The organism is Candidatus Nanoarchaeia archaeon (genome assembly GCA_035290625.1).
Taxonomy (GTDB): Archaea; Nanobdellota; Nanobdellia; order Woesearchaeales; family DATDTY01; genus DATDTY01.
This window is the reverse complement of record DATDTY010000043.1, coordinates 1-55221: the sequence shown is the minus strand read 5'-3', so window position 1 is coordinate 55221 and position 55221 is coordinate 1. Positions and strand designations below refer to the sequence as shown.

Genomic DNA, 55221 nt, shown 5'->3' with positions numbered 1-55221 from the left:
GGTTGTTGAAAATTTGGTTGAGGGAGAAGCAATTCATTGAGTTAAGTGTTAAGTGAGGGAACGATTTTGAAAAAAAGGGTGATCAAAGGAGGTTGTGTATGAGATTCTCCTCTACTCTTCCTAGAGCGTATTCTGCGTATTCAGTTCTTTCTGATCAAGCATCCAAAAAAGATCAAAAAAAGGAGGTTCTAAAATGAGGTTTAACAAAGCGTTCTTGATGGTACTATTATTGACGATGGTTGCAAGCATGGCAGCTGTTTCTGTGTTTGCGAACGAAGAGGCAAATTTCACACTCACTAATGTCAGGAAGGTAAATCCTGGAAAAGACACTTCAAATGTTAATAGGGTGGCAGGCATATGGTACCTCAACAACGCAACCTATATATTTAATTTCACCATAGGCAATGAAAATCGTACACAGAATGTTACAAATGTCACAATCATTATGCCAAATGGGTTTACCTACGTAGATGGTTCAAACAACACCGATGCAGGCATTGTTATAAACTTTACAATAACTGAAACTGAAAGTGGTAATGCATCAAAGCGCGTTCTTCAATGGGTAAATGCGACTACAACAGATTCACACGTTATACCATCCAACGCTTCCAGATGGTTTGCTTTCAATGCAACCCTCGCATTGCCTAACTCCAGCGATGCTACAGATGTTAACGCTTCTGTAATCCTAAAAATAAGTGGTCCGGGTGAACTGGGTGACTTGGAACATTCTATCAATAGTTCCACCATAGCAACCAACACCACCAACTTTACAATAGATAACTCTTATCCTACTTTAGCATTAGCGCAAACATCCACCTCTGATGCTTTTGCGCATATATTTACATCAACCGCAAGAACAATAAATGTGACGTTTAGCGAAGCAATAGTTAACGGAACATTCCTGAATAACTCTATTTATATCGTATTTGACGGAGCAGAACACAATCCTGTAACTATAATAGGGGTTGGCCAAAATTCATCTAAGCTTTCACTCAATTTCACTGCCGATCAAGTATTCCCTGCCAATGCAACTCCAGTTGTTGCGATTAACATTAGTAGTCTAAGCGCACTAAACATCACAGACCTTGCTGGAAACCAGCTTAATCCACTCCAAGTGCGGAACGACTCGCTGAATGCAACAGCACCTGACCGCATCCGGCCAAACATGCTAATCACAGGGCTCACCTATGACGCAAACACCACCTCAAGAAACCTTACCCTTACATTTAACGAGCCAGTGACACTCCTCAACTGTTCAGGTATAGTCTTGCTGGATAATGTGACTACAGGAAACACCCTCACCCTTAATCAGGCAAATTGTACGACAACACAAGACAAATCCGCCTCAAACCAATCAGTTATAAGTCTGTCGCAGGAATACGCAGCAATAATCAATGGTTGGAAGACAACAGGCCTAAATATATCAGTGAACAAGACAACCTACAACGATTCCAGTAACAACGCAGTATATGACATTATAGCAGATAACGACACAATTGTTACCATGACAATGGACACAACAATCCCCACGCTCCTTAACACAACCTATAACCATCAGACCAGGAACTTAACATTCGTATTCAGTGAGATTGTAGACCTTCGATCTCTTGATCTAAACTCCTCAACTGTTCTTTTGAGCAATAAGCAGAATATCACGGCAGAAGGAAACAATTCAGCAGGAGGTGTCACTCTCGCCCTTAATGGGACCGGAGATAATGCCGCTATAGTAAGCTTAACAAATGATACTGTTGCAGGACGATCAACTTTAATTATAGCACTTCCTGATGTGAAGGTCTACAACATTTCAACCTGGAGAACAGACACTATCTATTTATCTGCATCAAATGACACAATAAGGGACATGAATGGAAACGGCCTGCAGAACATCTCTAATCTGTCTGGATCCTCAAATATCAGCAAGGCCTTAGGAACCTACACAAACGACTCCCTGTCTCCTTGGATCATTTCAATCGACATAAACGAAACATGGGACAACCTATTTGTAAAAGTTGGGAATTACTCACTGAACTTTACATTTAGCGAGTATATGAACACAAGTGTAATCCCTACCTTTAACTTTACAACAAACTCAAGCGGAAACCTAACAGTCCATACTCTTAGCTGGTTGAATTATACGGTCTTGACAGCTAGATTCCTTGTCCTCGATTCATCAGGAGACGGAACCGCACCCCTAAAATTCGGTGTTGCAAATGACGGAAATATGCTTGCCATGACAGAGAACAACACAGAAAACATCACAATCGACACAGCACCCCCAAGCTTGATAATGGCGTGGCACAACGACACAGGCCATGATTACAATGTATCAACAGGAGAGCCAGGAAGCCTGTCTGAAGATACTGGCAGAGACTATCTCGTTTTGAAGTTCAATGAGAATGTAACCATGGGGCCAGTCTCTACAGGGTACCGCCAGAATACTTCAAACAGTACGAGTATCTTATACTATGCAAACGGAACAAGTTCAACTGAAGTTTTCCTTGCGAACTTTACTGGCAACTCCTATGTGATGCAGGGAGATCTCCACAAGATAAGGGTACAACTAAACCTCAGTGCAAGATTCGATGTTCGAGGTCCATACAATACCACAGGCAAAACATCGGGAATCATCCCTCAAAATGGGACTACAGGAATCACAGATCTTGCAGGAAACCCGCTTGTCAACCATACTGGAATTGTAGATGTCTATGACACTGTGATTGAAATAACTTCTGCAAATGCATGGACTGGATTCAGCATTCCTTACGCAATCAATACAACACGGCTTTCAAACGCTCTATCAGGAACAACAAACACGATTTACACCTACAACGGATCAAGAACCTCGGATACATTCATAACAGCGACAGCATCTCAATTAGTCCCAAGAAGAGGATACCTAATCCGGGTAAACCAGAGCGTTGACATACCTATCCAATCAACTGAGCAACCTGGCGCAGATAGCGTCCCGACGAGCATTACTGTAGGAAGCGGATGGATACTGCTTGGTGTTGATGGCTACCTCGACAACAATGCCCAGACAAACCTCGAAGCCGATGGAAACTGGCTTGACTCTGTGACTGATGCAACAACCTTGTACGATACTGCAGATTTGACAACAGAGGCAAGCTCAACAGCCGCAACCACCGATAGCATCCGTCCATATCGTGCATACTGGGTATGGCTTAGTACCAGCGCAACAGGAATCCATGACTTTTCAGGCATGGGGGCGCAGTAAAGCAAACTTTTTATTTTATTTTATTTTAACTTTCTTTACTACCATGGGGGCAAAACCAACTTGAAGATGAGAAACAAGCTACCTTTCTGTTTAACAAGTTTAATATTCATTGCAACAATACTACTAGCATTTCCTTTCGTACATGCGCAAATTCCTAGCCTAAACGACCCTCACATATTCTACGGAGACCTTACCGGAGCGTCTGCAGGAGTGACAATAATAGCAACGCTTAATGGCGCAACAGCAGGCTCGCTCACAACAACAGCAGCAGGCCAGTATGGCTGCGCAAATGGAGCAGAATGCCATCAGCTGATAGTCTATCAATCAGGCGCAACCGCAGGCAATACAATAACCTTCTCAGCAGGCTCAGGAAGTAGCTTATCCCCTAGTTCCTATCCCTATCAGCCAGGAAACACAACCCGGCTTAATATCAACTATTCAACAACCGCAGCTGCAACTTCAAGCACAGGTGGCGGAGGTGGCGGAGGAGGTGGCGGGGCAGGAGCAACAGGAGCCACAACACCAGTAACCGATTCAGCAACCATAAGTAGAATCACAGCAACCATCCCTCCAGACTGGACAAATGTCCGCATTGACCAGGTTGGTGAAACAGCTACTGTGACAACAACGCCAGCAGCTGCAGCAGTTGAAAGCGCGCTGCAGAAAGTTACCAGCCCAGAAGCCATTGCAGCCTTACAATCCGTCCTTAACCAATTGCAGTCCAAAGAAGCAGTAGGAGTCACTGTTACAAAGACATTGGCAGTCTTCAAGGTTCAGAATAAGGAAACAGGCGAAGAGCTCTACAGAAGCCAGATTATAGTGGTATTTACAGCCCCCGAAGATATGAAAGATGTCAAGGTCATTGAGGTTATCTTAAAAGATGTGGCAGCATCATCAGATGACTTGATTTTCCCAGGAATAAAGCCCAGAATTCTTCAGAAGGATCCTGTCCTTGAATTTGCTGTAGATGTCCTTAAGAAAGGCCAAACAGCAACCTTTGATTATATTGTAAAGAAGCAGTTGACTGAAATAACCTCCTCAACTGTTGCTGCTGGAGTGGCAGTGGAAGCTCCAGAAGCCCAGCCAGAGGTAGCTCTTCCAGAAATCAAGAAAGAGGAAGCTCCACCAACTCCTCCAGGAAAGCTGCAACCGTCAGTTCTCATAGGGATAATCATCATCTTGGCAATCGTGATTGTCGGGCTGCTGGCTTACAAGAAAAAGAGAAAAAAGTAACTCAATAACCTCAAGTCCCTTCCTGCCAACTTGATAAATACACTTTCTGCTCTTCTGTAAGCTGATCAAACGAAACGCCTAATGCAGAAAGCTGAAGTTCTGCAATCGTGGTATCAATCTCGTCAGGCAGCTTGATAACCTTGGCAGCAAGTTTTCCCTTGTTCTTTGCCGCATATTCAGCTGCAAGCGCTTGTCCACAGAAGCTCTGCGCCATAACAACAGAAGGATGGCCCTCGGCAGCTGCCAGATTGCATAACCTCCCTTCTCCAATAAGATACAGATTCTTTCCGTTTTTCAGCGTATATCTGTCCAATTGGGGCCGTATCCTCTCTTTTCCTTTAGAGATCCCCTCCAGCCCCTTTACATCAATCTCAAGGTCAAAATGGCCTGAATTTGCAAGTATGGCCCCGTCCTTCATAGCTTCGATATGCTCAGCTCGTATGATGTGCTTATTCCCGGTGACTGTTACAAAGACCTCTCCCTCTTTTGCAGCCTCAGCGATAGGCATTACCCTGCACCCATCATGGACTGCCTGCAACGCCCTGACAGCATCCACCTCAACAACAATAACATTGGCGCCCATGCCCTGGGCCCTTCTTGCAACCCCCTTGCCGCAAGGGCCGTATCCTGCCACAACAAAAGTCCTGCCCGCTATCAATATGCTTGTTGCCCGAAGAATGCCATCAATTGTTGATTGTCCGGTTCCCAAAAAATTATCAAAAAGATGTTTTGTCTTAAGATCATTCACAGCCAGCATGGGATATTTCAATATACCTCCCTTCTCCATCGCCTTCAGCCGTATGATCCCTGTCGTGGTCTCCTCAGCTCCTGCAACAATCTCTTTAACCAATTCAGGATACTTTGTATGGATCTCAGTAACAAGGTCGCAACCGTCATCCAATGTATAATTTGGCTTGGTCTTGATCACCTGAGTAAGATATCTGTAGTAATCCTCTTTTGTCTCTCCCTTGTATGCCCAGATCTTCACACCCTCTTTTGCCAATGCCGCAGCAACATCATCCTGAGTTGACAAAGGATTGCATGCGCACAAAGCAACATCAGCTCCTCCAGCCAGCAAAGTCCGCACAAGCACAGCAGTCTCTTTTGTTGGGTGCAATGCCATCCCAATCCTCATCCCGGATAATGGCTTCTCCCTCTGGAACCTCTCCTTCACCCTCATCAAGGCGCCCATCTGGGACTCCGCCCATTCGATGTTCTTCCTGCCCTGCTCCGCCAATTGCAAATCCTTGACCTCAAAATTCTTGCCTGAATCCATGGAATCACCCCAAGCTCAGGCAATGAATGGATATTAATATACTTTAAGCAGGAAAATATAGACAATGTCCAATAAATCACTATAAAAATAGACAAAAAACAAAAGATTTAAATACTTATTGAACGATAAAAGCAACAAACGCCGCACAAAGGAGGGCTCCTTGAAGCGACCCCCAACAAGCTTTCACGGCGTTTGAGAATGTCTTCTCATTCAAGGAGCCTTTTTTATTATGCATCCCCCCTCCCCAGATGACAAAGACCACAGGATTATTGAGATTCTCCGAGGTAATAGCAGAGCTTCGATCCGCGACATCGCATCTCAGACTCATATCCGGCCATCCACAGTTCACCAGCGCCTCCAGCGGCTGATCAAGGAAAAGGTGATTGAGCAATTCACGCTCAAGCTCAATAATGCGCAGGTTGGAGAAGGCTTTATCGCTTTTGTTCTTATTGCTGCTTCAAAACACCTCCCAAATGCCTTCCTCCAGAGAAAAGAGATTAAGGAGGTATTTGGTGTCACCGGAGAATATGACCTGCTCTTGAAGGTCAAGTTCAAAAATGTTGAAAGCTTCAACGACTTTATAATCTCCTTCAGAAACCAGCCAGGCATTACCAAGACATTGACGATGATAGCAACCACCAATATCAAAGAGCAGCTCTAAATCTCCTAGAGCGCCGGATTAGAACTCCCTCATCTTCCCAAACGCAGCAAACCTCTTCTCAACATCCTCAAGCGAGATAGCTCTCACCCTATTCAAAGAAAAATCCTCTGCATTATGGCTTGCAATGACAGACCCGTAAATGATTGCCCTCCTGACATTGCTCTCTGAAGCATCCCCCGTCTTTGCAAGATATCCCAATAAGCCTCCTCCAAAACTATCCCCGCAGCCTGTAGGGTCCTTCAGAAACTCCAAAGGATAGCCCGGAGCATTGAAATGCTCTGTATCAGTAAAATACAAGGCGCCATGCTCTCCTTTCTTGATGATGACATGCTTTGGACCAATCTTCAAGGCCTCTTTTGCAGCCTTCATAAGATTAACAGTCCCAAACAGCTGCCGCGCCTCGCCATCATTCAGCAGCAATATATCAGACCTGCGTATGGCTTCAAGCAGGCGATCCTTTTTTGATTCAATCCAGAAATTCATTGTATCCAGGATAACCAGCTTCGGATTCCTGACCTGTTCCAGGACAGAGAGCTGGATATCAGGATCAGTATTTGCCAGAAAGACATATTTCGCCTCCTGGTATTCTTTAGGAAGCAAAGGACTGAACGCCTGAAGGCTATTAAGCTCTGTCCTAAGCGTTTTTGCCTCATTCATGTCGTGCTCATAGGCTCCACTCCACCTGAACGTTTTCTCCTTCCTTTCAACCCCTTCTAAGGATATCCCTCTTGAAGCAAACAAATCCTCATACTCTTTAGGGAAATCATCTCCGACAATAGAGACAACTCCCGGCTTTACAAAAAAAGAGCAGGCAAGGCTTGCATAGCTGGCGCTCCCCCCTAACGCGCCTTTGACCTCTCCGAAAGGCGTCCTGACATCGTCAAGCCCTATACTCCCAAGAATAATTGCGTCAACCATAAGGAGAGAAATTGGATGTATCTTTTATGCATTGCGTTTTATTGGGATCAGTAGAAAGTCCGGCATCCTTTCTGCGAGCTTCTTCACGCCCATAACCACTGCTGACAGAGGGTAGGCCCCTTCGGGGGTGTCAGCAAACAGTGAAGGAAGCGCAAGCGAGCCCGATGCCGACTGACTTTCTACTGAGCTGTTTTATTGCGTATTGGCAGGGCTTTCTGGCCGCACATACCCAAATTCCTCTGTAAACCTCTTCGCGATCTCTTCATTATGGAGTATAAGGATATTCTCATCATTTCTGTAATCTCCTGACCCCGTCGGGTTGAATGATCCAGTCACAACAATCTTTTCATCGATAATAAAGACTTTGTGGTGCATCGTATAAGGATTGGTATCAGTGACAACATCGACTCCGAATCCCTTTAAGCGGTTAAACTGGGAATACTCCGAGCCAGAGCCCCGTTTCTCAACAACTCCTTTAACAGAAGCGTTAGAAAACAGCAAGGCATCAGCAATAGACTCCTTTGTAAAGGAGAAAGCCATGAACAAAACAGATTCATTGGCTCGCGAAATCACTTCCTCAACATGCTTTGCGCAGGAATCTTCAGGGCAAAAATAATTCTCAATCCTGGTCCCTCCCAGAGAAACCACAGGATTCTTCACCCTTCTGCCGCTGCCAAACTCGCCGCTCCAGAGCTCCTGGAACTCATCCTCATAGTTCTCTGCCAGAAGCATTGATTCAATCACAATAAGGTTATTATTGTTCCTCGCAGCATCATTTTCCGTTGGGTTCATGGATCCTGTGGAGACCATTTTTCCGTCAATGACACAGAATTTGTTATGGGAAAGCTGGCTGCTTGTGTCCTTTTTTGCCCATCTTCTCTTTTCCACATGCTTGTAGTTCGTATCATCCACTACGACCTTGACCTCTACTTCCTTAGACTTTGCATCAAGGAGACCAATCAGGCCTTCCAGCCTCAGGTCAAAGAGGCCGCAGTGAACAAATCGTTCTGAGCTGTTCACCAGCGTCACGATAGCCGCATAGCAATCATCCCTCGGGCAGAAATAAAGCTTATAGAGGAACTCTGCCTCTGCAGGCTCTATAGCCATTCCAGTAATCGCAGCCTCCGGCTCCGCCAGCCAGGCCATTATTGCCGCAAGAATGATAACCAGCCCAAAACACATTGCAATGCCTTTCATCCTATAAGGGTTAAATTTGGCATTTATAAGCTTTCTCGCACAAAGACAGTATTTTGTAACTACTTAGCAATAGATTATAATAGAAAGATTTAAATATAAGCTTATCTATCTAATTGTAGTATCAATGTTGGGGGATTTCAAGATCACCTCTTTTTCCCATTAAGGGCCTTCGCAAGAAGGCCTTTTCTGGGTTTTAAACAACAAAAGTTCTATAGAGGACTTTGAATAACCCATGGCTCCCATCAGTCTTATTCAAAGTTCTCTTAGAGAATTTTGGCAAATAAGAGGTTAATCAAAATTCTCTATAAAAAACGCCGCTCCACATGTTTCCTTTTTCTTTCTGCGATAATGCGTCCAAGGCTCAACGATCCAATGCCAACTGCGAGCCCAAGGAGGAATATCTCTACTTTTTCAGTATCCAGCGAAAACCCGGCATAAGCCTTCTTTTCCTTAAAATAGGCATCAAGCTGCGAAAGCTCCAGGCTATATTCTGCGAACAGCAAGCTCGAATATCTGTCCTGGGTTTTTAAGGAGTTTGCATATTCATAATAGGAGTATGCCAGAATCGGAAAAATTCCCTTCTTTGCCTGCCTTGCCAGGCTCTTCTTTGCGGCGCGCAGCTTTTGCTCAATCACATCATCCACCGCAGGACCATCCTCCAGCCCCAAAACAGCCATGATAATGTCTGCAGATGCCTTTGCCTTTGAAGCCCGGAACAGGCACATCTCATAATCCTTTTTCTCATAATCCGCATTGGCATACTTCAAGTCATCATTTTCCTGCTGAACGGGGAACACCAAGCTGATATACTGCATCCGTTCCTCAACCTCGAGCAGCTTATTAATGCAGGCATCCTTAATCTTGTCCGGATCCAGATCATAGGCTCTCCCTTGATGGTTAAAAAATACGCTCCACGCAGAAGCAGTGTAGATCCGCTCGAATCCATAGGCAATGTCCTGATAGGGTTGAGTTCCGTTCAAGAGCTGCAATCTCGCCTTTGTAAATACATCACGAGACTCATCAAGACGCTCTCGAATAATCATAGAGCTCTGGAGATCCGTTAGTGTTTTCTTCTCTTCCTTGCTGATCCTGCTGCCGAAGTCCCGCACACTTTTCTCTCCCTGCTTTACAAGATCCAGCAATTCTCCTGCTGAAAGGTTTTGCCCTAGGAGTGAAGCTGCTGTAAACTGCACATTAGCCCCAAAACAATACGATGCTGCAGAATAAAAGTCTCCCAGCTTCATAGCCTCCTCTCCTCTCAATGTAAGGTTTCTCCCCCTGCTCACAGATTGATCCTTCTCATCAAGATTCTTTCCCAATTGGCTGCTCCGGTTGCAGAATCTCTCAGAGATTTGCCGCATCGCTTCCTGATAGCCCTGGTCAGCGCTCACATTATCAATCTCCGGAATGCTGGCCCCGGTGTAATAGGATAGCACTTCATCCAGGCTTGAGACCTCAATAACTGTGATATTGAGATTTTCCCCATATTCCCTGGCATCAATGCTGCTGTTTCCGCTTTTTTGGCCTCCCTCTCCCTTTGGAACCAGCACTACTGCGGCCCCGCCTTCCTTGGCGGCATCTATCTTTGCCAGTATCCCGCCTACAGGCCCTATGACCCCTCCAGAGTTTATCGTTCCTGTTATGGCGATGTCCTGATTAATGGTGATACCATCCAGCAAGGCAACAGTTAAGGCTGCTGCTGCAGCTCCTGCGCTTGGGCCTCCAATGATAGAGGAATCTGCCCTGATGGTATAGATGAAGTCATAGCCATCGCAGGCATAATCCAGGTAGTTGCAGGCAACCTCCTTGGCAAATCGCGTGGAGATCTGTGTGTCAACCTTTGTGAGCGGAAAGGTATCCAGAAAGACCCTGCCGCTCCCCTCTTGTATCTCAAGAAAAAGGTCTGCAGTGCTTCCAACAAACGTTCCATTCAGGCCTTCTTTTGCAGCCAGCAGCTTAATGCGTCCCTGTTTCGCAGCATCTGCCGTCGGAAGCAGAACCAGAGCAAGAAGAACAATCAGCTGAAACCTCATGCAAAAGGCAAATCCGCCTGACTATAAAACCTTTGCGAATCGAGCGGCTTCCCTGAAAGTGAAGGTTGCCGCCCTTTTTGTGAGGCTTAAAATCAAGACATCAGTACCGACAAGGGAGTTGCCCCCTGCGGGGAATGTCGGTCCACAGGAGAAACAGCGCAATCGAACTGCTCCGAAGGAGCGACCAAAAATGTGGAGCATTTTTGAGTACTGGCGGCAACCCGGGCGTTTACGAGATTTTCAGGGAAGCCGAATCGAGCCATAACCTCAGAATCTACCTCTTTGCAGCCCTATTCCTCCTATCTTTGCCGGCTTTTACGCGCCCCATATCAATCTGCAATTCATCCCCTACTGGCGCATAGGTCATTGATACAAGCGACGCTATAAACATAATTCCAAACACCAAACCGAAGGCAAATCCATAGCTCGTATCGTACTTTCCAACCCAAATCACTGAGACAAGAAATCCGATAATGCTCGTCAGCATAAATGTTGAAGGCAACGGCGCGATCTTGAATTTCTGGAATACCATAGGATTCACCTCTTTTTTGTGACCAGAGGGGTTGAGATTTAAAAAGCTTGTTGTTTTCATTCACAAGAAATCAAGTTTTGAAGCTCGTTCTTCACTTCCTCTCCAACCTCACAACATCCATAATCTCCTTAACAGTAAACTTCTGAATCAGCTTCAAAAAATCATCATGCAATCCTCTGTTATTGATTCTCTTGGCAAGTTCATAGGTGTCCAAAACAGCCAGCTCGTCCCATAATCCAAGCTTCTTTATCAGCGTATCCAACTCTTCCCTTGCCGGCTCATTCTTCCCAGGAAACTTCAGTTTATCGTATGATCTCACAGAAGCCTTCACAGCCTCGCAATCTTTCCCTTATCTCTGGATATCTTCTTGGATTTCTTCCCAATCAATTCTTCGTCTTTCTTTACCCTTCTTTCAAGCTTCTTTATATCTTCTTCAGGCGCAAGCTCTTCGGGCTTTATGCCACTCTTTGCAAGAAGTCTTCTGACATCTGTGTTGTTCTTTATGTGCTCATAAGTTATATTGTTTTCTCCCTTTAAATCCTCTTTCTTGGCATTAAAGTTGGTTATTTCAGTTGCAAGATTTTTTGCCGTTATTGTAATAGTTGGGAGGAAATCTGCCAACGGTCTGCTTTTCGGGATCCTTAGCCTGCTTTTCATTTGCGAAGTAGTAAACCCACCAAATAAGGCCTTATCTCCCTTGCTTCTTATCCTTGCAAAGCCATCTTCATCTACCCCTCTTTCATAAATCAGCTTTGATAGCTCTGTTTCTGATGCGGCAAGCTTCTGCCTCGCGTTCATTCTTTCTATCAAATCTATCCTTTGCTCAATCAATTCCTGCTTTCTTGTCTGGACGGCAAAATAGCTCTGCGCGAATGCTATTTGCTCTTTTCTTGGGTCGCCGTTCTGCGCAATAAGATAGCAGGCGTATCTTGTCAGCATTATATCTTCAATTTCTCTCTCTGCTTCAGAGCCTATCTTGACCTTTTTGGTGATATCAACGAAATGGTCTTGGACTTCCTGCCCTGAACTTTTGCAGGCAATTTCTGCTTTTTCTATCACATTCACAAAATTTCTCCAGTCATTATAATCGAGCAATGCCTGCAAGTCTCTCGCAAACCAGAATTCAATATCCTCTGCTTTCTGGGAGTAGTCCTCAAATGATTTCTGCAGCCGTTGGATGATTTCTTTTTTCATTTTTTGTGTTTTAATTTGTTGCTTTTTTACAGCCTCGCTATCCTTCCTGCATCAGTTAATGAGATCTCAGGCTCAGTGATAAGGAGATCCATATCCCTTAATTCATTCACACTCCTGTAGAACATCGCAGGGCTCAAGGAGCTCTTCTCAGCCATTTCTGCAAGAGACAATGAAGTGTGCTTCTCAACGACCTCAAGAACCTTCTTCTGTGATTCATTTAATTTAAAAGAAAGCTTGGGCAAATACACGACAGTCTTCGAATCCTCCGGGTTATAGGCTATCTTCTTTACCTTGTCAGCTCTGGCATAGGCTCCAAGCAACACGCCAAAAGCCTTGGTCTTCCTTCCTGATGTAATATTGATATAAATATGATCCTCAGAAGGCTGCATATCAATGATTTCAACGCACTGCTTGGCTATAGCCACAATATCATACACCTCTGTCTTGGCAGCCTTGACATCAATCACCTTTCCAAGCGACTCCTTGATCAGCTTAAACGAAGCCTCCTGCTCTTTATTCGGCTCTTTATCAAGCAAAAGAATCAATCTGTCAGGTCCAAGCCTGTTTGAAGCCAAAAGCACAGGCTCTGGCTTGTAGAGTGTAGCGATAAGGACTTTCTTCATTTCCACCCCTCTTGTTGCTATATAAGGCAGTAGAAGAGGCGTATCATTAATAAATTTATCCATAAGCGATAGTAAACGCAGCCGTTATTTATATTTTTCTATTATTTAGTAGAATTTATACTATTAAATAGAAAGATATTTAAATAAGAGAGTTTTCCAAGCCATTAAAGGTGATGAAAAATGAAAATATTGAAAAAATTAGGTTTGAGGCAGGCTACACCACCGATAAGGATCCTGTCTTAATATTTGTATAATGGTCGAAATGCAGTTATTTAAGGATTTGGAAGAATTAGGATTCATTAAACGAAAGATTAAACGAAAGAGAAGGAAAGCTGTTGATTTGAGCGATCCTTTCTTGAGAGGTCTAATAAAATGCAAGCAAAAATAAAAAGGATTATTGACAAAGCAGGGAAGGAATTTATTCCGATCAAGTGGGAGCCATTGAAAGACGGCAGAGCTGGCCTTATCCTGCTTTCTCCAAGAAAAGAAAAGAAGAGGATGGAGCGCAATCTCTATGTTTACGCACTGGCGCTGGAAAAGATAAATGATTTAGTTTATAACAGGAAGACACCAAGATGGCGCAAACTGCAAAAAGGAGAATGAGGCTCTTTTATGTGCCCAACTCCAACGCCGGTTAATTTTTTTGGCGAGTTTATTATGAGATATATTGCTTTAAACAGATTTGATTTGGTCAAAAAATCAATCGAGGCTTTTGAGGAATCTGGCTACAAAGTATATCATAAGAAGATTACAAAAGAAGAATACAATACCCCTGAGTTTGAAACAACTGCCAAAATTATAATGAGGGGGGCAAAAGATGTATCTAATGGATGGAAATATAATGGCATAATCGTATTCTTTCCTTTCATCAGGCAGTATACTCAGAAAAGATTAGTCCAGCAAAAAAGCATAGAAAGATTCGCTTTTGATGTTTTGCTTGATAAAAGCTGTGTTTATAACGAGGAATTATGTATAAACACCGCTTTGATAAACAGATACGGCACTAAACCTATTAGGAATAAGGATATTTATCTAATGGTTTTTTATCATAAAGAGGGCATTAACTGGGAATGAAAAAATATGTCAAAGATAAATCTAAGAATACTGCAACAGAATCCAAATACATAAATGGCAAATGGAAAGACAAATTTTTTTACTTATATTGTGATATTTGCGGATTGAGGTATGGGGATAGAGATATTGCAGTCCATGAACTTTGCGAGGAAGATTGAGGGTGTATGGGGTGGTATAAAAATATCCAGTTATCGCTTATTGTTATAATTAATTCTCCACAAAATATTTTCTGATTTCTCCTGACTGGCTTGGATTTAACTGGATCAACTTCTCCTTAATCTCCTCTAAATGTTCGCTAAATTCAGAGAGATTAAATAAAACAGCTCTCGTTAATTCTCCTGTTCCGCTTGGCCTGAACAATTTGTAAAGTGGCTCAGTAGACATAGTTTTGAAATCTAACGGATTCTCAAAGAATAAGGGATCAACAAAATCAAATTCTCCATTTTCGTCCTGCGATGGTTTTCTAATCCTGCAAATAAAACATATTTCCATTGTGTCCTTCAATATACCCAAACATCTGTCCTTATCTTCTGGTTCTATTCCATAACTTGCTAACTTATTGGGCTGATAATCATATTCATCAGCTTCAAATACTCTTTTTATATCCTCAATTTCTCCCCATCTGTCCTTATTATACTTAAACAACAATACTTTAGGTTTCATTCCTGTCATTTTTCCCTCCAAAGGTTTTCCTCTTTCTATAAACAATATCTTCGTGGATTGATTCTTATTGTAGGTTAGAATTTCAGACTTACCTTCTTCGGTAAGCCTCTTATCAGAAGAAAATATTAGCTGATATCCCCACTTAACCTCATTTTCTTTATTATTTAATTTATCCAAATCCTTTTTAATATCTAAAACATCCCTCTCGTATAATCTACCAATCCATTTAAATTCTATAGCTATCAAATTCTCTTTTTCGCCCACCTCTTGTTTAGGGTTGAGGACAGTTAAATCAAATCTGCCAACCTTAGTATTCACTAGAGCAAACGTACGCGTTTGGGTTTCTATTAATTTTGTTTTAATCTTTTCGCCATCTTCAGTAGTATACTCTATTTCATCGAGGAAGAAAGGATTCATAGCAATCAAATGATAAAGGTAAGCAACTAAATCTTGCTCCATACTAATGAAATATTCTGGATTTTTCCTAAACTTGTTGCATAACTTTTCTATGCATATCTGCACATAGCTAAGTACCTCTGACTCTTCCATCTTTCATCGCCCCCTTCTTGTTTTTCCCCCGTTTCCCCTCCCTTACCCTCTCAATCTTCCTCTCAAACTCTTCTTTCTCTTCCAGCAGCCCCCTCAATTTCATCTCAATGTAAGCTTTCGCATCGCCATCCCAATCCTCAAGCATCATCTTCCGAAACTCATCATCGCCGTAAACCGTAACAATCTTTTTGTTTATAAAAACTTCTTTTTCCTTTCTTGGAGAAGACGCAACATCCTTCGTATGCACAATATCTAGCTTCTCCAACTTAGACACCTGTTTGAATGTTGCTGAGTATTGCTTTGAAGTCCTCTTGAGCAGCTTGTTCAATTCCCAGATTGTTGGATTAACCCCCCGTAACTCCTCAAGATATAAAATAATCAAAAGCTGGCTCACCTTCTCGTTCCAGAGATAACCCCACAGCCTTTCATGAAACTCACGTTCTGAGATTTTCTTCCTTTCCTTAGGCCTTTTAAGCAACTGCAAATGCTCTGAATAATACTTGTTGGACATGCAGATAATCTCTAGATTTGTATCCTCATAGCTCATGATTGCTATCTTCAGCCCCTCAGTATTCTTCACAAGCTCAGCTAATCTTCCCATCATATATTCCTGAAAGGAACATATATTAATAGTTTACGCAAAAATCAGGAATATATCACTAAGAAGGGCGTTAGGTATTTAATGATTAAAGCCGAATTCTTCATGGAGGCATGATCTGGAATGAAACGCTACGTCAAAAACAAATCAAAGTACACATCAAGCGAAACTCAATGCATAAATAAAGAATGGATAACACGATATTTCTGCCTCTATTGCGATATCTGCGGAAAGAGATACAGTGACATACCTGTGGACAAGCTCTGCGAGGAACAAAGCCTTCCAGACGGAGATTACTGCTGGAACTGCCTCCTGTCTGCAGAAGAGCAGGAACTTTTTGGAAAGGCCAGGGGTGTTTATTTTCTTGAAAAAAGCCATAATCCTGCCGCAGACAGAAAGTATTTTCTTAAGGAGTACGCTCATGTTATAAAAAGAATCCAAAGCCTCATCAGCAAGCGTGAGGCGCAGGAATTATACTGCTGTGAAATCCATCAAGGCGTTGAAGCTTTCTTTGAAAAACTCAAAAGGCATCCAAGGTTATACAAGTATTTCCATGAGGCGCCCCTCTCCTTTCTCATGCTGAATGTAGCTTTGACGGAGATAGGAGAAATAAAATGAAAGTAATCATCTCTCCTTATTGCAAAAAAGCCCGCCATGCATGCATCTGGCTGAGGCCAAGATTTAACCATGAGAAAGATCGAAGCCCCTGAAGAATACGATCCAAAAGACTACTCCTGTTATGAATGTGATAACTGCGCTCTTAAGAAAAGGTTGAGTAAAGACAACACAATAACAAAATATTTCTTCTGCAACAGCTTCCGGCAGGAGCTAAAATCCTTCAAAAGCTGTGAAGACTTTGAGTTAAGGACGAAAGAGGATCCGTATTGGTCTGACCCAGTTGCATCATTTCTCTTCATAGGATCCGCAGTATCCCTGTTTCTGGGATTCGTCTTTTTATTCAAGCATCACCTTGCCCTGGCAATATCCTTTTTCTCTGGCGCAGTAATCCTCTTCGTTTCTTTTCAATATCTGTTATACAACACAGAAGAATACATTGCTACGCTAAATCCAAATCTTTTTATACCCTCCTCAAGTAATCCCGAACATGCAGGAAGCAAAAGTCACGCCCTGGGAAGTAAAGGGAAAGGTGGATTACTATAAGCTGATCAAAGACTTCGGCTTGCAGCCATTAAGCCATCTTCCAAAGAAGTTCGAAGATTTCTATCTCTTTCGGAGAGGAATTGTTTTTGCTCAGCGCGATTTCAAACAGATAGCAGAGTCCATAGAAAACAAGCAGCCATTTGTCATGATGACCGGATTGATGCCTTCAGGAAGATTTCATTTTGGCCACAAATTAGTGGCAGACCAGATCATCTTCTACCAATCTCTGGGAGCAAAGGTCTACATTGCTGTTGCAGACATCGAAGCATACAATTCAAGAAACCAGTCTTTAAAAGAATTAAGAGAAACAGCAATAACAGAATACCTCACAAACTACATTGCACTAGGCTTAGATATCAGGAAGTGTGATTTCTATTTCCAGTCAGAGAGGAGCAAAGACGGAAAAAAGGCATCAGCCTACTACAGATTGGCAAGCCTTCTGGCAAGGCACGCTACCTTCAATGAGGTAAAGGCAATCTATGGCCATCTTACACCCGGAAAGCTTGCCTCAGCCCTCCTCCAGGCAGCTGATATGCTTCACCCTCAATTAAAGGAATTCGAAGGAAAACCGTTCCCCACAATTGTTCCCGTAGGCATCGATCAGGATCCTCACTTGCGATTAGCAAGGGATATATCCCAAAGAATCAAAGAATACACCTTCACGCAGCTCTCCTCAACCTACCACAAATTCCTGCCAGGCCTGAAGGGAGACAAGATGTCCTCCTCTGACCCGGCTTCCTACATAGCCTTAACAGACACTCCAGAAGAAGCAGCCAGAAAAATAAAAAAATATGCATTCTCAGGAGGCAAAGACACCATAGAAGAGCACCGGAAAAAAGGAGGAAATCCCGATATTGACGTCTCCTTCCAGATGCTGAAATACGGCTTGGAGCAGGATGACAAAAAACTGCAAAAGCTCTGCAATGACTACAAGTCAGGAGACCTTTTAACAGGAGAATTAAAGCAAATAGCAATTGATAAGCTCACCCAATTCCTGAAAGAGCATAAATCCAAAAGGGAAAGAGCAAAAAAAGTTGTTGAGGCCATTACATCACCTTCCTCTCTTTGAGCATCTTAATCAAATTCCGAATCAGCCTGGCTCCAGATTCATTGTAGGTAGAAAGCACAGATTCCGGATGGAACTGCACCCCTTCTAAAGGAATATCCTTATGTCGGGCAGCCATAACAATCCCATCTGATGCTGCGCTGATCTCAAACGATGCAGGAACAGCATGCACGCCAAGAGAATTGTACCTGCCAAATTTTGCAGGATGAGGAATCCCTTCAAAGATACCTTTGCCTGTATGTTGGACGCCTACAGCAGCTCCATGGACGACATTCTCCAAAGGAACTACTTCCTGTCCGAAGTACTCCATCATCGCCTGAAACCCCAGGCAGATCCCAAACATCGGATACCTTTTGCAATACTTATCCAGTACCTCCAGATAGTTCCCGGACTCCTTTGGGCTGTTGGGGCCAGGACCGAGAAGTATCATATCTGGTTCTCCCTTAACAGCAGTCTCAAGATCGCAATCACTTTTATATATCTCTACCTCGGCTCCGGCATTCCTGAAATACGCAGCTATAGTATTTGCAAACGAGTCATAGTTGTCGATATAGTTTATTCTCATTTTTCCAACACCTTCCGTATTACGTCAATAGGATAACCTTGGGCGCGGCTTGGCATCATCATCTTTGTGCAGGTTTCCTGAAACTCCTTTTCAGGTATTGAATCAGCAACAATGCCAGCTCCGCCTTGCACTCGGGAATAACCATCCTTTGCATGGACAAACCGTATTGCAATCCCTGTATTCAACTCCCCATTGAAGGTCACATATCCGACCGCGCCTCCATAATACTGCCTTCTCTCTGGCTCTAATTCCTCTATCACCCTCATTGCCTCAAGCTTAGGAGCTCCGCTTAATGTTCCTGCAGGAATAGTTGTTACTAACACATCAAGGCAATCCATGCCCTGTCTAAGATCTCCTTCTACTCCGCTTGCGAGATGATACAAGTTAGGATATTCCTCAACAGTATACATATCAGTCACCACAACAGTATCGTGAGTGCAAAGACGGTAAGCTTCATTCCTTGCCAAGTCAACAAGCATGGTATGCTCGCTCAGCTCCTTACTATCAGTCTGGAGTCTTATCCTCTCTAATGCATCTTCCAGTGGATTTTCAAAACGCCGCACTGTCCCGGCCAGTGGCCGTACCCTTAACTTCCTATTCTCAACAACAGCATGGATTTCAGGAGAAGATCCGTAAAGAAACTCATCCCCAAAACTGAAGAAAAAACAATAGGGAGATGGATTGCTTTCCCTAAGCGTCGCATACCCCTCAATAGGATGCTCAATCAAAGGAAAGGAAACAGATCTTGACAACACACACTGCATAAATTTCCCGTTCCTTACATAATCCACAATCACCGCAGCCTTTTCCATATATTCTTCTCTGCCCATGCTTGCCCTAAACCCTCCGCCTTCATCAGGCTTCACGTCATTAATGTGGAAAGGCTCCTTGCTTCCTCCAATCTGCACCCCATACCGAACCGCGCTTTCGTTGATGTCATTAAAGACATAAATATCCCCGGGCAGATAAAGAGTAAAGTCATCTCCTGGCTCTCCATCATGCATATGGCCTATATCTTCAAAGTTCCGTACAAAGTCATAGGCAAATGCTCCATACACCCCCGCATATCTATTGTCAGTTGAGAACTTGCCAAGAATCTGCCGCAGGAAAGTAGCTTGGCTTGTCTTCCTTACTCGCCCTCCTTCTGATAGATTTTTATTCTGGTCCTTCCTCAACCGAACTTCTAAAGAGCCCCCTCCCTGCGTATACGACTCAGCAAATGGAAAATCCCCGCTCGAGAACTCTTCCAGCAAAGCAACACCTTGTCCATTCAGCGCTTCAACATGCACATCTTCATTCTTCCCGCTTACCTTAAGCGCAAGATTCGCTGCAACAATGCTCTGTTTTCCATATGCAAGGTTCCTGGTCCTTGATTCCATCAACAGCCCCGGGATTCTTCCATTGTCTGTTATCGATTTATAGTATTCAAAAGCACTCTGATAGGGAATCTCTTTCTCAGCTATTTGAAGTTTCATTTTGGCCTCCATAGGTTTGATAACTACCTCGAATTTTTGATAGAGCGTAAACCAACTTTCCGTTAAACCCAATTCAAATCATGCAAGAAGAATGGCTATGGCCACATACCATTTGATACCCTAAAAATAATGCTATCTAGAACAAACAATTTACAAGTGCCACCGATAACCAACTCGGAGTTTCATGATAAGGATTAAGAATATGCTGAAGTATATATACCTTTTCTTTTTCATCTTGTCGACGAGAAGTATCCTCTATTCTTGACCTATAATAGAGGTCATAACTTATTAATATTATTTTGCCTCTATTATATTCGTAGGACATAACAATTTTTTATTAATCACTTATGTCCTACGTTATAAAACAAACCTTTATATAATAATGGGCTGTGCAATACCCAATGAAGCACGACCTTCGTGTCATCATCCTCCTTGCCGTGATCTTCTTTCTCTCCCAGCTGATGGGGCTTACTGTAGTCAATCTCTATATAGACCATACTGTGCCCGGCCCTGTTGAAAACGTTACCTTCACCGCGCTTCCGTATGATATAGAAAGGCCGGATGTAGAAGAAAGTGCATCGGTGTACTATATCTTAGCAGCAATACTTGTTGGTACAATCCTCATCCTGTTCATCATAAGGATCCAGAAATTTTTCCTCTGGAAGGTATGGTTTTTCCTCAGCGCATTCATCACACTTGGCATTGCATTTGGCGCATTCATATCTGACGCAGCAGCGTTCTTCTTGGCGCTCATCCTTGCCCTCTGGAAAATCCTAAGGCCGAATATCTATATCCATAATCTCACAGAGATTTTCATGTATGGCGGCCTTGCAGCAATTTTTGTCCCAATCCTCTCGTTGATGGGCGTTTCTCTGCTCCTCATCATTATCTCCTTCTATGATATGTACGCAGTATGGCATTCTAAACACATGGTCAAGATGGCAAAATTCCAGGCGCAGGCAAATGTATTTGCTGGTGTTGTTATCCCTTACACTTCAGCTCCAAGAGTCAGCATAAAAAAGAAGATCCTGCAAAGCCACCTTGGCGGCGAAAAAGTGCCAAGGCATCTCGTCAGGAATGCAGTTGTAGGAGGAGGAGATCTCGGCTTCCCTCTGCTGTTCTCTGGAGTGGTTATGACGCAATTGATGCGCCTCTATAGCGAGTCAGCAGGATTCCTCTTATCCCTCATTATTCCTCTTGCCGCAACCGCTGCGCTCTTTCTCCTTCTCTATTATGGAAGGAATGACAGATTTTATCCCGCAATGCCTTTCCTCACAATAGGCTGTTTCATAGGTTATGTAATCTTATTGGCAGCCCAGGCAGCGATCTAGATGATCAAGGCAATTATCTTTGACTTCGGCGGGGTAATGGAGCCGGATTATGACCCGAAGATGTATACAGCCCTGGCAAAGCATCTGAATGTGTCCCTCTCAGCCTTCAGAGCTGCGAATACTTCGGTATACCATCAATTTGAAAAGGGAAAACTCAATGAGTATGGATATTGGGGGAGACTCTTAAAAAAATTAAAGATAAAGGAGGATCCCAAGCGCTTTACCGGCTTATGGGCCAAAGCATATGGTCATCCAAAAGGGTGGGCATCATCATACTCTCTTGTCAGGAAGCTGAAAAGGAATTACCAAGTAGCCCTCCTTTCAAACGTCACACTGCCGATTGCCAGCCTGAACAGCAGGAGATATGCTTTATTCAACCCTGTGATTCTTTCCTGCAAGGCTCACTTCCGAAAGCCTGATCTGAGTATCTTTTCTTACTGCCTCAGAAAGATAGGATGCCTGGCAAGAGAGTCCATCTTTATCGATAACTTGGCCATAAACGTACGTGGTGCCAGAAAAGCAGGCATCGATTCGATCCAGTTCAGGGGCATTTTTCAGCTGAAGAAAGAATTAAAGAAAAGGCATATCTCTGTCTAAAAGCCCCCAAGCCTCTTCTGCTTCATAAGTGCGGAATAAGATGCAGGTGCGATGGACATTCCATCCTTTGCAGCTATAATCTGGCTATTTGTCTGTTTCTGGATCTCCCGCGCTTCATAGATCGGATCTGCCTCAAGCATCTTTGCTCCAAAATGGGTGAGAATCGCCAGCTTTGGATTTACTTTATTAATAATATTCACTGCATCCTCTGCGTTCAAATTGCCCCTGGACTGGACTCCCTTAGGGCTTACAACATTCAGGATCATCACATCAGAACCCTTATACATCTGGTCCATTCCGCTGAAAAAGGCCGTATCTCCTGTGTACGACAATGTGTAAGAATCAGTCATGATCTTAAACCCGAGCGCATGGCTATCATGATGCCGCGTTGCCAAAGCCTGGACTTCAATATCATTTACTCCGACACGCTGCTCAGGCCTCAGCACAAGCACCTTCTCCACGCAATTCATGTGGAACTCTGTGACATACGGTTTGATATCTTCAGCTCCTTGCACAAGTGCTGCACTGCAGATGAGAACTCCCTGTCGGTCCAATCCGGAGTATGTCATCGCATCGATAACCGCATTGACATCATTGCAATGCCCAATGTGGCAGTGCGAAACAAGCAATGCTGTAGTCTCACGGATATTGATTCCGGCTAATTGCGCAGCCTGCAGGCATCCTGGACCAGGATCGATGACAAGCTGGTTATCACCGGTTTTCACTACAATCCCTCCAGTGAGCCGAGCAACCTTTGCCCGAACAACAGACTGGCTTCCAGTTCCCAGAAAAACGATTCTATCCATTTCCCCCCAGAAACAGAAAGCCTCTCATCATTTTAAATGTTTCGAAACCCAAAGGCTACGGTGAAAATCAGTGCAGCTGCCTCTCTGCGAGGCTCTTAAGGATTGCCATAGACTGAGTTGAGGGGGTTGTCCCTTACGGGGCTTCAACGATACATACAGAAAGACGGCGCAAGCCGAGCCGGCGGCAGCTGCGAAGCAAGATTTTCACCGGAGCCAGAAACCCAGCAAACCCAATAGTTCCTCAACGCAATTACACAACCAGGAACAAGAACCTATAAATACTCAAACTTCCTCTCTCCGGGCATGAATCCTAATGACAGTATTGCCAAGGTAATGGAGTCAATCATTCCCTCAGCCAAGGAAGAATTATCCTTCAGCAAGACGGTTAGCCAGTTTCTTCAAAATCTCAGTAAGATAAAGATATGCACCTTTATCCTCGGCGGCTCAGGAGCAAAAGGCACATGGCTCAGGGGCGAATTCGATGTGGATGTATTTGCTCGGTTTGACTCCCAATATGCCAGCCGATCAGCTGAACTCGCTGACCTCCTTGAGCCGCAGCTGAAAAAATTTATCCGTGTGAAAAGGGTCCACGGAAGCAGGGACTACTTCGAATACCGCATCAAAGGCCAGCTGTACGAAATAATTCCTATACTAAAGATTTCACGGCCAGACCAGGCCCAGAATCTTACTGATATCTCCCCTCTGCACGTCAAATGGGTGCAGAAGCACCGGAAGCTCCGGAATGAAACCCGTCTCGTCAAGGCATTTATGAAATCAGCTCGGGTCTACGGCGCTGAAAGTTACATTAAGGGTTACTCTGGCTATGTTGCAGAGATACTCACAGTTCATTTCGGCTCGTTTCTGGCATTTCTTTCAGGGTTCCCAAAGCTGAAGGAAGGCACAGTTATCGACATTTCCAAATGGTTCAAGACGCAGAATGACGCCTATCGCTTCCTGAATCGCAGCAAGCTTTCCCCTCTTATCGTTCTTGACCCGCTCCAAAAGGAACGCAACGCTGCTGCAGCCCTTGGCAGGGATCAATTCCTGGCACTTCAGCAGCGGTGCGGAGAATTTCTAAGCAGCCCCTCCCTAGACTTTTTCGTGAGGAAGAAGATTGTGCCAGCAGATCTTAAGGCTTCGACCATCGCTGAATATCGGAAGGTCTTCCCATGTATTGTCAGGAGCCCTCCTGATGCAAAGATCACTATCCTTAGCATGAAGGCTAAGCTCCTCGATCGAAAGAGAGACATCGCCGCCTCCAAACTGCAAAAAGCGCTCGAATTTATGGCAGCATCCCTCAAATCGCAAGGGTATAGTGTCTATGACTGGAATGCCGACTATGAAGACGAGGCTCTCGCTTGGATTGTCGTTGACCCAAGGCCTCTTAGCCCTGTGAGAGAAATGCCCGGGCCTCCGATCTCCCTGAAACAGCATGTAGCCAAGTTCAAAAGAAAGCACAAATCGACTTTTATCCGATCAAAAAGAATATTTGCAAGACAAAGGCGGCAGTCAACTCTTCCGCGAGAAGCAGTGATGCTGTTGCTGAAACATCCCTATGTAAAGAATTGTGTTCGTTCTATCACTCTCTTATGATTCACGCTCTTGGAGCATGCCAACGAATTCTTTTTGTGTAATCATCTCAGCAGGATCCAGCTTCTCCAGCAGCTTCTTAATCTCCTGGAACTCCTCCTCCAAAACGCACTGCTTGAGTTTGGCAATAAGTTGATTCACTAATTCTGCCTTTTGATGAGTCTCCTGCCTAAGCAAGGCAAACTCCTCTTCAAGAAGCTGGGCATCTGACAAATCCTGGTTAAGCTGGATTTCAACCGAGGCAGCGCGGGCCTGCATATGCGACGTCAATGTACGCTCCAGATCGTGCAATGCTTGGATGCGCTTCCTCATACTCACTACCACCTCAGAAATTTGAGGCAGATCTGGCGAAGCGGCAGTGACTCTTTTATGAAATAGTGCCATACGCCCTATTCCCTCCTTGATGCTTTTAACAACTTTTAACCCCTAATAGAGATCCATGTTCCCTTCAGAAACATTTTCTCCGCAATTCGGGCACTGGCGCTCTTCAGGGTCGATTAACGTTCCGCAATAGGCACAGGTATCAGGTCCATCGTCTGTATAGATAGAAATCACCTCATCTTTACAAATCTATCTATAAAAATGCGTTCCCACGGAACTATATAAATGTTGTGGAAAAGGGGTCGCATTGAAAAGTTGCTCACTTCGTTCGGCAATGCCGACTTCGCCTTGCGCATACTCTCATGGGAAGCGACATTTCCCGTATGGTGCTAAAAAGAGCCATGCTCTTTTGGCACACCAAACCGCCAGAAGGCGTTTTGGTTGAGCACCCCCTTTGTCGCTGTTCTGTACTTTGAATAGAAGGCTCACAAAGGGCATTGCATGACTTTTCAATGCCACCGGAAAAGGCGACGGCATTCAGAAGGTGAGCGCCCATTTGTGAGGTCAATATTCCAAAGAATGAGCATCGACAAGGGGGTCGTCCCTCACAGGGATATGTCGATATATTCGCAAAACACTCGGAACCGAACCTGGCGCTCACCTGGAAGATTCTGAACGTGGCTGGAAAACGAGGCTTTATAATAAGAGAACAGGCAACTCATCACCCTTCCGAGCGCAACCTTATAATACCTGCAATCTTTTTCCCCATCAATGATCAATCCAGCCCTTCTCCATGAGCTTCGCAGCACGATCCGGCTAGAGTCCGCATCCTCGGGCATCCAACCAATCAAGGCAACTCCCTCCCGAAGCGATCTCTGTTTCATAGACGGAGGAAATGCAGAAATCTTGTCATCGGCAGCCTTCTCGCTTCACCTGATCAGGACCGCATCAGTGCTTTGGAGGGAAAAGCGGGTCTCCACCAGCATCTCAGATTTTTTTGCCCTTGTCCGGGGAGATACGGCATCCATATACCCCCTACAAGGGGCCTGCAGCTTCCCTTCCGAGATCCCATTCACCTCAATCGATGCTCTCCGAAGGGAAGCAGAGCTAGCCTGCGCTCTCCGAAACAAACCTCAAACCACAATTATCGACGGAAGCTTGGATGCAGCAACCGGAATTGATCACGGCCGCATCCTGGAGCTCAATGATCCAGGGCTCATTGCAGTAAGCAAGACATCCGGCAAAATTCCTGCAGCAAAAGATTTGCTCAGCTGCGGTTCTGCCTGCTACTCCAGCCTCGGCAATCATTCCTACCTCGTTAAATTCCACCCGAAAGCAAAATATCTTTTCCGTGTCGACACGCTTCATCCAGAAACCCTATCCCTCATCCTGAGCCATTGCTCAGACCCGGCATTCCTTGGCTATCCCTATGGCCTCATTGTTGCGGACCAGCAGGCAAGAATCCCAAACGCCGAAGCAAGCCTCCTTCAGATGAAGATTCGCGTCTTGCTTGGAAAAGACGAATCATCGCTGCAATTCCATCTCAATTCAAAAAATGCCCACACAATTCTGGACACAGCTCGTAACCTTTAAATAGTCAGCACCTCAATAACTCTCTATGAAAGATGTTGTTTGCTTTGGTTCTGCGCTCATCGATGCATTTGTGGACCCGGGAACTCAAGCCTATTCATCGGCCAACGAAATTCGGATTCCTTTCGGAGAAAAGCTGCTTGTGAAAAACATCACTTTTGCCGTTGGAGGCGGGGGGACAAACGCGGCAGTCTCGCTCGGCCGCATCGGCTGCAGGGCAGGCTTTGTGGGCAAGGTAGGCAGGGGGTATAATTCTCAGCGCGTCATCAGCATGCTCAAGAACGAGGGCGTTGACATATCGTGTATTTGCAGGAAAAACTGCAGGACTGGCTATAGCCTCATTCTTGATTTTAAAAAAAAAGACAGGATTATCCTGACCTTCCGTGGAGGCAATGATACGATCTCCTATGCTGATCTCAGGCCATCGAAGCTGAAGGCAAAGTGGTTCTATCTGAGCTCAATGGTCGGGAAATCCTTTGCGTGCCTCGAACAGCTCAGCTCCCACGCAAAGCTCCAGGGAAGCGATGTCCTCTTCAACCCGAGTTCCTACCTTGCAAGGAGAGGAAAAGCGTTTCTGGGCAATATCCTTGCCGCGTCTTCGATACTGGTGATGAACAAAGAAGAGGCAGGGCTGCTCGTCGGAAATGGGCAGCTGCCGCGGCAGCTCCAAAAACTCTACCAGCTGTGCAGGGGAATCGCAATTATCACCGATGGAAGAAAAGGAGCCTATGTATACGACGGAGAGGAGTTCTTCACCGGCATTCCAAGAAAGAATAATGCAGTTGAAACAACCGGGGCAGGAGATGCCTTTGCCTCAACCTTCCTCGGCGTCCTCATAAAGAAAGAAGACGTCGAATTCGCGATTCGGGCTGGCATGGCAAATGCGGGATCGGTCGTGGAGCACATCGGCGCAAAGGAAGGCTTGCTTCACTGGAGGACTCTCCTTGACCGAATCGATGCTGAGCGTGCGCACATCATCAAAAAGAGGCTTGCTCCAATATGAGGCCGCAATGAAACCCAAGCTGAGCAGGATATTTACTTCAGGAAAGACCTTGATCCTTGCCTATGACCAGGGCCTTGAGCATGGCCCGACAGATTTCAATGACAAGAATGTTGATCCCCAATACATCATCGATATCGCAAAGAAGGGAAAATTCAATGCTTTAGCAGTCCAAAAAGGCATTGCTGAAAAATATCCTGTTGGAAAAGTCCCGCTGATACTCAAGCTCAATGGAAAGACAAGGCTTGTCAAAGGAGAGCCATATTCCCCGATCTTATGCACGGTAAACGAAGCAGTCAAATTAGGGGCATCAGCAGTAGGCTACACCATCTATATCGGCTCTGCCTACGAAGCGAAGATGTTCTCTGATTTTGAGCAGATCGAGCGGGAAGCCCATAACAAAGGCCTTCCGGTCATCGTCTGGATGTACCCAAGAGGCAAGTCAATCAAGAATGAATTAAGCAGGGAAACATTGGCGTATGCAGCCCGCGTTTCCTTAGAGCTGGGAGCAGACATTGTTAAGATGAAATACAATGGCAACCCCAACGACTTAAGGTGGATCATCAAATCAGCAGGAAAGACAAAAGTTGTTATAGCAGGAGGAACCCAAGTAGAGCCTTCAAGATTCCTCAAAGAGGTCTCCGATGTCATGAAGTCAGGAGCAGCAGGCCTCGCTATCGGCAGAAATGTCTGGCAGCATCCAACTCCCTTGAAGATGGCACAGGCATTGAAGGCGATCATATCCCAGAACAAGACTCCTGCTCAGGCCATAAAATTCTTACAATAACCTTCTTTTTCTAAGAACAAAAACGATTGCAGCAGCAACGCCGCAAGCAATTCAGGTGCTTCTACTCATTTCTTTGAATATTTCCAGAGGATTTCAAAGTTTTCCTTGTAAGTTTGTGCGATTTTTTTGTTTTCGACAGATACTGCAAAAGGGTTTTCCATGTCCCATACTGTTAAAACCACAACATCGTTATAGATTATTGTTCCTGTCAGCGAAGCATCTTTTAAGGAAAGAAATCTGACTTCTGCGTTTTTTAGTGTAGGCCCTTCCCTGATCCTTAGCTTGGCTCCGGGGGTGTTGTTATAGATAATCCTGAGGTATATCCTTTGCTTAATCCTCTGCTTGTGCCAATGCTCCATGAAAAAAGGCAGCAGCTTGTAGCTTACGCCCGATGAGCCGTAGATAAGTATCTCTTTGGGATCTCTTTTCAAGATATAGGACATTACGGATTTCATCCCTTCTTTACCCTCAAAGACTTCCGCCTTGGATATCTTTTCGGAGATATTCTGGAGTTTTATGAGCTCAGGGACGATTTTCCGGAGCGCCTCTTCCTCGGCAAGCTTTTTCTCTTCGAAGTTGTCAAGTATCTTCTGCGGGCCGATAGCTTGGAAGTACTTCTTTCCGGATTGTATGGTGTAGGTTATAAAGCCCTTCTCGAGCAGGATCTCCAGATAGTCATAGATGGAGGAGCGCAGTACGTTTGTTTTCCTGGCGAGCTGGTTTGCAAGGCAAGAGCCTTCCTTGAGCAGGGCTACATAGACTTTGGCTTCTTTCTCCTTTAGGCCGATTTTGCTGAGTTCCATGATGTCCATGCTCCTGAGAAGTGCCCGTGATTAATAAATGTTGTGGAATTTTCCACAGCATAACTATTAATTTAAATGCTTATTATCATTACTACAAAGTAATCATTTACATCTTGGAGGAACGTAAGATGAAACTCGACATTGGAATTGAATACCCATGCATTAGGCTGGAAGCAGTCGATGGAGGGCAGGGCCAGTACAAGGATTCGTTCAGGATCTTGCCGCTCTTTTGCTTCTCTGGGGGCCATACTGAACAGGTTGGTGAAAGGACAATAATGCTGAAGGAGGAGAAGGATAACTATGATCCTCATAAGCCCTCCTTCGCTGAGCTGGTGTTCACCAATGCTAAAGGAGATGTCGATGCAATCAGTACATTCGTTTTAGGCCCCAGAGACATCGACGGTTTCTATTCAACTTCGCGCGAGAAAAATGACCTCAACGTGATGGGTTTGCCAGAGGCTGAGTGCGTCTATCTGGGATATCTGGCTAAATCTTTAAGATGCTATTTCACGAACAGTGATAATCTCATCCATACCGGGCATGGACTTCATCTCTACGGGATAAAAAGCGTTGATAGGCAAATGGTTGAAAATGTGAGATGCAAAGAGAATGGCAAACCTGAATTGGCAGTATCATGCGATACGGATATCACGGAGAGACAATTTATCCATTATTGGCCGTGCTCTGTGCGCGGTTATGAGGCTGAAGGAAAACAATTTCCAACGACAAAGAAAGTAGCAAGCCTTGTAGAACAGTGCAAGCCTAGGAACTATTGCGAATTCGCTAATTACGTAAACTCGTTAGGTCTAGGTCTTCTTGTGATTCAGCATTCTTGGGATTTTCAAAGACCTAAGTTTGAAGATCGGGTAACCACATTAAAAGCACTGTCGGCAGCATATCCTGGCATCTCTGGGACCCTTGAAGGATTGGTCCAGGATTATATCCGTATCTGGAGGTTTTGCGATGAGAACACCGGATTTATCACGGATTGCATCTCAAACCGTCTGGCCAACCACGGCGCATGACCGGTCAAGGTTTGCACCAACTTAATTTTTCCGCATACGTTTGATAAGGAAAACTCCAATAGCTCCCGCAATCAACCCAAATGCAATCCCCAGGAAGATTCCCAAACCCATGCCTCTCATCCCGAATTTCTCCCTCATATCCTCATACAGAATAATCTCAGAGCTATGGGTTATCCTGATTCCTCCAGCATCAGCATGATACGGAACAACAATCCCGAAATCCCTTTCAGTATACACAATCACACCCCCCTTAACAATCCCCTCCTCAGAGAAATCAACAAACTCCCGTAATGGCAGCGCAAACCGAAAGCCCTCAAGGATATTCCCATTCGTGTCAAACATCTCAAAGCTCGCATCCCCTTCATCAATATTCCTGTCAGGAGCAAAGCCATCCTTGACAAGCCGGTCAACAACCTCAGCCCCTCCATCCTTATAATGGATCTTGAACACGAACACCTCAGCTGCCGCTGTCTGCATGACCATAATCATCATCAAGAGCATGATGGTTTTTTTCAATGCCATCTACCTGTAGTTCCTCAGCTTCTCTTTTAAAATCTCTTCATTAACAACACCAAATGAATCCGACGTTATATAATCCCGCATGAGTGAAACACTGCTTGACCTGAAATACTTCTGCAAAGAGCACCCTCTAATGCAGCCTGAGCTCACATGGCTCCACTTCTCGCAGGGCATGACATCGCAATTCGGAAATTGATCAGCCTCAAACCCTGCATAATAACCCTCATCCACATATTCATCTGCCAGATTCCCGAAGAAATGCCCGAACTCATGGCTAAACACCCGAGGATTATCTGCTGTATTTACTTTTATGATGCCCCCTATCGAGCTTGACCGGACAGGATTGATAAACTCTGCTATCTTTGATCGTTCTGCCAAAACAACAATCCCGTCATGAGGGCATTCGCTCGCAAGCTTTTTCAGCTCATACTCATCGCACTCTATGATCTCCACTATCTTGCACGAAAAAGGCCTATCAATCCTGTAAAAATTGAGCCGATTGTTCTCTCGGAAAGGAGCTATAGCCCGCAACTCCTCAATGTACTCCCCAACATCCTTCTCAAACCCCTCATACCCTCCAACAAACACCATATCTATTTTCGTATCAGGGCTTCCAGAATAAGAGAGAGTGACACAATCGCTGATCTCTGCAGCACTCTCAGGAACAACTAAGGTTCTATTCCCCAAGCTCACAAACATGAGGGATATCTTCCCATTCTGGGAAGCCGTACAGCTCGGGTTATTACTGCTGTTCAGGCTAAACTGCTCAGCATGTCTAGGAACATAGGTATCAAAAGGAGCCATAAACACATTGGCGTCAGAAAATCTCTCGGTCCATACCCCTAACTCAGGTTGATTAATCTCTTTCTCCTTGTCATAGAAGCATACATACTCCCCAGGAACCGAGAAGACCTGCTTTTGAAAGCTTCCCGGAGCCTTGATATCATACATCCTGATGAGATTATTCATGCTGTTCACGAAATCATTGATTTGCACCTTGTCTTTCTCTGCCTGCAATTCCTTGCTCCTGCTTAATCCAACCCACAGCAGCAATGCCCCTACCAAAACAACAATCACGAAAATAAACACCGTAGGAATAGACGCCTGGGCTCGCATACCTTTCTCTAGAAGAAAATCCTTATATAAAAGTATTTGTATAAGCAGGTGGCACGGTAGAAAGTCGTCGTTGCCACCCTTTGTGAGACTTTTAGCTCATCTGATGAGCACCGACAAGGGGGATGCCCCATCGGGGATATGTCGGTTTACAGGTAACCATTTCGAGTCGAACCTAGTGGCAACCGGTGGCTTGTGAGCGAGTGAGAAGGAGATCACTCGCAAGCCACAGCGAGACTTTCTACTGTGCCGTATATGCAGATTTAGGGACTATCTCATTATTGAACTCATGCTTTCTTTCTAATTGCCCTCTTGAGGATTACCTCTTCATCATGTTGGTTGCCTATGCCGTACTTGTTCTCTGCCAACCCTCAAATAAGATACTTAATGGAAAAGTAAATGGAAAGCCAAGAGAAAAGTACTTACTCACAAGTAATTAAAATAGGAAGGTTTATAAACGGCAAACTCCACCCCAATGTCTATGGAAACTCTCGCAGAAAAGCTAAACGAGCTTGTGCCGGATCAAGGCATCTATAGGCTAACCCAAACACTGTTCGACAGCATTCACCAATTTGTTCCAGAACAACTCCAAAATATTCCGATAGAAGTCATGCTCTATGCAGGTTTAGGAGGGTATGGTTTAACCTGGGCGCTCCAATTGGCTTCTAAAAATATTGTAGATAGAATCATTCCCGGATTCGACAAAAACGCGCTTCCCATCTTCGAGAGGGCATGTGAGTTTGGAATCCCGGCTGCAGCCCTGCTCTATGCAATAGCCGATCCCGATGGTTTTGTATATTGGGCATACAACAAAGGATTGGATAATGTTGGCATGGTCTCAGCATACCTTACCGGAGTCTTAGCAGCAGAGCAGCATCTGCAAAGCAAGCAGCCAGAAAAAGATCCACAGATATTTACGCCTAAAATCAAATCCTCCAACAACCACTTCTAAGCATCTTCAGCAAACATTAAATAATGCAGCCGTATATGCCCCAAAGGATGAACACTCTCAAGTTCCACAGAAAAAAAGCAGCCTCAAAGAGGCAGGCAAAAGAGCAGCTTATTGGATGCTTCCAGAAAGCCAGGGAAGCATTCCATCAAAACCCTTCAGTATCCCATCGTCTTGTGAAGAAAGCAAGGCGCTTGGCAATGAAGCATAAGTTTAAGATTCCTGCCCCTTACAACCGCCAGTATTGCCGCAACTGCATCTCCTTTCTTATGCCGGGCTCCAATGTATCAATCCGCACAAGGAAAGGCCATGTCGTCTACTTCTGCAGGGAATGCAGGCATATACGCCGTTATCCATACAAACCCAGGCGATAAGCGCAAAATCGCCGCTATCTCCGCCAAGAGCCATTACAGTAACTCAGTAACAATAAACTCAGCATCCTATCGTATACCTACTCTTTAGTGGTATATAACCGAAAAGTTTATATATAACCTATTTCTACTCAATAGTAATAATAAAGGCCTATGGGTCGAAGACTTCTGTCTTCCCCCTCACAAGCCCATAGGTTTCTTTATTATCCAACAATGAGCTATGAAGACTTCAAGTTACCTCAAGAAGAGGAAGAATATCTTTTGGATGAGATTACCGGAGCAAGATCCAAAAAGCCAGTGATGAGCGCCCTCAATAAAACAAAGCTCAGCAGGAAAGAGATGGACGACCTTTTCAACACGACCGAAGAATAGCTTAAATACCTGACACAAATATTCTCTCACAATGAGCATTATCGGACTTGACCCAAGGCCTGCAGAACCCCGGCAAGAAAATCCGGAGGGTCCGCGAGGAGAGGCACCTTCTCTGCTGGCAAGGATAGGATACAGTATTAAGGATGAACTCCAGTACAACATTGCAGCCCCAATAAAGAAGGCATTCCAAGAACACCCATTCATAAGTTCGTTTGCGGCCTATGTTATTGCCCTGAGCTTCATGGCAGGCTCAATTTTCCTGTACCAGGCTGAGCAATACGAGAAATCAGAGCAGCCATCCTATAGCCAGCAGTTCCAAGATTACGATTCAGGACAAGGCATCGAGTCAATCCTTCTGCAATAATCTGTTTATTTAATCAACATTGTCTATCGTAATACTTATATAATAACTCACTCCCTATTCAGAGAATGAACATTGTATACCCTATTTCGCTTGTGGCAGTCTCTCTCAGCATCTCTCTCGGCTCAATTATCTCCCTCTACACAAAAGAGGAAATTGAGTCAGGAAGGCGCCATCTTTTCCTCTTCCTCAGGCTCATTACATCACTGATTTTCGGCCTTGCCATCTATGCTGCGACTAACTCTTTTCCATCAGGCATAATGCTGGCCGCAGCGTCTCTCGCAACTTCTTTTATCCCCATTGCAGAAAGCCTCTATATGAGGATGGCCTTTCCGCTCTTTGGCGCGCTCTTCTACGCTGCTTCAAAAACTCCTTTATTCCTTGCTGCCGCAAGCCTTATCTTCTTGGCAGGCATCATCGCAGGAAGCCTTGCAGGCAGATCCATAAAGGCATGGCTCACCCCTTCACTCTCATTTTTCTGCATAGCTGCCCTGCTCGGGTTCTTCTAAAATGGTGTTCCCCTGAGCCCCCCCACAACTCTTTTAAACGCCCGGCAATTGACTGCCTGTATGGTCACCACAATCCTTGACTGCTACACAGACGAGCCTTCCGGCTTAGGCGTGCCTCCGTATCTGGGGACATATCCACGGTATCTCTATGGCTACCTCGACGGCAAGGCAGAATACCTCACGATAGACGACCTGAGATACCACGCAATGCTCCAGAACGTCGCTTTGCCAGATACCGACATCCGAAAGCATAACAGAAAGCTCAACCGGCTGGACCTCCAGTCCAAAAACAAGGAGCTCAAAACCGATATCAGAATCAAGAACCTCACGAAGCAGCCAAACGAAATCCAGGGCATCATCCAAAAAACCGACGAGCTTATTGTTGTGGGCGGAGTTCATACTCCAGGAACCTACCTGAGCGCCCTCCCAGGAACCCTGTTTGAAATCAACACCCTCTCAAGGCTTTTTGATGCAGAAAAGATTCTGACAGGTCCCGCTGTTTATGGAACTAGGCTTGAAGGAGGAAAATCCTTTGAAGCCATGCCTCTTGAAGGCTTCAGGCTTAAGCACTTCACGTTCCCTTATTCCGAGCTGGACGAGCTTTTCATAAAAGGGGCTTCAATCGTCCATCATATCCCCGACCTCCGTATTGTTGAGCTTGAAACCAGCAGGGGGTGCACCCGCTGGAAGGGGTGTGCGTTCTGCACCGAGCCGATAAAAAACAGGTATGAGCACAGAGGCAAGGAATCCATTATCAATGAGGCAAAAGAGCTTTACAGAAACGGTGTCCGGTACTTCCGGCTTGGAAAGCAAAGCAGCCTGTATTCGCATCCCGGCATTATCGAAATCCTCAGGACGATTCGGAAGGAATGCCCAAATCTTGAAGTCCTGCACATTGACAATGTAGACCCGCTGCATGTGCTCAGCAGGCGTGGCGAGGAGATTACAAAAGCAGTCGCAACCTACTGCACATCTGGCAACATCGCTGCCTTTGGTGTTGAATCCTTCGACAAGACCGTCATTAAGGAGAATAACCTGATCGTGCCGCCCGAAGCGATCCTGAAAGCCGTTCGCATCATAAACAAATGGGGGGCGCATCGCGGTCCCTCGGGCCTTCCAACCTATCTCCCTGGAATCAATCTTCTGTTCGGCCTGAAAGGCGAGACAAAATCAACCCACGAGGAAAACATGAAATTTCTGAAGCAGATCCTTGCAGAGAACTTAATGTTCCGCAGGCTGAACATCCGCCAGGTTGCCCTCTTTGAAGGGACTCCGTTGTACCAAGACCCCGATGCAAGAAAGTCGCTGAGAAAAAACAAGAAGCATTACTGGAAATGGAGAAACCAGATCAGGAATGAGGTGGACGCCCCTATGCTAAATCAGGTGGTTCCAAAAGGAACCGTGCTCAGGAAGGTCAGGATGGAAGTCTATGACGGCAACACGACGTTTGGCCGCCAGATCGGAACCTATCCTCTGGTAGTGGGGGTGCCGCAGCGCTTGCAGCTCGGGTCTTTTTATGACATTAGCATCACAGATCACATGCTTCGCAGTGTCGTTGGGAAGGTCCATGGGGCTCTTTGATATCTTCAGGAAGAAGCCGGAAGCCAGCCCTGATATTGCCCTTGATGGCCTCGATGCCTGGCTTCAAGCACAGGTAGCTTCGCTTCAGAGAGAATCAGATGCCAAGCTTGCCAAAAAAGCCAGGGAAATCCGATTCGCATGCAGAGAAGTAAAGCAGCTTGTAACTGAGCTGAGAGATGCCCAGCTCAGCAACCCCTCCGTATCGCCAAAGGAAAAGCAGTTCATGGCAGGAAACCGGCAGCAGTACGTCCGCGCAGCCCTTCAGCTTATTAGCCAGCTTGAATCAAGCCCGAGCGATGAAAGCCTTGACCAATTCGGAAAGGCAACGCAACGATCCTACCATATCCTCCAGGAATTCTTCAGCCATGAAACCCGGGCCATAACTGAAAAGCTTCATGATATCAGTCTTCTTGTAAAAGAGTCTGGTGAGATCTCAAGCAAAAGCCCGCAGCAGCTTGCTCAGCAAATCATGAAGCATACCAGCCAGCTTCTCAATGCTCTGCAAAGAAAAAAGGAGATTACATTAGCTATCCAGAGAGAGAATGCTTCCCTTGAACAGCAGCGGGCTCAGAGCCTGAAATTGCATCAGCAGTTAAAAGATCTTGACTCGAGCGATGCCCGCAAAGAATACGCAGCCTTGCAGGATCAGCTCCATGAGGCTGATGCTGCAGTAAAAAGCGGCCAGGCAGAAATACGCGATCTATTCCTTCCGCTCGACAAGCCCCTTCGGAAGTATTCAAGGCTTGCAGAACACCCAGATATGATTTCAGCGTACATCATGGACCCCGTTGAAGCGCTCATGAATGACCAAAAGCTGGAAATCCTTGGAGCGCTCTCCAGCCTCAAGATAATGCTCCCCTCACTCCAGCTCCAAAAGAAAATTGAAAAGGCATCCCAAGCTATAGATGCAACCAGCAGAGGGCGCCTCAGGCATTATCAGGATATGCTGCAGCAGGCACGTGAGCTGCATGATGCAACAGCATCCAGGCTCAACAGAAGCACATTCGAGGCAGCTCGCAGGCAACTTCAGAAAGCCCTTCATGATCAGGAGCAGCAGACAGCCGGTTCCCAAGCTGAGATTGCCAGGCTTGAACATGAGCTCAAGCGCATAGACCTTCTCAGGCATAAAGAGGAGATTGAGGAGATGGTGAGATCGCTTCTTGGGAAGAAGGTCGCGCTCAAGCTGGCGCAGTAGCAAGTCCAGCATCTTTTCTGCGAGCTTCTTCGCAGTCATGAGCAGTGCTGACAGAGGGTAGGTCCCTTCGGGGGTGTCAGCAATCACAGATGCAAGCACAAGCGAGCCTGATGCCTATTGACTTGCTACTGAGCCGCTCAAAACTCCCAAACATTTAAATAAGATATTCCATCCAAAACACCTATGAGAGTCTCTAAGGAAATACCCCTTGCAGAGATCACGCTCCGGAAATACGAAAAGCCGCAGCAGAATGCCGACAAGAGAGAGCTTACAAAAAAATTTCTCCTTTCCCTTGGCCTGCTTTCTCCTGGAGATTCCAGGGACAGCATCATTGACATCTTCCATCTCATCCTGGAATGCCAAAAAGGGATCTCAGCCGCAGATCTTGAGGGGCAGCTCAGGCTGCGCAGGAAGGAGCTCAACATTCCCATGCATGGTGTGGCAGCCTCAAATATCCGCCGCCAGCTCAAGCGCCTGAAGGACATATTCCTGATAGAAAAGGTTGACGGCAATTACAGGATTGCAGAAGGCGACACTCTCGAAAGGATATTTGAAGAGCGGATTCATAAGTATTACCTCACTTCGATCCTTTCCCGTGTCAGGGAGTACGCGCAGGCGATGAAGGGGCTTCCCTGAAAATGGTGTTGCCGTCAAGTATGCGAGGCTCTTAAACTACAGACATGAAACTGACAAGGGGGACGTCCCTTACGGGGAATGTCGGTCATCCCTGTAACCTTTGCAGCCGAGCCGACGGCAACCTCGAAGAGATTTTCAGGGAAGCCCGATGAAGGGCAACGAATAAAAACACAAAGCACTTCTTCTCATCTATGTATGAGCCAGCTGAAGACTCCTATCTCCTGCAGAAGTATGTCAGGATGCTTGCAAAGGGAAGCGTCCTTGATGTCGGAACAGGCTCGGGCATTCAGGCAGAGACAGCAGCAGAGAAAGGGTGCAGGGTTGTTGCAGTGGATAGTGACGTCTCAGCTATAAAAAAATTAAAAAATACCTTCAATGAAAAAAAATCAAGAAATAAGCACAGCGTAAAAAATAATAGTTTAAAAAACAACGGCAAGCCTATGAGAAACATCGCCTTCATTGAAAGCAATCTTTTCTCCAATATAAGAAATAAGTTCGACACCATCATCTTCAATCCTCCGTATCTTCCTTCAGACCAAAAAAACCCGGATCCAGCTTTAGACGGAGGCAAGAAAGGATATGAAGTCCTGGAAACATTCCTCAGCCAGGCATCTCACTATCTTAAATCCGACGGAATCATCTTAATCGTCTTCTCTTCATTATCCAACAAGGGGAAAGTTGATGAGATCATTAAAGCTAATCTATTAGACGTAACAGAGCTGGATGCAAAAAAGATCGCATTTGAAACTCTCTATTGCTACAAGATAGAAAAGAGCCCTCTGCTGAAGGAATTGGAAGCGAAAGGCCTCAGAAACATTAACTTCCTTGCAAAAGGGCATCGCTCAATCGTCTACGAAGCAACACAAAACAAGAAAAACGTAGCGATCAAGGTTGCAAAACAAGATCCAAACATAGCAAACCGCATTGCAATTGAGTCAAGCTTCCTGAAGATACTAAACAAACACAGCATTGGCCCGAAACTAATCAATTCAACCTCCAATTATGATACCATGCAATTTATTGAAGGCACCCCTCTGGGAAAAATAAAAAACCCGTCAAAAGAAATCCTGTCAGGAATATTGGATCAATGCTATACTTTAGATAAGCTAAAGATAGGCAAAGAAGAGTTCACTCGCCCAACAAAGCACGTGATAGTGAGAAACAGTAAGCCCGTCCTCATCGACTTTGAGCGCTGCCATTATACAGAACACCCAAAGAATGTGACGCAGTTCTGCCAGTACCTCAGCAGAAAACTGCATAATAAAGAGTTTCTCAAAGCAGCGCAGCGATTTAAGAGTACATACACAAAGGAAGCCTATGCAGCCATCAGAACTCTGCTGGAATAAATTATCTATCTAAGAGTAGTAATATCAGAAAGATTTATAAACGCTCCTTCGCCCCCTCGCTCTATGGACAAGAATATCATCCAGCTCGAAATCGAGACTGCGCATCTTTATCTCTTACAAGGTAATTTTGGTAGGGGGAGACAACACCTTATTGATGCAAAAACGGACGCGATGGAAACTCCAGGATTAGAAGAACTAGTCCATACTGTAAATATCTCATTAGCTGAAAGCCATGTTAAGGAAGCTCAGAGACTCGATGCTAGCGGACTTTTTAATGAATCCTTAGAGAAACTTGCTCAAGCAAAAAACGCATATACCGAGTTTAAAGATTCTATGCCTCCTTCAGACTTCGATACCGCAATGCGTAACATAGCAGATCAGATTATAACAATAAACGGATACACTCCTGAACAAAAAGGAGTAGTCTTGCATAATCACGCAGCTTCATTCCATACGAGGGCAAATGAAAGCGCAAATAATAAAGCCTACAAAGAAGCACTTAATCTCTGGACACAAGCAGCAGATAGATACTTAAATCTTATTCATGTTGTGAAGAATGCAGATCGAAGGAGTGATATGTTAAAGGATTACGAAAGCAAAGCCGGCAAGGCAGTTAACGAAATCCTTGCTGCTGAGCAGAGCTTTGCAGATGGCTTTTTTTCTCAAGGAAACTACCAGTGCAGCCAGGGAAATCTCAACCAAGCATTTGGTTTTTGGGATGCAGCAACAGACGCATATCTATCAATAATCCTAACAGCCAGAAAAGCAAAAGCATTGAGTATTGATCTCAGCAAGGATTACCTGGAGCCGTCATTGAAGTCATTCAACACTATCCTGAATGAGTCTATCCAGTGGGCGCTCCAAATAAAGAATCCCTCTTTTACCGAGCCTTACCTCAACAAGTTGAGATTACTCCCTCCTGAATGATTTCTCTCGATGCAAAACAGCCGGGCATCACCTTCTTATAAAGACTCATCAATCGGGCACGTAATCTTCTTTGTATAATTTCTCTTCGCATACTCCACAATGAGTGCGTGATATTCCTGGTATAATGGAACTTCTCTCGGCAATTGCCTCTCAAAAAACCCCTTCACGTCATCATATTTTGAACTCTCAATCAATCCAAGCTGAGAGCACATCCTTTTCGTATACGCGTCCACCACAAACTTCGGCTGCTTAAACGCATACAGTAGCATGCTGTCGGCAGTCTCCGGCCCGATGCCTTTCAGCCCAAGCAGTTCATCTCTTCCCGGAATCCTCTCATCCAGCTTTCTGAAAAATGCCGCAAATGTCCGCAGATACGCAGATTTCTGGTTAAAGTAGCCTGCCGGCCGTATCAATACTCTCAACTGAGGCAATCGTACTCTCAGCAACTGCTCAGCTTGGAGGGCTTTTGCATCCCTCAGATTCCTTAATGCAGCTTCAACGTTCTTCCAGGCAGTGTTCTGGGTCAGGATTGCCCCGCAGCAGATTTCAAATCTCTGGGCGTCATTCTTTGGATACCCATAGTCTCCGGGATGGTATCCTCTGGAGTTTGGATCCTTCTCTTCCAGCTCCAGCAGAGGCCACCAGCCCTGATATCCATACTTCTTCAGAAGCATTTTGTAGATTGATCGTGCTTTATTCATGAGGACTCAGACGACTGCAACATTTCCGGCTTAATAATCTTTTTTACTGCCAATACAAACCTTTTTAAAACATATTCCATTTTTCTAGGCAATGACCGAGCTGATCATCACAGAAAAGCCAAGCGCAGCAAGCAAGATAGCAGAAGCTCTTGCCGACGGCAAACCGATCAAGGAATCAGAAAAAGGAGTTCCTTATTACAAGATTACGCATGGCAAGAAGGACATCATTGTCAGCTGTGCAGTCGGCCATCTCTTCACGGTTGATGAAAAGCAGAAAAACGGCTGGGCATATCCTGTTTTTGATATCCAATGGACAGCATCCTCAGAAAGAAAGCAGTCAGCCTATACACAAAAGTACGCGCAGGTGATCAAAAAGCTTGCCAAGCAGGCAGACGAGTTCACCGTAGCCTGCGATTACGACATTGAAGGAGAGGTGATCGGCCTTAATGTTATCCGCTTTCTCTGCAATCAAAAAGACGCAGGAAGGATGAAATTCTCTACCTTAACCAAGCCAGACTTGCTCAAGGCCTATGACCACAAGTCAAAAAGCCTCGACTGGGGCCAGGCCTATGCAGGAGAGACGCGCCATTTCCTTGACTGGATGTATGGGATCAATACAAGCAGGGCATTGACGGCAGCCATCAAGACCTCAGGCATGTTCAAGATTATGTCGACTGGCAGGGTCCAGGGGCCCGCGCTCAAGATCATCGTTGAGAGGGAGAAGGAAATCCAGAGCTTCAAGCCAGCTCCTTACTGGGATGTGCTCCTTAATGCAAAAGCCAAAGGCGAAAAATTCAATGCAAATCATATCAAGGAGAAGTTCTGGGAGAGAGCAGAGGCAGAGCTTGTGATGCAGCATGTCAAGGGAAAAAAAGAAGGGGCAGTTGCTGATAGCCAAAAAAAAGAGTTCCTCCAGCAGCCTCCGTTTCCTTTTGACCTCACATCGCTCCAGACTGAGGCTTACCGTGCCCTGCGGCTCCAGCCGAAGAAAACCCTGAGCCTTGCCCAGGATCTTTATACCGGAGGGTTCATCTCCTATCCAAGAACATCCTCCCAAAAGCTGCCAAAGGAATTAGAGTATGGAAAAATCATGGACATGCTTTCAAAGCAGCCCCCGTATGCATCTCTTATAAGCAGATTCCAGGGCCTCAAGCCGAACGAGGGAAAAAAGACAGACCCTGCCCATCCAGCTATCTATCCGACAGGGCTTGCCCCAAAAGCAGTTGATGAAAAGGCTATGAAGCTGTACGATCTGGTTGTGAGAAGATTCCTCTCATGTTTTGGGGATCCTGCAGTGCGGGAGACGCAAAAGATAAGTATCGACGTAAACAAGGAGCTCTTTGTTGCCAAGGGAACCCATACGAAAGAGAAAGGCTGGCATGTCTTCTATGAGCCTTATCTTTCCTTGGAGGAGGAGACCCTTCCTTCATTGGACAAGGGGGATAGAGTCGAAGTTGTAAAGATCTCCATGCATGACCGGGAAACCCAGCCTCCAAAGCGCTATACTCCTGCTTCAATCATCAAAGAGCTTGAGCGGAAAAATCTCGGGACAAAAGCAACTCGGGCCCAAATCGTAGATACCCTCTTTGAGCGGGGCTATGTCCATGGAAATCAGATTCAGGCAACAGAGCTTGGAATACGGACTGTCGCAACCCTGCAAAAAAACGTTCCCTCAATTCTTGATGAAGACCTCACCCGCCATTTTGAGATGGAGATGGAGGAGATCCGGAGCAGGGCAAAGAAGGAAGACGAAGTCCTGAGAGAGGCAAAAGAGGTCTTGACAGCGCTCTTCAAGGAATTCAAGCAAAAAGAAAAATCCATTGGAGAAGAGCTTGGCCAGGCAAACAAGGAGAGCCGTGACATCCAGAATACCATCGGAAAATGCCCAACCTGCAGCGAAGGAACGCTGATGATGCGCCGAGGAAAATTCGGCAGGTTTGTAGCCTGCGACAAGTATCCTGATTGCAAAACCACTTTTTCTCTTCCATCAAACGCTCTCGTAAAAAACTCAGAAAAGATCTGCGAGCACTGCAGCCATCCCATGATCATGCTCATTAAGAAGGCGAAACGGCCCCAGGAGATCTGCATCAACAAGGATTGCCCGTCAAAAAAAGCAGATGAAGCCCAGCAAAAGGAAGAGGATAAGATAGTCTCAGAAAGGGAAGGCGCTGCCTGCAGCAAATGCAAGGATGGAAAACTTGTCTTAAGGAAATCGATCTATGGCAAGTTCCTGGGCTGTTCCAAATTCCCGAAGTGCAGGTATACTGAAAAACTGGGCAATACTACTCAATACCGAGCGAAAAAGAAATAATTATTTTTAATTGCCAATTAAAATATGAAAACCCTCATCATTCCAGGCAACGGCAACACCCCGATAACAAGCAATTGGTATCAATACGTTAAGGGCGAATTAGAAAAGACCGGGCTGGAGGTAATCGCTGAAAATATGCCTGATCCGGAACTGGCAAGAAAAGATATATGGATTCCGTTTATTAATGAAAAATTATCCAAGGATGAGGGCTCCATTTTGATTGGGCACTCATCTGGAGCTATAGCAATACTGAAATATCTCGAAGAAAATAAATGTAAGCTTGCAATCCTCGTTGGAGTCTACCATTCAGATTTGGATAATGAGATTGAGAAGAAAAGCGGCTATTTTGATGAGCCATGGAAATGGGATCAAATCAGAAGAAACGCTCGAAAAATAGTGATATTCGCATCTCAAGATGATCCTTTTATTCCGGTCTCTGAGCCGCGCTTGATAAAAGAAAAGCTTAATGCAGAATATCACGAATATAAAGATGAAGGGCATTTTGGAGAAGACGCAGACAAAAAGGAGTTTCCTGAGATCGTAGTAGTTGTCGAAAAAGTGCTAAGAGCTGGAAATCCAAACTGATGACAAAGATTGATCAAAAATAAAAAGAACGTCAATAAACTCAATTAAACAAACCCCAAGATAGTCCAAAACAATTAAAAAGTTCATCAAGATGCTCTCTATAGTCCTCATCGAGCCGGAAACTCCCGGAAACATTGGCGCTGTTGGCCGCGCCATGGCAAACTTCAGCTTCAATAATCTTGTTCTTGTCAATCCAAAATGCGATCATCTCTCCGGCGAAGCGGTGCAAAGGGCAAAGCGGGCAAAAACCCTTCTCAAAAAAGCCAAACTACTCAGATCCTTCAATGACCTGAAATCCTGGGATTACCTCATTGGAACAACAGGAAACATTGGCTCTTCCTACAATATCCTCCGCTCGCCGATGACGCCTGAGCAGCTTGGAGAGAAGATGTGCTCCCTTGTCAAATCCAAAGTTGCCTTGATTCTTGGCAGGGAGGGAAACGGGCTCACCAATGCAGAGATTGCGCAATGTGACTTCACAGTAACCATCGCAACATCCCCAAAGTATAGCTCTTTGAATATCTCTCATGCGCTTGCCATCCTGCTCTATGAAATATTCAAGGCTTCCAAAAAAAAGAAGATTGGGCAGCATATCATTCCCTTGCCAAGAAACGAGAAAACGCATCTCCTCAGAAAGATCAATGCAACGATAGATGCCTTGCCGTTCACCTCAGATCGCCGCAGGAACACTCAGCGCTCAGTCTGGAAACGCCTTATCGGGAAATCACTGCCCACAAGGCGGGAAGGCCATACCCTTATGGGGTTTTTTGAAAAAATCAGGAGAAGCCGCTAAATTTTTGGTGCTTCCTCCCTAAACAAGTACTGAGGAAGGTAGGAGCGTTTATAATAATGGTAGAACTCCATGATATTCAGCGTTTCTATGATATCTTTGAACCGCTCACGCAGCTCAATGGTTAACCTCCGTATCACTGCCTTATCATAGGATTCCATGTCCATCTCCATATCCCAATCTCCTACAGTCTTATGCGCCTGGACAATCTCTGGTGTTTTGCGGAGATGCTCCATCAGTTCATGCTCCCTCTCTTTGCTCATGTTATGGAGCTTAAGGAAAATCCTGAATTTGTTGATGCCGAGCTTGTTGCTATCCAGGACATACTTGATCCCCTTGATCACTCCTTTCTGAGAGAGCCGCTGAAATGCAGATCTGGCAGTTTTGATATTCACGTGGCTTTCCCTTGCAAGGGTTGTCATTCTGGCCTTTGGCTTCGCCAGAAGGATTTTCATAACTGCTTTGTCATAGTCGCTGAATTCTGCAACTCCGCGGTCACCGCCTATAATGATATAGGACGGGACCCAGGATTCGAGGTTTTTGTTCGAGATAAGATAAAGCCGGGGATACATATACGTAACCAAATTGAGAATGACTTTATAGTGGGGCAGGGTCTTCAGCAGAACAAAGATGTTCCTCAGTTCCTTATTAAACCTGGATGGATTCGGAGTCTCAATCTCCAGGACAAGATCAAATTCTCCATGAAGCTCGTACAGGGAAACAACATAGTCATGGTTGGCAAGGGTCTCGAGCAGCACTTTTTTGTCCTGCTCGCTGATGTAAGCTCCTTTGAAATACACCCTGAAGAGGAGCAGCCCAAAATAGGAATAATCAAAGACACAGAATGGAAGATGGACTATAGCCTGCTTTTCAAGTACTGCCAGGGTGTACTTGAGGCGCTGGGGGCTCTTTTTGAGCAATTTACTGAGTGTAATGATCCTAGCCGCAGCATTCTCTGAATACAGGAATGCCACATCATCCTGGGAGCGTTTCATCCTGGCGTCTTAGTCCTACTTTAGGCATCAATCTTTTTATTTATGTATATAAATCTTTCTAAAAGTGACAAAAAATAAAAAATATCATGCAGTTAAATATAAATATAGGAATTTGTATATTAATAGGTATATGGAACCTAGAAACATCTTTCAGGATATGGTAGAATACCATGTGACGAATAACCTTGAAGCCTGTCTTGGCTTCATAGAAGATGGGAAAATAATCTCACCAGAAAAAAAAAGGCCATATAGGCCTGGTCTTGACGAGAATCATATCTATGCCGGATTCCTATTAGTTTCAGATGGAAACAGGCTTCTTGATGCCCTTGTTAAGGACAAAAGAGTCACACCCAGTCCTGAACACATGAGCGAGTTTCAGTCTCTGGATGGAAAAGACGGCAGCCTCTTTGAATATTTTGATAGCCTGGCAAATACTGATGGTGTATTTATCTATGATTCCTTAGATGATAAGGTTGCAAGGGTCTATGAGATGGGAAATGAAGACAAGAAAAGCAGTTTTGAGACTGCAAAATCCTATCTTGCCTCGCTTGCCGGATGCAAATCTGCCAAGAGCACTATAAAAGAAGACTTGCCTGCAGATTTCTGCTCCTATGATGGCTCAGTTCCCTTGCAGGGAAATATAGGCACAAAGACGCGCCTTGCAATAAAGCTTCCCAAAATCTATGGGGGGATCAACGCCCAGGCATTCCAGATTAAGCATACGCCGTATACCGATTTCGGCATGGGAAAGGTGACGCACTTCGGCAAGGATGGTCTCAAGGAAGAATTCTTCTTGATGCATGAGCGATCAGCCATAAATCCGGAGAATCCCCACGGCATCATTGGGGTTTACAGGCAATACGCAAAAATCGATGGGAAGCTCGGTCGGACAATTGAAACAAGAACTCCACTTCCGATATTATACGAGACCGGAAGTTACACCCAACCGGATCAAACCAAGCGGCAGAACGCAGCATAAGGTGTGTTATGGACCCTACACAAATTGCTCTCCGGTTTATCGTTGCGTTCATTTTTGCAGTAGTCTTTGGCCTTGAGCGCCAGAGATCCCATAAGCCTGTTGGTTTTGGGACATTCGTCTTTGTGACTATCGGCGCCACAGGCCTTGCAATCGTTTCTGTTGAGCTTGGAACTGAAACCCCCTTATCGATATTGGGGAGCGTCGTGACAGGAATCGGCTTTCTTGGCGCAGGAGCGTTAATCAAGTCCGGAGACAGGACGCACGGCTTCACAACCGCAACCAGCATATGGGCATTTTCCATCCTTGGCCTCCTCATAGGATTAGGAGAGTTCTGGATGGCGGGTGTCATGTACGGGCTGATCTGGCTTGTCATCTTGGTAGACACCTACCTCGAGAAAAAGGGGATTGGCAGCTACCAAAGGAAACTGGTCATAAAAACAAACCGATTGATCCCCCAGAAAGAGCTAAAGAATCTCCTGGCCCAGAACCTCAACAAATACAAGGTTATGTCAGTGGAGATTGAAAAAGAGACTCCGGTGATGATCTTTACCTATCTTATCCAGAGCAAAAAGAACGACATCAACAAGCTGCCAAATATCCTGTACCAGATGGACTGGGTGCATTCCTGCAAGGTGGAATAGCAGTGCAAAAACTTTTAAACAACACTGCCTCTGAACTGCGTAATGGACATCATCCCCTGGCTTGACAGCTTATGTCCCAGGCTCCAGCATCTTCTCCAGGTTGAGTTCAGCAAATACTTTGAGTATGACCTGGCCCTTGCTCATGCAGCAACACAGGAAAGCATAGCGATGATGAGGAATGGAGAACTTCACCATTTTTTCCAATTGGAGTCCGCCACACTGGCAGAAGTGATAGCAGCTGTGAGCATAGATGATCCACTACACGAGTATGATGAGGCAGCCCTCTGTAAGATAGCTAAGGGCTGGAGAGATTCGCCTAAGCATCATGATCTCCTTGAACGCCACTCTACCATAGGAATAGGTTTCGCATATGATCCTGAATTAAATATCCTCTATGCAGCTGCAGATTTGAGGTAGAGTTTCTCTGTCTAGAGAGAACATATCGGCGCGCGGTGTTATATGAAATCGTTGACTTCTGGCGCCAAAATGATAAAATATAAAAAGGTCGTGTATATCAACTGAATAATTGGGGGTAAAAAATTATGATAAGGATTAATCAGAAAATTTCAGATCTTGAAATTGCAAATTTTGAATTGGAAGCATTCCAAAAGGAGGAAATAAAAAAACTTAAACTTTCCGACTATAAAGGTCAATGGCTAATCGTGATATTTTATCCAGCTGACTTTACCTTTATCTGCCCTACAGAATTAGAGGAAGCTGCTGATTATTATGAGGAATTCAAGAAATTAGGGGCTGAAGTTTTAAGCGTAAGCACAGATACTGTTTTTGTTCATAAGGCCTGGCATGATCATTCTCCAGCTATCAAAAAAATCAGATTTCCAATGGTAGCTGACCCAACTGGAAAATTATGTAGAGAATTTGGCACATATATTGAAGAAGAAGGGCTTTCCCTGCGCGGCAGTTTCATTATTGATCCTGAATCTGTGCTGAAAGCGTATGAAATACATGACAACAGTATCGGCAGAAGCGCAAAGGAACTCTTGCGTAAACTTCAGGCGGCCATATTCGTTAAAGAACACAAAGGAGAAGTTTGCCCGGCAAGCTGGAAACCTGGAGAAAAAACTCTTAAGCCCAGCTTGGATTTAATAGGCAAGATATAGTGCATAGAGATCCTAAACTTTAGAGCACCCTTCGTCAACGACTCTGCAGAAACCCCCAAGGGTTCATTGCCTCGGCTTCGTCTCGGTCATATAACCCTGGCCCAATAGGTTATCCGCATCATTCATCTCTTCTCAAACATCTCCTTAACCTTCTCATTTCCCATCGGAAAAGCAGCATCTCCAAGCTCGTACCAAATCTTCTCAGCCTCAACACCCCAGGAATAGTCTCCTCTCTCCCTTTCAATCTTATGGATCTTGAACTCTCCTGTCTCCTGGCCCTTCTTCAGGTGATAATAGATGCTCCTCATAGTCACAGCAGGAAAAAGCGTTTTGTAATTCCTATAGATGCCATACCCATACCCTTTCTTCATAAAGAACAGAAGCTCGATAATGTTCTGCCGGATAGGGCTCTTGACAGGTCTCCCCCTCTTCATATTTTCCATATTGAAAAGAAAACCTATATAAATCTTTCTCTACCGACAGTTCTTCAGACATGAACGCCCTTGAAATCTCCAACCTCCAGAAGTCCTATTTCAGCAAAGGCCGCAGGACAGACGCAGTCAAAGGAATATCCTTCTCCATAAAGAAGGGCGAAATCTTCGGTCTTCTTGGCCCAAATGGGGCTGGAAAATCCACAACAATCAACATGATCTCAGGAGTTGTGGAAAAGGATTCAGGATCAATCCGGATTTTAGGGAAGCAGCCTGAAGAAGACTGGGAATACGTAAAGAACAGGATGAATGTTGCTTCAGCCTATTTCGGTTTGTCAGATGTCCTTACTGTCAACCAAAACCTCAAGGTCTATGCAAAGCTCTACAACCTTAAGAATCCTCAGGACAAGATTGACGATCTGCTGAAGAGGTTTAAGATCTTCAGCCTCAAGGATAGCCTTTCCAACACACTAAGTTCCGGAGAAAGGACGCGGCTTGGCCTGTGCAAGGGATTCCTCAATGATCCGGAGCTTATACTTCTCGATGAGCCTACTGTTGGTCTTGACCCCGATATTGCAGAGACCACCCGCACCATGATCAAAGACTACCAGAGAGAAAAAGGGGCAAGCATACTCTTTACCTCCCATTACATGTATGAGGTTGAGGAGCTCTGCAGCAGGATAGCATTCATGTCCAAAGGCACGATCATAAAGATTGACACAGCATCAAATCTCAAGCAAATGATCAAGCAGCAGCGTGTCTCAATGAAGTTCCTTGTGGCAGACAAGAAGCTGGAAGCATTTTTCAGGGAGCGAAACATCAACGTCATCTTTCCTGCGCCGCATCATGTTGTATTTGACATCTCTGCAACTGGAGAAGATCTCTACAAGATCATGAACTCGCTCTTCAAGCGCGGCTATAAGCTCAAGGATATGGAAATCAAGCGGCCTTCGCTTGATGATGTGTTCATAAAAATATCAAGAGGGGAAAAGTGAAGCTCTACAGGATCCACGCCATGCTGATGAAGTACTGGTATATCTCCCTGAACAGCCTGGACAGGATTTTTGACATCTTCTACTGGCCAATGATAGACCTTTTTCTGTGGGGATTTGCCAGCTATTACATTAAAGCGCTCGCAGACGTGAATGTCCTCAGCGTCTTCATTGGAGGGGCAATCATCTGGATATTCCTCTGGAGGTCAGCACAGGATGTGACGGTCTTCGTTCTGGAAGATTTCTGGAGCAGGAACCTCTATAACCTCTTCAGCTCTCCATTGCGCGTCACAGAAATGATCCTTGCTTTGGTGATCTTCAGCACAGCGCGCGCAGCTGTGGCATTCCTGTTCCTTATCGCCATGGCCTATCTTCTGTATTCCTTCAGCATCGTCTCTATAGGATACATGAACTTTGCGCTGTTTGTTGTCCTGTTGATGTTGTTTGGCTATGCAGTAGGATTGTTTATAACCTCCTTTCTCTTCAAGTACGGCTCCAGAATCCAGGTCTTTGCATGGTCGGTTGTCTGGATACTTCAGCCCTTCTCTGCAGTGTTCTATCCTGTTTCCGCCTTGCCTCCCTGGGCGCAGAATGTTGCCGTCATTCTTCCAACAACCTATGTCTTTGAGGCCATGCGTGCAGTCTTAAACAACACTCCAATCCACTGGAACGGGATTATCTATTCTTTTGTTGCGAGTCTTGTCCTTCTTGTCCTTGTCAGCATCTTCTTAGGAAGGAGCATCAGGAATGCCCGTAAGCAGGGTTTGCTGGCGAGGTATGAGTGACCCTTTGTTCAACGCCCATAGGCGAGAAAACCTCGTGAAACCGAAACATTTATATACTTTTAAGTGAACACTTGTTCATATAAAGGTGAACAGTATGTACATTAATAAGTCTACGGTTAAAGTACTGCAATTATTTACTGGTCGTATAACCGAATCATTCACTCTTAGAGAAGTAGCAAGAAGACTAAAAATGCATGTATCCCTTACACATCGCGCAATACATCCATTAATAGATGCTAAACTTATTGAGCAAGATAAGCATAAAAATCTTAGTCTAAATTATAAAATCCATCATGAAACCCTTGTTTTTGCTGAGTACTTAAGGAGAGATATCTTACTGAGTAAATTCAAGGATATTAAACTTTTTGTAGAAGAGGTTCTCACTAAAATCAAACAAGATAGTTTTGTTTTGCTTATGTTCGGTTCAGCAGTGGATTCCAATAAACCAAGAGATGTAGATATCCTATTGATAGTGGACAGTACAGATAAAGTTGAGTTCCATGAGAAGTTCCTCCACAACATTGCATCAAATTATGGCTTACCTTTTGAGGAAAGGGTTATAGGCTTTGAAAGTGTTTACGAAATGCTTTCCAAGCGTGATGAAAAAAATGTTATGAATGAGATATTAAACAAGCACATAATCTTATATGGTGCAGAACTGTTTTATAGACTAATCCAGAGGGGGCGGTCATAAATGTTGGATGAAAGAAAGTTAAAAGAAGCAGAAAACAGGGTTAAGCAATTTATCAGTGATGGCGTAATAAAATCAAAAGGAAAGCCAGCACATGTAGACTTTTTCATCAAGAACGCTGACGATTCAATTGATTCTGCAAAAGCATTATTTGAGTTGTCAACCAACCCTAAAAAACAAGAATCACTTGGTTTTACTAGCTTCAATGGCTTGCTCTGGGTAGTCAATGCCAGTTATTACAGCATGTTTTACATGGCGAGAGCACTCTTGGAAAATGCGGGAATAAAGATAAAGTCAGATCTTTCTATTCATGCAGTAACATTTGATGCAATGATCTGCTATTTTTATCTCACAGACAAATTACAGAAAGAATTTTTAGAGCGAGCGTAGCGAACTAGAGTCTAAACCCCCTGCCCTTTAGGGCGGTGGAGGAGGCCACTTTCGTCGCCAGTTACGAACGAAGTGGAGTTCTGGCGACCTGCGACCGCAGAGTAAATCTGGAGTTTGACTATCAAAAGAACGAAGTGATACATAAAGTCAAAGAATCGAGGGGCAATTTCTATTTTGAGTAAGAAGTGTGGTCGGGAGTTGCTTGTTTATCTCTAATATTTTTAAGCCTCCATTTAGGTATTACCCCTTTATCAGCATCATCATGATGATTTCCACATAAGAGAACCAAATTGGTAATCCTATTATTTGAGGGGTTTCCGTCAATATGATGTATCTTAAGATTCCCTTTTTTTCCGCATTCTTGACATTTACCACTTGCGATATCATATACCTTATTTTTCAAGTCATCAGGTATAGGAAGTCGCTCTTTCTTCTTCGCTCTTCCTCTTTCTCCAATATTTTTTAGAAAATTAATACCTAATTTATTAATCTCTGCTAACAATTTTTTAATGACAGAAATAGTCTTTTCTCGAAATTCTTGATTTTTAATACTGAAGTATACTATTACACCAATACTCACAATTATTAAGCCAACAAAGATATAGAAAAATATTTGATATTGTGGAGGCAATAAGAGTTTAACAATATATCCTACAAAGAATATAATAATTAATCCAACAATTAGTGGAATTATTTCAATCTTATTGAAAATTCGGGGATTAGTGCGGTTTTCGTTATCTTCGGAATCTGTCATCCTCTATTGCTTTTGACATTCTTCTTTAAATACTTTGCGTTTAGAAATTGTCCACTCTGATTTATTGAACTCCAGATTTATTGAAACAACCATTAAACCTAATAAAAGTACGTTTAATAGCCTATTTTAATACAAAACCGAGATCTTGTCTTCTTCTCCGGCATTACAACCATGCGAAGTCGAAGAAAACTGATTCATCAGTCTCAAAGTCTGCAACAATAAGTTTTTAAACCCCCCTGCCTTTTGGCTGGATATGGACATTCGCAAGATCGCCATCATCCTCGTCATCGCAATCCTCTTCGGAGTATTAGTCCAGGCGACCATTGAAGCGATCTATCCCCAGCCCAGATATGAAGACTTCTGCAAAGAGAAGTTTGTGCGCCCGGTTCTAACTTCAGAAAAGACCGGAACAAGGGAAAGCTGCCAGCCATACAACGCTCCCACTGATGAAGAATTAGAATCCTGCTCTGCTCAGGAAGGCTACCCTGATTACCACTATGACGAATACAGCTGCCCAACAGAATACAGCTGCAACTTCTGCCAGAAAAATCTCAATGAGGCAAACAAGCAGTACAATCTGGTCGTATTTATCGTCTCAAGCATCTTCGGCCTTATTGCAATCTTCCTTGGCGTCTATCTTCCCACAGAAGCAAACCGCCTCAATGAATGGGTCGGCACAGGCTTCATGCTTGGCGGCATCATCTCAGTCTTCATTGGCACAGCCCGTTATTATTCAGACATGGCAAGGATCGCAAGGCCGATTATCCTCCTGATCGAGCTCCTCATCATCATCTGGATTTCCTACAAGAAGCTTAATAAAAAGCTGAAATAAATAACTTCTATGATTGTTCTAGAGCTCTCAAAGGAGAATATCAGATTAGCCGCGGCAGAAGCAATAGCGCTCTTAAAAATAAAAAAACCAGATTGGAAATTAGATAATAATTTTTTAATAATAAAAAATAAAAAAATCAATGAAAAAAAAGGTAATAATGAAGCAATCAAAATCAAAAAACTAATAAAACGGCTTGCCTTTACAAGAAAAGCCTACACGCTTCTCTTTGAATGCAGCATACCCTCATTGCCGGAAAAAATAAAAAAATACAATTGGAACAAAGCCTACAGGCAAAACTGCGCTGTAAGGCTCAAAGGAAAATCGCATCTAAAGCTCGAGGAAATCGCTCCTCTTGTCCTCAAAAAAATCAAAAACCCAAAAGTCAATCTCTCAAACCCAAAAACGCAATTCACCTTCTTCTTCGGAAAAAAGGCATACGCAGCTATTCTCAAAACAATCCCGAAGCACAGTTTTGAGGAAAGAAAAGCCAACAAGCTCCCCGGTCTATTGCCCATAGCGATGAGCCCGAAGCTGGCCGCAGCTGCAATAAACCTCACAGGCATAGAGAAAGGAACTCTTCTCGACCCCTTCTGCGGAACTGGCGGGATCTTGATAGAGGCGTCATTGATGGGATTGAAGCCAATAGGCTATGATATCGACAGGGAAATATTGAAGAAATGCAAAAAGAATATCGATTTTCTAAAAATAAAGAACATAAATCTGGAGAACAGAGACTCGTTGAAATGGAACACCTCAGTGGATTATGTGGTGACAGATTTGCCGTATGGAATGAACACCAAGAAGATAAAAAATAATTTTTATAAAGAGTTCTTGAAAGTTCTTAAAGGAAACCTGCAGAAAAAAGCAGTAATTATATTCCCGCATAATCTCAATTATAGAAAATTAATAAAAGATGCGAAATTAAAGATAGAAAACGAGTTCTCAATGTATATCCATAAGAGCCTGACAAGGAGGATTGTGGTTGTTAAACAAAAAGAGTAAACTATATAAGCTCCTATTATACCCAACAGCCATCATGAACAAGAAAGGATTGACCCCACTATTATGGGTCATGCTCATCGTCCTCATTGTCCTGGTTATATGGCTGGTTATGAAACGGCTAGGTGCTTAAAATTACAATACCCGGAGCAATCGAAAAGCTAATTGAAGCACTATTAATCCTATTCGGGATATTTATCATTATCCAAATTCTGATTAAGCTTAGTGGAGGATCTTGGAGTACAGAGGATATCATCCTAAGCCTGTTAATATTTAATATTGGGGCCACATTTACGATAGGAATCATGCTTGCACAGCTTAAATCGGATCACAATCATCTTAAAACTCAATTCAAAAGTCTGGCTAATGATTTCAAAGAGCATAATAAGAAGTCAACCAAATAATTACTTCACTCCTAACTCCTTCTCAACCTTTGCAACCGTCTCCCTGATCTTCGCAACAGCATCAGGGTTTGCAGAGATTGACGTGCAGCCTCGCTTCACCAAAAATCTTGCCATTTCGGGCTTGCTTCCAGCCTGGCCGCAGATAGAAGTCTGGACTCCGTATTTCTTTGCAACAGAAAGCACCATCTCGATCTCTCCAAGCACAGCAGGATGCATCTCATCAAACAGCTTTGCGATCTTCTCGTTATTGCGGTCAATACCTAACGTAAGCTGCGTCAGGTCATTGGTACCAAACGAAACAAAACTGATCCCCTCCCTGCACAGTTCATCAATAATCCAGCATGCTGCAGGCGTCTCAACCATAACTCCAAACTCAACATCCTCAAGGGGCTCCATCCCGATCTCCCTCATGATCTCCTTTGCAGCAGCAACCTCAGAAGCCCGTATCACAAAAGGGATCATCACCCCGACATTCGTAAATCCTCGTTTATGCAGTTCCTTGACTGCCTGAAACTCGGCCTTCAAAATCTTCGGCTCATCCAATCCTCTCCGTATTGCATGCCACCCTATCATCGGATTGCTTTCTTTCGGCTCCCGGTCAGCTCCCTTAAGGTTCCTGTACTCATCAGTCCGTATATCAGAAGTTCTGACCCAAACAGGCTTTCCTTCAAAGGCTCCAGCAATCTTTGAAAGGCTCTCAACAAGCATTGCAGTATACTCTTCCTCCTTCCCTTCTCTTATATACCATGCCGGATGCACCCCATTGTCAGCAATCATAAACTCCAGCCTGCAGAGCCCTACTCCGTCTGCTCCTGTTGTTGCAGCCCTCTCTGCATATTCTGGCAGATCGGCAATTACCTTGACCTGCGTCTTTGTCCGTAGCCTGCTCGCTTTGAATGCGTGGATCTCCCGAGAGGTCTCATGCCCCACCTTTCCTTCAAACACAACGCCATGGGAAGCTGCAACTGTGATGATCTGCCCATCTTTCAACACACTTGTTGCATTCGTTGTTCCAACAATGCAGGGGACCCCCATCTC

62 protein-coding genes are annotated in these 55221 nt (G+C 44.6%); 39 read left to right on the top strand and 23 right to left on the bottom strand.

All coding sequences use genetic code 11. From position 1 onward, the window contains the following. Nucleotides 1-193 precede the first annotated feature (193 nt). Complete coding sequence (locus VJB08_04015; protein HLD43124.1) at nucleotides 194-3235, top strand: hypothetical protein; 3042 nt, start codon at nucleotides 194-196, stop codon at nucleotides 3233-3235. 66 nt (nucleotides 3236-3301) lie between these two features. Next, the gene (locus VJB08_04010) at nucleotides 3302-4468 is read left to right on the top strand and encodes a hypothetical protein (GenBank protein HLD43123.1); all 1167 of its coding nucleotides are present in this window, start codon (nucleotides 3302-3304) and stop codon (nucleotides 4466-4468) included. 10 nt (nucleotides 4469-4478) lie between these two features. Here VJB08_04010 and ahcY read toward each other — a convergent pair whose 3' ends face one another. Next, nucleotides 4479-5744 carry an adenosylhomocysteinase gene (ahcY, locus tag VJB08_04005; GenBank protein ID HLD43122.1) on the bottom strand — a complete coding sequence of 422 codons (1266 nt, stop codon included), beginning with the start codon at nucleotides 5742-5744 and terminating at the stop codon, nucleotides 4479-4481. Between the two features lie 229 nt (nucleotides 5745-5973). Here ahcY and VJB08_04000 point away from each other — a divergent pair, with 229 nt between their 5' ends. After that, on the top strand, nucleotides 5974-6405 hold the full coding sequence (locus VJB08_04000) for an Lrp/AsnC family transcriptional regulator (protein ID HLD43121.1): 432 nt from the start codon (nucleotides 5974-5976) through the stop codon (nucleotides 6403-6405). Between the two features lie 18 nt (nucleotides 6406-6423). Here the strand turns inward: VJB08_04000 and VJB08_03995 are convergent, their stop codons facing one another. From VJB08_03995 to csa3, 7 genes are all read right to left on the bottom strand, one after another. Then, nucleotides 6424-7323: a PfkB family carbohydrate kinase gene (locus VJB08_03995; GenBank protein ID HLD43120.1), complete on the bottom strand. Its 900-nt coding sequence runs from the start codon at nucleotides 7321-7323 to the stop codon at nucleotides 6424-6426. 192 nt (nucleotides 7324-7515) lie between these two features. Then, nucleotides 7516-8520 (bottom strand): phospholipase D-like domain-containing protein, encoded by a 1005-nt coding sequence (locus tag VJB08_03990; GenBank protein ID HLD43119.1) that lies wholly within the window; start codon nucleotides 8518-8520, stop codon nucleotides 7516-7518. A 302-nt stretch (nucleotides 8521-8822) separates the two neighbouring features. Then, on the bottom strand, nucleotides 8823-10553 hold the full coding sequence (locus tag VJB08_03985; GenBank protein ID HLD43118.1) for a S16 family serine protease: 1731 nt from the start codon (nucleotides 10551-10553) through the stop codon (nucleotides 8823-8825). A gap of 274 nt (nucleotides 10554-10827) precedes the next feature. After that, nucleotides 10828-11085 (bottom strand): hypothetical protein, encoded by a 258-nt coding sequence (locus tag VJB08_03980; GenBank protein ID HLD43117.1) that lies wholly within the window; start codon nucleotides 11083-11085, stop codon nucleotides 10828-10830. A gap of 91 nt (nucleotides 11086-11176) precedes the next feature. After that, nucleotides 11177-11404: a hypothetical protein gene (locus VJB08_03975; protein ID HLD43116.1), complete on the bottom strand. Its 228-nt coding sequence runs from the start codon at nucleotides 11402-11404 to the stop codon at nucleotides 11177-11179. An 8-nt stretch (nucleotides 11405-11412) separates the two neighbouring features. Then, a complete protein-coding gene (gene dinD / locus VJB08_03970) occupies nucleotides 11413-12279 on the bottom strand; it encodes a DNA damage-inducible protein D (protein HLD43115.1) in 867 nt (288 codons plus the stop codon). Between the two features lie 26 nt (nucleotides 12280-12305). Then, nucleotides 12306-12965 carry a CRISPR-associated CARF protein Csa3 gene (csa3, locus tag VJB08_03965; protein ID HLD43114.1) on the bottom strand — a complete coding sequence of 220 codons (660 nt, stop codon included), beginning with the start codon at nucleotides 12963-12965 and terminating at the stop codon, nucleotides 12306-12308. A gap of 309 nt (nucleotides 12966-13274) precedes the next feature. Between csa3 and VJB08_03960 the strand changes: the two genes are divergently transcribed. The 3 genes from VJB08_03960 to VJB08_03950 are packed head-to-tail and all read left to right on the top strand — an operon-like array spanning nucleotide 13275 to nucleotide 14134. Beyond that, nucleotides 13275-13505, top strand: coding sequence for a hypothetical protein (locus tag VJB08_03960; GenBank protein HLD43113.1), 231 nt, complete (start codon nucleotides 13275-13277; stop codon nucleotides 13503-13505). A gap of 9 nt (nucleotides 13506-13514) precedes the next feature. Continuing rightward, nucleotides 13515-13976 (top strand): hypothetical protein, encoded by a 462-nt coding sequence (locus VJB08_03955; protein HLD43112.1) that lies wholly within the window; start codon nucleotides 13515-13517, stop codon nucleotides 13974-13976. Then, nucleotides 13973-14134 carry a hypothetical protein gene (locus VJB08_03950; protein HLD43111.1) on the top strand — a complete coding sequence of 54 codons (162 nt, stop codon included), beginning with the start codon at nucleotides 13973-13975 and terminating at the stop codon, nucleotides 14132-14134. Before VJB08_03955 ends, VJB08_03950 begins: the two co-directional genes overlap by 4 nt. Nucleotides 14135-14183: 49 nt before the next feature. Here the strand turns inward: VJB08_03950 and VJB08_03945 are convergent, their stop codons facing one another. Both VJB08_03945 and VJB08_03940 read right to left on the bottom strand, forming a co-directional pair. Beyond that, nucleotides 14184-15188: a hypothetical protein gene (locus VJB08_03945; GenBank protein HLD43110.1), complete on the bottom strand. Its 1005-nt coding sequence runs from the start codon at nucleotides 15186-15188 to the stop codon at nucleotides 14184-14186. Continuing rightward, nucleotides 15166-15789 (bottom strand): hypothetical protein, encoded by a 624-nt coding sequence (locus VJB08_03940; GenBank protein ID HLD43109.1) that lies wholly within the window; start codon nucleotides 15787-15789, stop codon nucleotides 15166-15168. The genes VJB08_03945 and VJB08_03940 overlap by 23 nt, the downstream gene beginning before the upstream one ends. 120 nt (nucleotides 15790-15909) lie before the next feature. Here VJB08_03940 and VJB08_03935 point away from each other — a divergent pair, with 120 nt between their 5' ends. The 3 genes from VJB08_03935 (at nucleotide 15910) to trpS (ending at nucleotide 18016) form a co-directional block, all read left to right on the top strand. After that, the gene (locus tag VJB08_03935; GenBank protein ID HLD43108.1) at nucleotides 15910-16404 is read left to right on the top strand and encodes a hypothetical protein; all 495 of its coding nucleotides are present in this window, start codon (nucleotides 15910-15912) and stop codon (nucleotides 16402-16404) included. A gap of 69 nt (nucleotides 16405-16473) precedes the next feature. Then, nucleotides 16474-16947 carry a hypothetical protein gene (locus VJB08_03930; protein HLD43107.1) on the top strand — a complete coding sequence of 158 codons (474 nt, stop codon included), beginning with the start codon at nucleotides 16474-16476 and terminating at the stop codon, nucleotides 16945-16947. Next, nucleotides 16892-18016: a tryptophan--tRNA ligase gene (gene trpS, locus VJB08_03925; GenBank protein HLD43106.1), complete on the top strand. Its 1125-nt coding sequence runs from the start codon at nucleotides 16892-16894 to the stop codon at nucleotides 18014-18016. Before VJB08_03930 ends, trpS begins: the two co-directional genes overlap by 56 nt. Here the strand turns inward: trpS and VJB08_03920 are convergent. Continuing rightward, nucleotides 17994-18578 carry an aminodeoxychorismate/anthranilate synthase component II gene (locus VJB08_03920; GenBank protein HLD43105.1) on the bottom strand — a complete coding sequence of 195 codons (585 nt, stop codon included), beginning with the start codon at nucleotides 18576-18578 and terminating at the stop codon, nucleotides 17994-17996. The genes trpS and VJB08_03920 overlap by 23 nt on opposite strands. Continuing rightward, nucleotides 18575-20053, bottom strand: a complete 1479-nt coding sequence (locus VJB08_03915; GenBank protein HLD43104.1) for an anthranilate synthase component I family protein — start codon at nucleotides 20051-20053, stop codon at nucleotides 18575-18577. The genes VJB08_03920 and VJB08_03915 overlap by 4 nt, the downstream gene beginning before the upstream one ends. Nucleotides 20054-20454: 401 nt before the next feature. Between VJB08_03915 and VJB08_03910 the strand changes: the two genes are divergently transcribed. Together VJB08_03910 and VJB08_03905 are read left to right on the top strand one after the other, a co-directional pair. Further along, nucleotides 20455-21384, top strand: coding sequence for a presenilin family intramembrane aspartyl protease (locus VJB08_03910; protein HLD43103.1), 930 nt, complete (start codon nucleotides 20455-20457; stop codon nucleotides 21382-21384). Further along, nucleotides 21385-21981, top strand: a complete 597-nt coding sequence (locus VJB08_03905) for an HAD family phosphatase (GenBank protein HLD43102.1) — start codon at nucleotides 21385-21387, stop codon at nucleotides 21979-21981. Here the strand turns inward: VJB08_03905 and VJB08_03900 are convergent. Further along, nucleotides 21978-22787, bottom strand: a complete 810-nt coding sequence (locus VJB08_03900) for an MBL fold metallo-hydrolase (GenBank protein ID HLD43101.1) — start codon at nucleotides 22785-22787, stop codon at nucleotides 21978-21980. The two genes, VJB08_03905 and VJB08_03900, sit on opposite strands and share 4 nt — an antisense overlap. A gap of 303 nt (nucleotides 22788-23090) precedes the next feature. Between VJB08_03900 and VJB08_03895 the strand changes: the two genes are divergently transcribed. Beyond that, a complete protein-coding gene (locus VJB08_03895) occupies nucleotides 23091-24380 on the top strand; it encodes a hypothetical protein (protein ID HLD43100.1) in 1290 nt (429 codons plus the stop codon). Here VJB08_03895 and VJB08_03890 read toward each other — a convergent pair. Beyond that, nucleotides 24375-24761, bottom strand: a complete 387-nt coding sequence (locus VJB08_03890; GenBank protein HLD43099.1) for a hypothetical protein — start codon at nucleotides 24759-24761, stop codon at nucleotides 24375-24377. The two genes, VJB08_03895 and VJB08_03890, sit on opposite strands and share 6 nt — an antisense overlap. 42 nt (nucleotides 24762-24803) lie before the next feature. Further along, entirely contained in the window at nucleotides 24804-24932 is a 129-nt protein-coding gene (locus VJB08_03885) for a hypothetical protein (protein HLD43098.1), read from the bottom strand. A gap of 537 nt (nucleotides 24933-25469) precedes the next feature. On the opposite strand from VJB08_03885, the gene VJB08_03880 reads away from it, so the two are divergent. From VJB08_03880 to VJB08_03870, 3 genes are read left to right on the top strand one after another with little or no spacing between them, the layout of a single operon-like run. Continuing rightward, nucleotides 25470-26291, top strand: coding sequence for a hypothetical protein (locus VJB08_03880; GenBank protein ID HLD43097.1), 822 nt, complete (start codon nucleotides 25470-25472; stop codon nucleotides 26289-26291). A gap of 25 nt (nucleotides 26292-26316) precedes the next feature. Further along, nucleotides 26317-27291, top strand: coding sequence for a carbohydrate kinase family protein (locus VJB08_03875; GenBank protein HLD43096.1), 975 nt, complete (start codon nucleotides 26317-26319; stop codon nucleotides 27289-27291). Between the two features lie 7 nt (nucleotides 27292-27298). Beyond that, nucleotides 27299-28075, top strand: coding sequence for a fructose-bisphosphate aldolase (locus VJB08_03870; GenBank protein HLD43095.1), 777 nt, complete (start codon nucleotides 27299-27301; stop codon nucleotides 28073-28075). Between the two features lie 65 nt (nucleotides 28076-28140). Here the strand turns inward: VJB08_03870 and VJB08_03865 are convergent, their stop codons facing one another. Continuing rightward, complete coding sequence (locus tag VJB08_03865) at nucleotides 28141-28887, bottom strand: helix-turn-helix domain-containing protein (GenBank protein ID HLD43094.1); 747 nt, start codon at nucleotides 28885-28887, stop codon at nucleotides 28141-28143. Between the two features lie 119 nt (nucleotides 28888-29006). On the opposite strand from VJB08_03865, the gene VJB08_03860 reads away from it, so the two are divergent. Beyond that, complete coding sequence (locus VJB08_03860) at nucleotides 29007-29903, top strand: hypothetical protein (protein HLD43093.1); 897 nt, start codon at nucleotides 29007-29009, stop codon at nucleotides 29901-29903. 21 nt (nucleotides 29904-29924) lie between these two features. On the opposite strand, the gene VJB08_03855 is transcribed toward VJB08_03860, so the two are convergent. Together VJB08_03855 and VJB08_03850 are read right to left on the bottom strand one after the other, a co-directional pair. After that, a complete protein-coding gene (locus VJB08_03855) occupies nucleotides 29925-30425 on the bottom strand; it encodes a hypothetical protein (GenBank protein HLD43092.1) in 501 nt (166 codons plus the stop codon). Continuing rightward, entirely contained in the window at nucleotides 30426-31538 is a 1113-nt protein-coding gene (locus VJB08_03850) for a hypothetical protein (protein ID HLD43091.1), read from the bottom strand. It lies immediately after the preceding gene. Between the two features lie 478 nt (nucleotides 31539-32016). Between VJB08_03850 and VJB08_03845 the strand changes: the two genes are divergently transcribed. From VJB08_03845 to VJB08_03800, 10 genes are all read left to right on the top strand, one after another. Next, the gene (locus VJB08_03845) at nucleotides 32017-32487 is read left to right on the top strand and encodes a hypothetical protein (protein HLD43090.1); all 471 of its coding nucleotides are present in this window, start codon (nucleotides 32017-32019) and stop codon (nucleotides 32485-32487) included. A gap of 47 nt (nucleotides 32488-32534) precedes the next feature. Beyond that, entirely contained in the window at nucleotides 32535-32858 is a 324-nt protein-coding gene (locus VJB08_03840; protein ID HLD43089.1) for a ribonuclease P, read from the top strand. 150 nt (nucleotides 32859-33008) lie between these two features. Continuing rightward, nucleotides 33009-33227 carry a hypothetical protein gene (locus VJB08_03835; protein ID HLD43088.1) on the top strand — a complete coding sequence of 73 codons (219 nt, stop codon included), beginning with the start codon at nucleotides 33009-33011 and terminating at the stop codon, nucleotides 33225-33227. A gap of 31 nt (nucleotides 33228-33258) precedes the next feature. Next, nucleotides 33259-33591 carry a hypothetical protein gene (locus tag VJB08_03830; GenBank protein HLD43087.1) on the top strand — a complete coding sequence of 111 codons (333 nt, stop codon included), beginning with the start codon at nucleotides 33259-33261 and terminating at the stop codon, nucleotides 33589-33591. 65 nt (nucleotides 33592-33656) lie between these two features. After that, a complete protein-coding gene (locus tag VJB08_03825) occupies nucleotides 33657-34097 on the top strand; it encodes a hypothetical protein (GenBank protein ID HLD43086.1) in 441 nt (146 codons plus the stop codon). Nucleotides 34098-34157: 60 nt separating this feature from the next. Then, complete coding sequence (locus VJB08_03820) at nucleotides 34158-35678, top strand: radical SAM protein (protein HLD43085.1); 1521 nt, start codon at nucleotides 34158-34160, stop codon at nucleotides 35676-35678. Further along, nucleotides 35665-36873 (top strand): hypothetical protein, encoded by a 1209-nt coding sequence (locus tag VJB08_03815; protein HLD43084.1) that lies wholly within the window; start codon nucleotides 35665-35667, stop codon nucleotides 36871-36873. Before VJB08_03820 ends, VJB08_03815 begins: the two co-directional genes overlap by 14 nt. A 183-nt stretch (nucleotides 36874-37056) precedes the next feature. Then, nucleotides 37057-37509 carry a hypothetical protein gene (locus tag VJB08_03810; protein HLD43083.1) on the top strand — a complete coding sequence of 151 codons (453 nt, stop codon included), beginning with the start codon at nucleotides 37057-37059 and terminating at the stop codon, nucleotides 37507-37509. A 191-nt stretch (nucleotides 37510-37700) separates the two neighbouring features. Continuing rightward, a complete protein-coding gene (locus tag VJB08_03805; GenBank protein HLD43082.1) occupies nucleotides 37701-38855 on the top strand; it encodes a HemK2/MTQ2 family protein methyltransferase in 1155 nt (384 codons plus the stop codon). A 63-nt stretch (nucleotides 38856-38918) separates the two neighbouring features. Continuing rightward, nucleotides 38919-39782, top strand: coding sequence for a hypothetical protein (locus VJB08_03800; GenBank protein ID HLD43081.1), 864 nt, complete (start codon nucleotides 38919-38921; stop codon nucleotides 39780-39782). Between the two features lie 35 nt (nucleotides 39783-39817). Here the strand turns inward: VJB08_03800 and VJB08_03795 are convergent, their stop codons facing one another. After that, nucleotides 39818-40483: an endonuclease III domain-containing protein gene (locus VJB08_03795; protein ID HLD43080.1), complete on the bottom strand. Its 666-nt coding sequence runs from the start codon at nucleotides 40481-40483 to the stop codon at nucleotides 39818-39820. 91 nt (nucleotides 40484-40574) lie between these two features. Between VJB08_03795 and topA the strand changes: the two genes are divergently transcribed. The 3 genes from topA (at nucleotide 40575) to VJB08_03780 (ending at nucleotide 44172) form a co-directional block, all read left to right on the top strand. Beyond that, complete coding sequence (gene topA / locus VJB08_03790) at nucleotides 40575-42794, top strand: DNA topoisomerase I (protein ID HLD43079.1); 2220 nt, start codon at nucleotides 40575-40577, stop codon at nucleotides 42792-42794. Nucleotides 42795-42818: 24 nt separating this feature from the next. Further along, nucleotides 42819-43379 carry an alpha/beta hydrolase gene (locus tag VJB08_03785; GenBank protein HLD43078.1) on the top strand — a complete coding sequence of 187 codons (561 nt, stop codon included), beginning with the start codon at nucleotides 42819-42821 and terminating at the stop codon, nucleotides 43377-43379. A gap of 91 nt (nucleotides 43380-43470) precedes the next feature. Further along, nucleotides 43471-44172 (top strand): TrmJ/YjtD family RNA methyltransferase, encoded by a 702-nt coding sequence (locus VJB08_03780; protein ID HLD43077.1) that lies wholly within the window; start codon nucleotides 43471-43473, stop codon nucleotides 44170-44172. On the opposite strand, the gene VJB08_03775 is transcribed toward VJB08_03780, so the two are convergent. Next, nucleotides 44169-45164: an Lrp/AsnC family transcriptional regulator gene (locus VJB08_03775; GenBank protein HLD43076.1), complete on the bottom strand. Its 996-nt coding sequence runs from the start codon at nucleotides 45162-45164 to the stop codon at nucleotides 44169-44171. The genes VJB08_03780 and VJB08_03775 overlap by 4 nt on opposite strands. A 130-nt stretch (nucleotides 45165-45294) precedes the next feature. Here VJB08_03775 and VJB08_03770 point away from each other — a divergent pair, with 130 nt between their 5' ends. From VJB08_03770 to VJB08_03755, 4 genes are all read left to right on the top strand, one after another. Beyond that, the gene (locus VJB08_03770; GenBank protein ID HLD43075.1) at nucleotides 45295-46143 is read left to right on the top strand and encodes a hypothetical protein; all 849 of its coding nucleotides are present in this window, start codon (nucleotides 45295-45297) and stop codon (nucleotides 46141-46143) included. A gap of 8 nt (nucleotides 46144-46151) precedes the next feature. Further along, nucleotides 46152-46784: an MgtC/SapB family protein gene (locus VJB08_03765; GenBank protein ID HLD43074.1), complete on the top strand. Its 633-nt coding sequence runs from the start codon at nucleotides 46152-46154 to the stop codon at nucleotides 46782-46784. A 42-nt stretch (nucleotides 46785-46826) separates the two neighbouring features. Continuing rightward, entirely contained in the window at nucleotides 46827-47201 is a 375-nt protein-coding gene (locus VJB08_03760; GenBank protein HLD43073.1) for a hypothetical protein, read from the top strand. Nucleotides 47202-47326: 125 nt separating this feature from the next. Further along, nucleotides 47327-47905: a redoxin domain-containing protein gene (locus VJB08_03755; protein ID HLD43072.1), complete on the top strand. Its 579-nt coding sequence runs from the start codon at nucleotides 47327-47329 to the stop codon at nucleotides 47903-47905. A gap of 122 nt (nucleotides 47906-48027) precedes the next feature. Here the strand turns inward: VJB08_03755 and VJB08_03750 are convergent, their stop codons facing one another. Further along, a complete protein-coding gene (locus VJB08_03750; GenBank protein ID HLD43071.1) occupies nucleotides 48028-48339 on the bottom strand; it encodes a hypothetical protein in 312 nt (103 codons plus the stop codon). Nucleotides 48340-48398: 59 nt separating this feature from the next. On the opposite strand from VJB08_03750, the gene VJB08_03745 reads away from it, so the two are divergent. The 4 genes from VJB08_03745 to VJB08_03730 all read left to right on the top strand — a co-directional run bounded on the left by VJB08_03745 (nucleotide 48399) and on the right by VJB08_03730 (nucleotide 51194). After that, on the top strand, nucleotides 48399-49331 hold the full coding sequence (locus VJB08_03745; GenBank protein ID HLD43070.1) for an ABC transporter ATP-binding protein: 933 nt from the start codon (nucleotides 48399-48401) through the stop codon (nucleotides 49329-49331). Further along, a complete protein-coding gene (locus VJB08_03740; GenBank protein ID HLD43069.1) occupies nucleotides 49328-50113 on the top strand; it encodes an ABC transporter permease in 786 nt (261 codons plus the stop codon). Before VJB08_03745 ends, VJB08_03740 begins: the two co-directional genes overlap by 4 nt. Nucleotides 50114-50207: 94 nt before the next feature. Then, on the top strand, nucleotides 50208-50807 hold the full coding sequence (locus VJB08_03735; protein ID HLD43068.1) for a hypothetical protein: 600 nt from the start codon (nucleotides 50208-50210) through the stop codon (nucleotides 50805-50807). Further along, nucleotides 50808-51194 carry a hypothetical protein gene (locus tag VJB08_03730; protein HLD43067.1) on the top strand — a complete coding sequence of 129 codons (387 nt, stop codon included), beginning with the start codon at nucleotides 50808-50810 and terminating at the stop codon, nucleotides 51192-51194. Between the two features lie 169 nt (nucleotides 51195-51363). Here VJB08_03730 and VJB08_03725 read toward each other — a convergent pair whose 3' ends face one another. Beyond that, a complete protein-coding gene (locus tag VJB08_03725; GenBank protein ID HLD43066.1) occupies nucleotides 51364-51948 on the bottom strand; it encodes an HNH endonuclease signature motif containing protein in 585 nt (194 codons plus the stop codon). Between the two features lie 253 nt (nucleotides 51949-52201). Between VJB08_03725 and VJB08_03720 the strand changes: the two genes are divergently transcribed. Next, entirely contained in the window at nucleotides 52202-52780 is a 579-nt protein-coding gene (locus VJB08_03720) for a hypothetical protein (protein ID HLD43065.1), read from the top strand. A gap of 9 nt (nucleotides 52781-52789) precedes the next feature. Continuing rightward, a complete protein-coding gene (locus tag VJB08_03715; protein ID HLD43064.1) occupies nucleotides 52790-53782 on the top strand; it encodes a DNA methyltransferase in 993 nt (330 codons plus the stop codon). A 401-nt stretch (nucleotides 53783-54183) separates the two neighbouring features. Here the strand turns inward: VJB08_03715 and VJB08_03710 are convergent. After that, nucleotides 54184-55221, bottom strand: a 1038-nt coding sequence (locus VJB08_03710; GenBank protein ID HLD43063.1) for a putative PEP-binding protein, incomplete at its 5' end; no start/stop codon positions are given.

What these genes read in the sequence shown, in the direction of transcription:
- VJB08_04015 (HLD43124.1), top strand. Translation starts at nt 194, where the DNA reads ATGAGGTTTAACAAAGCGTTCTTGATGGTACTATTATTGACGATGGTT.
- VJB08_04010 (HLD43123.1), top strand. Translation starts at nt 3,302, where the DNA reads ATGAGAAACAAGCTACCTTTCTGTTTAACAAGTTTAATATTCATTGCA.
- ahcY (HLD43122.1), bottom strand. Translation starts at nt 5,744, where the DNA reads ATGGATTCAGGCAAGAATTTTGAGGTCAAGGATTTGCAATTGGCGGAG.
- VJB08_04000 (HLD43121.1), top strand. Translation starts at nt 5,974, where the DNA reads ATGCATCCCCCCTCCCCAGATGACAAAGACCACAGGATTATTGAGATT.
- VJB08_03995 (HLD43120.1), bottom strand. Translation starts at nt 7,323, where the DNA reads ATGGTTGACGCAATTATTCTTGGGAGTATAGGGCTTGACGATGTCAGG.
- VJB08_03990 (HLD43119.1), bottom strand. Translation starts at nt 8,520, where the DNA reads ATGAAAGGCATTGCAATGTGTTTTGGGCTGGTTATCATTCTTGCGGCA.
- VJB08_03985 (HLD43118.1), bottom strand. Translation starts at nt 10,553, where the DNA reads ATGAGGTTTCAGCTGATTGTTCTTCTTGCTCTGGTTCTGCTTCCGACG.
- VJB08_03980 (HLD43117.1), bottom strand. Translation starts at nt 11,085, where the DNA reads ATGGTATTCCAGAAATTCAAGATCGCGCCGTTGCCTTCAACATTTATG.
- dinD (HLD43115.1), bottom strand. Translation starts at nt 12,279, where the DNA reads ATGAAAAAAGAAATCATCCAACGGCTGCAGAAATCATTTGAGGACTAC.
- csa3 (HLD43114.1), bottom strand. Translation starts at nt 12,965, where the DNA reads ATGGATAAATTTATTAATGATACGCCTCTTCTACTGCCTTATATAGCA.
- VJB08_03960 (HLD43113.1), top strand. Translation starts at nt 13,275, where the DNA reads ATGCAAGCAAAAATAAAAAGGATTATTGACAAAGCAGGGAAGGAATTT.
- VJB08_03955 (HLD43112.1), top strand. Translation starts at nt 13,515, where the DNA reads ATGTGCCCAACTCCAACGCCGGTTAATTTTTTTGGCGAGTTTATTATG.
- VJB08_03950 (HLD43111.1), top strand. Translation starts at nt 13,973, where the DNA reads ATGAAAAAATATGTCAAAGATAAATCTAAGAATACTGCAACAGAATCC.
- VJB08_03945 (HLD43110.1), bottom strand. Translation starts at nt 15,188, where the DNA reads ATGGAAGAGTCAGAGGTACTTAGCTATGTGCAGATATGCATAGAAAAG.
- VJB08_03940 (HLD43109.1), bottom strand. Translation starts at nt 15,789, where the DNA reads ATGGGAAGATTAGCTGAGCTTGTGAAGAATACTGAGGGGCTGAAGATA.
- VJB08_03935 (HLD43108.1), top strand. Translation starts at nt 15,910, where the DNA reads ATGAAACGCTACGTCAAAAACAAATCAAAGTACACATCAAGCGAAACT.
- VJB08_03930 (HLD43107.1), top strand. Translation starts at nt 16,474, where the DNA reads ATGAGAAAGATCGAAGCCCCTGAAGAATACGATCCAAAAGACTACTCC.
- trpS (HLD43106.1), top strand. Translation starts at nt 16,892, where the DNA reads ATGCAGGAAGCAAAAGTCACGCCCTGGGAAGTAAAGGGAAAGGTGGAT.
- VJB08_03920 (HLD43105.1), bottom strand. Translation starts at nt 18,578, where the DNA reads ATGAGAATAAACTATATCGACAACTATGACTCGTTTGCAAATACTATA.
- VJB08_03915 (HLD43104.1), bottom strand. Translation starts at nt 20,053, where the DNA reads ATGAAACTTCAAATAGCTGAGAAAGAGATTCCCTATCAGAGTGCTTTT.
- VJB08_03910 (HLD43103.1), top strand. Translation starts at nt 20,455, where the DNA reads ATGAAGCACGACCTTCGTGTCATCATCCTCCTTGCCGTGATCTTCTTT.
- VJB08_03905 (HLD43102.1), top strand. Translation starts at nt 21,385, where the DNA reads ATGATCAAGGCAATTATCTTTGACTTCGGCGGGGTAATGGAGCCGGAT.
- VJB08_03900 (HLD43101.1), bottom strand. Translation starts at nt 22,787, where the DNA reads ATGGATAGAATCGTTTTTCTGGGAACTGGAAGCCAGTCTGTTGTTCGG.
- VJB08_03895 (HLD43100.1), top strand. Translation starts at nt 23,091, where the DNA reads ATGAATCCTAATGACAGTATTGCCAAGGTAATGGAGTCAATCATTCCC.
- VJB08_03890 (HLD43099.1), bottom strand. Translation starts at nt 24,761, where the DNA reads ATGGCACTATTTCATAAAAGAGTCACTGCCGCTTCGCCAGATCTGCCT.
- VJB08_03880 (HLD43097.1), top strand. Translation starts at nt 25,470, where the DNA reads ATGATCAATCCAGCCCTTCTCCATGAGCTTCGCAGCACGATCCGGCTA.
- VJB08_03875 (HLD43096.1), top strand. Translation starts at nt 26,317, where the DNA reads ATGAAAGATGTTGTTTGCTTTGGTTCTGCGCTCATCGATGCATTTGTG.
- VJB08_03870 (HLD43095.1), top strand. Translation starts at nt 27,299, where the DNA reads ATGAAACCCAAGCTGAGCAGGATATTTACTTCAGGAAAGACCTTGATC.
- VJB08_03865 (HLD43094.1), bottom strand. Translation starts at nt 28,887, where the DNA reads ATGGACATCATGGAACTCAGCAAAATCGGCCTAAAGGAGAAAGAAGCC.
- VJB08_03860 (HLD43093.1), top strand. Translation starts at nt 29,007, where the DNA reads ATGAAACTCGACATTGGAATTGAATACCCATGCATTAGGCTGGAAGCA.
- VJB08_03855 (HLD43092.1), bottom strand. Translation starts at nt 30,425, where the DNA reads ATGGCATTGAAAAAAACCATCATGCTCTTGATGATGATTATGGTCATG.
- VJB08_03850 (HLD43091.1), bottom strand. Translation starts at nt 31,538, where the DNA reads ATGCGAGCCCAGGCGTCTATTCCTACGGTGTTTATTTTCGTGATTGTT.
- VJB08_03845 (HLD43090.1), top strand. Translation starts at nt 32,017, where the DNA reads ATGGAAACTCTCGCAGAAAAGCTAAACGAGCTTGTGCCGGATCAAGGC.
- VJB08_03840 (HLD43089.1), top strand. Translation starts at nt 32,535, where the DNA reads ATGAACACTCTCAAGTTCCACAGAAAAAAAGCAGCCTCAAAGAGGCAG.
- VJB08_03835 (HLD43088.1), top strand. Translation starts at nt 33,009, where the DNA reads ATGGGTCGAAGACTTCTGTCTTCCCCCTCACAAGCCCATAGGTTTCTT.
- VJB08_03830 (HLD43087.1), top strand. Translation starts at nt 33,259, where the DNA reads ATGAGCATTATCGGACTTGACCCAAGGCCTGCAGAACCCCGGCAAGAA.
- VJB08_03825 (HLD43086.1), top strand. Translation starts at nt 33,657, where the DNA reads ATGAACATTGTATACCCTATTTCGCTTGTGGCAGTCTCTCTCAGCATC.
- VJB08_03820 (HLD43085.1), top strand. Translation starts at nt 34,158, where the DNA reads ATGGTCACCACAATCCTTGACTGCTACACAGACGAGCCTTCCGGCTTA.
- VJB08_03815 (HLD43084.1), top strand. Translation starts at nt 35,665, where the DNA reads ATGGGGCTCTTTGATATCTTCAGGAAGAAGCCGGAAGCCAGCCCTGAT.
- VJB08_03810 (HLD43083.1), top strand. Translation starts at nt 37,057, where the DNA reads ATGAGAGTCTCTAAGGAAATACCCCTTGCAGAGATCACGCTCCGGAAA.
- VJB08_03805 (HLD43082.1), top strand. Translation starts at nt 37,701, where the DNA reads ATGTATGAGCCAGCTGAAGACTCCTATCTCCTGCAGAAGTATGTCAGG.
- VJB08_03800 (HLD43081.1), top strand. Translation starts at nt 38,919, where the DNA reads ATGGACAAGAATATCATCCAGCTCGAAATCGAGACTGCGCATCTTTAT.
- VJB08_03795 (HLD43080.1), bottom strand. Translation starts at nt 40,483, where the DNA reads ATGAATAAAGCACGATCAATCTACAAAATGCTTCTGAAGAAGTATGGA.
- topA (HLD43079.1), top strand. Translation starts at nt 40,575, where the DNA reads ATGACCGAGCTGATCATCACAGAAAAGCCAAGCGCAGCAAGCAAGATA.
- VJB08_03785 (HLD43078.1), top strand. Translation starts at nt 42,819, where the DNA reads ATGAAAACCCTCATCATTCCAGGCAACGGCAACACCCCGATAACAAGC.
- VJB08_03780 (HLD43077.1), top strand. Translation starts at nt 43,471, where the DNA reads ATGCTCTCTATAGTCCTCATCGAGCCGGAAACTCCCGGAAACATTGGC.
- VJB08_03775 (HLD43076.1), bottom strand. Translation starts at nt 45,164, where the DNA reads ATGAAACGCTCCCAGGATGATGTGGCATTCCTGTATTCAGAGAATGCT.
- VJB08_03770 (HLD43075.1), top strand. Translation starts at nt 45,295, where the DNA reads ATGGAACCTAGAAACATCTTTCAGGATATGGTAGAATACCATGTGACG.
- VJB08_03765 (HLD43074.1), top strand. Translation starts at nt 46,152, where the DNA reads ATGGACCCTACACAAATTGCTCTCCGGTTTATCGTTGCGTTCATTTTT.
- VJB08_03760 (HLD43073.1), top strand. Translation starts at nt 46,827, where the DNA reads ATGGACATCATCCCCTGGCTTGACAGCTTATGTCCCAGGCTCCAGCAT.
- VJB08_03755 (HLD43072.1), top strand. Translation starts at nt 47,327, where the DNA reads ATGATAAGGATTAATCAGAAAATTTCAGATCTTGAAATTGCAAATTTT.
- VJB08_03750 (HLD43071.1), bottom strand. Translation starts at nt 48,339, where the DNA reads ATGAAGAGGGGGAGACCTGTCAAGAGCCCTATCCGGCAGAACATTATC.
- VJB08_03745 (HLD43070.1), top strand. Translation starts at nt 48,399, where the DNA reads ATGAACGCCCTTGAAATCTCCAACCTCCAGAAGTCCTATTTCAGCAAA.
- VJB08_03735 (HLD43068.1), top strand. Translation starts at nt 50,208, where the DNA reads ATGTACATTAATAAGTCTACGGTTAAAGTACTGCAATTATTTACTGGT.
- VJB08_03730 (HLD43067.1), top strand. Translation starts at nt 50,808, where the DNA reads ATGTTGGATGAAAGAAAGTTAAAAGAAGCAGAAAACAGGGTTAAGCAA.
- VJB08_03725 (HLD43066.1), bottom strand. Translation starts at nt 51,948, where the DNA reads ATGACAGATTCCGAAGATAACGAAAACCGCACTAATCCCCGAATTTTC.
- VJB08_03720 (HLD43065.1), top strand. Translation starts at nt 52,202, where the DNA reads ATGGACATTCGCAAGATCGCCATCATCCTCGTCATCGCAATCCTCTTC.
- VJB08_03715 (HLD43064.1), top strand. Translation starts at nt 52,790, where the DNA reads ATGATTGTTCTAGAGCTCTCAAAGGAGAATATCAGATTAGCCGCGGCA.